The sequence below is a fragment of the Corynebacterium sp. HMSC05E07 genome, assembly GCF_001807225.1.
GTDB lineage: Bacteria > Actinomycetota > Actinomycetes > Mycobacteriales > Mycobacteriaceae > Corynebacterium > Corynebacterium singulare.
In genome coordinates this window covers 1-57,228 of record NZ_KV788215.1, presented here as the reverse complement: position 1 = coordinate 57,228, position 57,228 = coordinate 1, and the positions used below count along the sequence as shown (strand labels likewise).

Here is a 57,228-nt window from a genome sequence, read left to right as displayed (position 1 = left end):
ACCCGAAGAATGACGTTGTTGACCTGCCGACCATGACCAAGGGTGCTCTCAACGTTCTGGGCCAGAACGACAAGGGCTTCTCCGTCATGATTGAGGGCGGCGCCATTGACTGGTCCGGTCACGCCAACCAGACTGGCCGCGACATCGAGGAGACCCAGGACTTCAACAAGGCGGTTGACGCTGCTATCGCTTGGGTTGAGGAGAACTCCAGCTGGGACGAGACCCTTCTCATCGTCACCGCTGACCACGAGACCGGCTACCTCTCCGGCAAGGACGAGACCGAGTCCTGGAACCCGCAGACCGGTGAAGAGGGCAAGGCTCCGCAGCACCAGTGGTACTCCGGCGAGCACACCAACCAGGTTGTTCCGTTCTTCTTCAAGGGCGCTGGCTCTGAGGACATCCTGGCCAAGGCTACCGGTGAGGATCCGGTCCGCGGCAAGTACATCGACAACACCGACGTTGCCAACCTGATCATCCAGGACTGGTGGTTCGCTAACGACTCCAAGCCGGAGAACCAGAACAAGCCGGAGGACCAGAACAAGCCGGAGGATCAGGACAACGCTGGTAAGACCCCTGAGGACGATGCCAACAAGGATGACTCCAAGGACGAGGGCAAGGACAACTCCAAGGACGATTCCAACAAGGGCAACGCTGGCAAGAAGGACACCAGCTCCGCCACTGGCGCAGGCTTCCTGGGCGCAGGCGTTGCTGCCGCTATCCTCGGCGCAATCGCTGCCTTCCTGCAGTCCATCGGCGCTGTGAAGGTTGACTTCTCCGCTCTGCAGCGTCTGCTTCCCTAAGTTGCGCCCAGCAATCACAATCTAAAAAGCATCTCTACCAAGGCCCGCCGGCGCTCAGACAGATGAACGCCAGCGGGCCTTGTACTTTGCCGCGAACCTATCCCGACATGCTGTCCCTCGCAGTCAGCTCCACCAGAGCCCCACAGGAAAACTACTGTATCGAGGACTCCATCAAGCAGTCATACAGGAAGTCCATCAAGCTCGTAGCGTCATCGGTTCGAAACAGCTCATCGAGGGCAAGGTTGAATTCCAACCTTCTCGTATTCGGAATATTAAGTGCCGCGTAGCCATTGCTCATCAATAGCCCAGAGGCGACCAGCCGCGCGGTTCGTTTGTTGCCGTCGAAATAGAACTGACTACGAGTCGCTGAGCAGAAGTACGCGAGCGCCCTCTCAATCGGATTACCCAAGCCTGCAAGGGAATTCACCAGGTCACCGTGCGCTTCACGGAGTTCGTCATCCGGATCAAACGGGACAAAGCCACCATCCATAAGCCTCACACCCCCGGCATCACCACGTACGCTTCCTTCACCACGGAAGAGGCCTGCATCTAGTGCTTCATTCCTGGCAACAGCACTATGTATTTTGTCACTCGTTGTTTTACTCACCGCGAATGAACCTTCTTTGACGAGTTCATGCAGCAGGTTAAATGCCTGAGACAAATCCAAAATCTGTTGCTGTTCCGCAAGCGCCTTGCCACCCACAGTGACGCCATCCAGCAAGGTACGGACTTCAGGGAGAGTGAATGTGTTGCCCTCCAGAGCAGCTGCATTCCACACAAGGTCGGGCAGCTGCCGGGTAAGCCGAAAGAGTACACCCTCTGTACCTAGCTCAGGTACCTGCGGACGCTCGCGCTTCTCCCAGCTCACACGGCTCGTCGCGATTCTCATTTCGTTTCACTTCCCGCATAGCGTTCTGCGTGCACGTCTATGTCAACTTGGAGTTCGGAAGCGTACTGAACTCCGCCGCTCACGCTCATATTGTCAAGCTCCCTTCCCGCGGCCGGACACAGCGTTACACCTCCGGCAATGGGGTCAGCGCTCAAGCGGACTCTCTGTGGAAGTGATGGCAGTATCGCAGCAGGATCTTCGCACCAAATTAGCGTCGAGCCGAGACGTCCTCCGCAACCGGGATACGGCCGCGGGCCATGTGCACGCGCGTACGTCCCCGACAGGGCCCAGCGTTGGCCCAGGGCTTGAGCAGCAGACGCTAGCGTGATGGGGTTCGTAGGCAAGAAGTGGCACGCGCCTGCGCGGCCATAAGGATTGGACGCCCACGCTGCTCGCTCTATCAAGTGCAGAGGGGAAGCGTCATCGACTGGGACGTCACCCCACTTTCTGAAGCGATTTATCCATTCAATTACTTCCGGAGAGTCGTCCTCGAGCTCCTCTAGAAGCACGCGAGCCGCCGTCGCAGCACCTGCGTTACTCATGCGCCTCACCGATAGAAAAACTTCATACCCGAGAACACATAAGACTTTATCCAGGGTTTCCAAGCTTGGCTGAGTAGTTCCCTGCAGCCACAAGTTGAGCGTATTTCGTGACACCCCGGTGCGCCGCGAAATATCGCTCAAACTAAGAGCGCTGTGTTTGAGGATTTCCACTGGGTCCATAGCACGAGAATAGCAAGGTGTCCTACCTTCAGGACAGGTGTCCTATCTCTAGGACATCACAGGCGTCTACCAGCCACATGGCAACAGCACCCCACGGTGGCCTATGATGAGGTAAATGAGCGCGGAGATTTATTCACTTCCAACTACGCCACTGGTCGACACCGATCTTGTGGAACAGGGGCCTCGTCTGTCGCTACGCCGAGGCAGCAATATCCTCATGCTGGAGCTGCCCGCCACCAATCCTGAGGCAGAGGTCACCGAACCCCGTTGGGTTGTTCAATCCCATTTCATCGATCGCCCGCGTACGGTGCGTGAATTCGCCACGGAGGAACCGCTGGAGGTCGGCATTCCAGGCCCCTTTACCCGCATTACGGTAATCCTGCGGGACGGCGAGGAGGAGCTCATTGAGCCCACCACCTTCACCGGCATCACGGAGAAGGCGCACTTCATTGTCTATGACCGCACCACCCTCATCGCACCGCAGGGAACGCTGGAGGAGGCCGAACCGCTGGGCATCTGGGCTGGATGGGAAGTAGGCGCGCTTCCGGACCAGGTGACTGTGCCGCAGAGGGAACCGGTGGACGTCGCTAAGCACAGCGATTTCGAGTGGGACTTTAACGTCAGCATCCTTCCCAACGCCCGCGGCCTGGACAACCAGCCCGTTTTTACGCAATCTCCGCGCGTGCGCTTCATCGCAGAGGGGGAGTGGCGCATCGATCTCACCTACGCCCCGCTTGGCGGCGAGCAGGAAGAGATTTCGGAACAGACCTTCGAGGCCGGTATTGCCGAGCCTTTCCCCAGTGACCTCTATGAAGACCCCTGGGTGGGACGCTACAAGGTGTCGCTGTGGCGCGACGCTGAGCTTGTCGACGTCCGCTTTATCTCCCTCGCCGAGGGCCTCCACATGCGCGCCACCAACGAGGGCCCGCGCGGCATGGATTTCCGCATCATCGATGCCCTTGGTGCTCATTCTGCTTTCAGCTACACGCTGGCCTCCCCACCGAAGAAGCCCATCGCGCTGGAGAAGGGCATGCGCACCTTCGAGGACACGGAAGTCTCGCGCCGCGAGGTGGTGGCCAGTGATGCCGGCTATGAGCTGGAATTCGATGTGTGGCCGGAGGCCCTGTTTAGCCGCGTCAAGCGCATCGGCTTGGAGCCCACCGAGCACTCGGATAAACCGGTCATCCTGGCCGGCCAGCTGGATCAGGATGACATGTTCACCGTCCACTCGCCGCGCCCGCTGCCGCTGGCCAAGTTCGTCACCATTGACGGCCGCCAGAAGATTAAGGAGCTGGCCCGTACATCCAAGACCACGCAGGCTGTCACGAGCCTGGCAGTGCCGAATGCAGCGCTGGCGAACGCGGTGCGCAAGCAGCCTTCCGCCGAGCTCTTCCTCATGTGGTCCACCTTGTCCTACGAGGATTACCTGGATTCGCTACCAGAGGGGGAGCGCGCCGCGCACGAAGCCCGCAGCCTGGACCGGCGCATCGTGGAGTATGAGGCATCCGCTTCCACGAGCCTCATTTATGCCGCCCTGGCCACCGTCCGCAAGTCTCCGCTCGTGAGCCGTGGCCTGTTGGGGGAACAGGAAGTGCTCATTGAGCAGAACGTCGAACCGCAGGTAGATTTGGTGGGCTGGGCCTGGCCATTGGCTACACCAACGGTAGAACCCACCCAGCTCGAGCCGACAGAAAACGGTTTTGAACTTCCTGCCGAGTTGCTCGAGCAAGGCTCAGTGCTTGTCGATGTCCGCGAGCTCACCCCTTCCTCCAACCTCACCGCCCCCGCTCGTCCGTCCAGCGCCTCCATCGTTGTGACGCCAGAGGGCGCGGAGCCGGCGCGCGCGTCCAAGGACTGGACCCCGGAGGAGCTGTGGGGAGCTTTCCGCGCGCTGCACGTGCTGTCCCAGCGCAGCCCGAACCCGAAGCTGCAGGCCATGTTCGACAGCATCATCGACCGCCTGCGCGCCAACCCGGAAGCTGCCCTGCACGCGTTGGCCCAGACCGGTGTGAGCGTGAACCAGCAGGCCCGTTCCATCGCGCGTACCCGCCTGTTCCACTCGCCGCTGGAATCCGACATCGAGTCCACTGCCGATAATTACCTGGATCTTCTCCTGGACCTTTCGGCCAGCGACAATGCCGAGCTCGCTGCCGTGCGTGAGACCGGCGCTGATGGGCTTACCCGCCCGATGCTCCTGGGCGCTGCCACCGTGCACAGCCCGACCCCGGCTGTTGAGGATCTGATGGGCGAGGCCGCGCGCGTCGCTGCTCTACGCGAGTGCTTCGCCAACAACGGCGCCCTCGATGCCCTCGGCACTATTGAGCAGCTGCGCAAGGATGCCACTGCCCTCGCCTCCGTTGTGCAAAACGCCGGCGTGGACATCTCCATTAGCCACACCCTCGTGGCACTCGGCGCCTTTGCCAGCGGAAACACCGCCGATGAGCTCAACGCCGCCGCGTGGATGCCCTACATCTCCTATGCCTTCGCCCTGGCCGCTCGTGGTGCCGCCAACGACGTCGTCATGGAAAGCCCCTTGCTCAAGGAGGATATGCCGATGCTTGCCGACGTCCTCCCCCTCGCCCCCCGCCTCTTCTTCTACGACCTCGTCACCGCGGAAGCTCTCTTCCACAATCGCGAGATGTAGTCACGTGAGGTGTGCCACAATGGGTGAGCATGAAGGTGATCTCCACGAACGTCGCTGTCCGCCGCCCGGAGCCGCATGGGCGGCACGAGTACACGGGCATCGATAAACACCCGCGCCCACACCTCGACCTCGACATTCCCGGCCCCAACTACGGCGATGGCTCCGGGGTAGTAGGGGATTCCATCGGGGATCACGCTCACCACGGCGGCGCCGACAAGGCCGTATATGCCGTCGCCCGTGAGGAGCTTGACTATTGGGAAGGCGAACTCAATCGCGTTCTGCGCAACGGATACTTCGGCGAGAACCTCACGACTGAGGGCATTTCCTGGCCTAATGTCCTCATCAACCAGCAGCTTCAGATAGGGGAGTGCGTCCTCGAAGTCTCTATCCCGCGCCAGCCCTGCGCCACGTTCTCCGGCTGGATGGATGAGCCCGGCTGGCTCAAAACCTTCACAGACCGCGGTGATTGCGGCGCCTACCTGCGCATCATCAAACCTGGCCGCATCACCCCGGACGACGAGATTTCCCTCATTGGTCGCCCCGACCACGACATCACCATGGGCATGGCCTTCGCCGCCAAGATGGGGGATATGGACCTAGCCCAACGCGTGGTCGACGCCGGCTGCCTCGCCCCCGTCCACCACGACCAACTGGTCAAGCGCCTTACATCCCGCGGCTAGCTAGCCATTCATAGGTTGTTGCTTGCGAGCCGCGCAGACCATCCATGCGCACCAATCGTGCTTTCACCAGTGACTTCAGCGCATAACGTACTTGCGCTCTAGTGAGGTTTGTGGCTGTTTCGATTCCGCCGATGGACAGCGGTTGTGCCGCCGTACGCAGCACCTCCGCTACGCGCGGGGCGTTAACCCCCAGGCCATCCAAGTCCACGGGTGCATCCACTCGTCGTTCCGGGGCGGTGCGTGGTTCCTCCTTGTGTAGTGGCTCCCAGGTGCGGGCCTCTCCACGCGTGTCCGGCCGCCACATCTTCACCGTAAATTGCACTCCAGAATCTATTAGGTCAGGCTCCGGTAATCCTTGCTCGCGCGCGGCATCCAGCATGAGCTGCACACCGCCGCCTTCGCCTTCAATGACAAAAGAGCCATCGTCTGCTTTGAGATATCGGCACAGTCTGTAGAGGCGCTGGTTAATCTCCTGGCGCGCAAGGTCTCTCGACTTGAGCTGTTCAACCGTCAGATCCCGTAGGCCCCCTGGGCTGGAGATGACCATCTTGTCTGGAAGTAAGCGGACATCAATCGATTTACCCGCACCCAACGTATTTGGCCCAAGATCTCGATGCACCAATGCATTCGCCACGGCCTCACGAATGGCCGAAAGGGGAAGCTCAGGAACTTCCACCATTGATCCATCGTCTCGATATCGCCGTACGGCGGCTAGACGTTGCCTTACCCAACCCATGACCGAGTTCAACAGCACCGGAATGGGTCCCTCGAAGGTCTCCAACCCCAACACTCGCCCGTGCTTCGAACCATTTGGTAGCCTTTGCGCCACCGTTACTGCTAAAGAAGGAAAATGTCCTTGGGGATAGAAACCTAGCGCATACAGGCCAGCAAGCGTCACCTCTCCAGTCGCGGTCGTCACCGCTAGCGCCCGTAAGACGTCCTCGTCTTGAGCAAGTCCCGATAGTCGCCGATTCTTCCTCCGCGCCTGAACCAAGAATTCTTGCACTACGTCGCTATCTAGGTCTGCAAGGCTCGTGCCCTCCACAATCGTCGTGTCATAAGACACTGCCTCTTCAGCATGCAGCTTCGCAACGTCCATCATGCGTAGCTCGGAGGCACTCATACGGTAGTCCCCATCAGCCATTCGTAGATATGCTTCTCCCCTATAGAGAGCTGGTTTATCTATGACCGGCAATCCCGTAACCTCCGCAATCACAACATGCGTACCGTCTATTGCCACACTGGCGGTATGCACCGTGACTGGGGGAGTGATTGCATGACGAGCTTGCGAGGCCACTGCAGCCTCCATATCCGAAGGATTCTCAATGCCAGTAACAATGAACCCTTCCTTCTCATTGACACCGAGAATGATAAGACCACCACTCGGCATGTTTGCAAACGCACACAGCGTGTGCGGTAGAGAGTCTGGAATACCCCCCTTAGCGGTTTTGACCTCGACTGTTGTTGAATCACCCCCACGCAACTCGAGCTCAGCCAATAGTTCCCGCAGCTGATTCTCGGACCAATTGCTCACCTTGAATACCCGTCCTCAATGTTAACAATGACAGTTCAATGCTAACGTCATTCCCGTTCAATGACAAGATTTCTCATTGATCTTCCCATTGAGGTGTCATTGACGTTCTCGTTGAGGCCGAATTATGTCCCCGAAACCCCGCATGTTTAAGAGTTATCTAGCGCCCAAACCCCAATGAGTGGTTGGATAAGAGTTATCCAACCACTCATTGGGGTTTGACGAATGGATAGCCTCTACATGCCCCACTACGTTACCGAGACCTGGATCCCCGACGCAGGATCCGGCATTCCCCGGCGCGATAAGGCTGAAGGTCCTTTTCAAGCCTATGTCCCTGACCATCTTGCTAGTAAGGCGTGGACTTTTTCCCCAGAGCTCACCAGCCGGGCAGCGCGTATCGAGCGAGAGATCTTGAGGCTCAACCGTCATGCTGCTTCCGGCCAGTTGGAGTCTGTGGCCCGCTTACTCATGCGTTCCGAGGCGATCTCCTCCTCACGCATTGAAGGTATTGCGCCCAACGCCGATGCGGTTGTCCTCGCGGAACTCGCCCAAGAGGAGGAAGTCCGTGGCTTTAAGGAAAGTGCGGAAGAGGTTGCCCGCAACCTCACCGTTCTGCGTTCCATTGAGAAGAGCTTTGCAACCGAACCGACAATCTCCGTCGAGCTTCTAGAAAGGCTTCAAAGAGAATTGATGGGGGAGAATGGCTCCATTCCCACTGGACTTCGCACTATTCAAAACTGGATCGGAGGAAGCAACCACACACCCATTGGTGCCGAGTTCATCCCAGCGCCCCCACGTCTAGTCCATGACCTCGTGGACGACTTATGTCTTTACCTCGATGGCGCTTCGCATGGGGCTCTCATCCAGGCCGCAATTGCTCACGCTCAGTTCGAAACGATTCACCCATTTGCAGACGGCAACGGGCGCGTTGGCCGTGCTCTCATTCATGGGATTCTTCTGCGTCGTGGGCTTACTGAGTACACCATTCTGCCGGTAAGTCTCGTCCTCGGTACGTGGTCCACAAGGTACGTTCAAGGTTTGACGGCCTACCGTCAAGGCGACGTGAATGAGTGGCTCTCTGTCTTTCTGGATGCTGCCGAAGAAGCCGTGAAGCAAGCTCGCCTCATCGCTGACGATCTCGCGAGAATCCAGTTGGAGTGGTTTGCTGCCGTCGAAGACACCCGCCGGAAGGATGGGATGCAGCGCGCTCTTCGCGCAGACTCTTTAGAAGCCACACTGCTGAGAAGCCTTCCTGCGTATCCCATCGTCACGGTCAGGTCCATCCAGCGTCTCTATGGAATCACCCCTGGAAATGCACGAAAGGCCTTAGACCGGCTAAGCGGTGCCGGAATTCTACGCACCAAGGTGATTGCCAAGAACGGCGGCCTTGGATACTACGCAGACGACATCCTCAGCCTGCTCGACCTCGCAGACCGCCAGCTCGCCAGCAGTCGGTTCGATACGAGGCTCTCACCGCCTACCGGGCGCGCAGTTCCACAGGCACAGTCTTAAAGCCCGCGGATACGCTCAGCGTCAGCCACGAGGTTCTGCGTAAGCTTCTCCGCTTCAAGGCCAGTCAAGTCACAGCTGTCGAAGCGGGCCAGCCAGTCGGCACGAACAGCGGGGGAGTCGAACCACGTTGCGCGCTCAGCTTCAATATCCTCAATGCCGTTTAAGGTGCGGCCGTCGCGGGTGCGGATCTCGAGGTCGTCGACAAGCGGTGCAATAGCCTGAAGCCCTGGGACGATGGCCTTAAAGCCCGACGTGTGGGAAACCTCATTGGTCCAGCGCGGATAGCGGCTCACGCGCTGGGCCTCCAGGTAGCGCTGGACGACACCGAGCCTGGAGACCTCCTGCGCCACCGCCAGCCCCACAACCTTCACGCGGAAACCCGCGGAGCGAAACTTGGCTATCTCACCCGCGATGAATTCCGGATTGGACAGCGTGTTCTCAATGATGAGGGAATGCCCATACTGCCGACCATGCTCAATGAGCGAGGACATCCAATAGGGCACTGGGCCGTTGGTGAGCACGTCCATGCGCAGGGGATCGCGACCCATGATTTCGTCAAGGGCTGGATGCAATTTGCGTATCTCATCGGAGTCAAGGACCGTGTGGCCATTTTTCACGGATTCAATGGCTGTTGATTTGCCTGACGCTGGCTGCCCCGCCACATAAATGACTTCTGGAACAGACGGACTGTGAGCATTCGATCGGCCAAAGTAGCTGGCTTGCAGAGTATTAAGCCGTTGCTCCATAACTTGTGGATCAACGGGGAAATCAGCGGCGGACAGCATAGGTTATGCCGCTTTGTGCTCGGTGGAGAGAGCTTCGAGCCGTTGTGCAAAGAGAGCCGCAGCGGCACGGATGGCTTCGATGTCGGTTGAATCAACCCCACTGACCATGTCTTCTACGAGCCAGTTCTGACGAATCCACCACTGGGATTCAACATCGTTGCCTGCTTCAGCAGCCCTAGTGAGGTATGCGGCTTTCAGCGAGGACGCAACCTCCTTCATGGCGTCGAAGGCTGCGTACTCGATCTCCGGGACTTTGGCGGTGCTCATGGCGCTAAGAATAGCAGCGCCGGGCCGGTTTTAGCCGTTGATGATCTGCGGGTAAGCCAGGCCCTTGAGGCCCTCGGTACCGAACTCCACGCCGTAGCCGGAGGACTTGATACCGCCGAACGGCACGCGCGGATCAACAGCTCCGTGACCATTGATCCAGGTAGTTCCTGCCTCAAGACGGGCGGCCACCTCGAGGGCACGCTCGCGGTTGGAGGACCACACGGAGGAGCCCAGTCCCACATCGAGCTTGTTTGCCTGCTCGATGGCCCAATCCAGGTCCGTGTACTTCACAATAGGAAGTGCCGGACCGAACTGCTCCTCGACAACCAACGGGTTGTCTGGGTCGATGTCGGCCACCAGGGTGGTGGGGTAGAAGTAGCCCGGCGCGTCATAGTCCGGGTCGCCGCCCAGCAGAACGCGTGCGCCGGACTCCTTGGCAGCGTTGACGAGCTTGTCGACGATGTCGAATTGCTGCTTGTTCTGCAGCGGGCCGAGGACATTCTCTTCTTCCAAGCCCACGCCCATCGGGGAGGCCTTGGCCACCTCGACGAGGGCTTCGCAGACGGCGTCGTACAGCGATTCCGGCACGTAGACGCGCTTCATCGCAGCACAGGTCTGGCCGGTGTTGATGAACGCGCCCCAGAAGAGATCGCCGGCGATCTCCTTGGGGTCGGCATCATCGAGCACAATGCCGGCATCGTTGCCACCGAGCTCCAACGTGAGACGGGTGAGGTTCTCGGCGCTGGCCTCCACAATCCTTTTGCCGGTGGCAGTGGAACCGGTGAACATAATCTTGTCGATATCCGCGTGTGCCGTCACCGCAGCGCCGACCTCACCATCACCGGTCACGACCTGCAGGACGCCGTCCGGCAGCACGGTGTTGATGACCTCAATGAGCCCCAGCACAGAAAGTGGGGTGTACTCAGAAGGCTTAACGACGACCGCGTTACCCATACGCAGCGCCGGTGCAATCTGCCAGATGGTGATCATCATCGGCCAATTCCACGGACCAATAGCACCAACAACACCGAGCGGACGGTAATTCACCGTGGCAGTGATGTCATCATCCACCGCGGTGTAGTTCGGGTGCTCGAAGGACGCAGTCGCATTGAGCCACCCCGAGCATGCGCCCACCTCAAAGCGGGCGTTCGGGCCGTTCAGCGGCTTGCCTTGTTCACGGGAGAGCAGCTCCACGAGTGCCTCTGCGTTGGCGTCGATGGCGGCGGCAGCTTTGGTGAGCAGCTCGCACCGTTCTGCGTCGGAAAGCTTGGCAAACTCCTTTTGTGCCTTAACCGCAGTCTCCACCGCCGTATTGAGGTCCTCCACGGTACCTTCCGGGGCATGGCCAACAACCTCCCCGGTTGCCGGGTTGAGAATCTCGCGCCCGTTCTCATCCGTGATGGCCGAGAGTAGGTCAGCGTAGCTGGCGAATTGAGTCATGTTGTCTCCTTATCAGAGCTGAGGGGGCCGGCGTACGCAGCCCGACGAAACCATTAGAGTAAATGTTACCTGTGCCACAAGTAATCTATTGACTCTGAGTGCACACAATTTGTCCAAAAATGTGCCGGCTCTCACGATATGATGCCTGTTATGTCTGCTTCCGCCGTTGAGTATTTCGATATCGCGTCATGGCGCGCCGCGTCATCCGACTCTTTTGGCCAACTCGACGTGGACACCGAGGACCCCGCATCCTTTCACGCGACGCTGCGCTCCACACAAGTGGGGGATATTTCGCTTTTCGATATGCGCACCTCCCCGCACACCGTAAACCGCCACAAGATTGCCCCGAACGAAACGCCGTTTTGCAAGCTGAGCCTACAAATCACAGGGTCATCAACAATGAGCCAAGACGGGCGAACCTGCGAACTTAACCCAGGCGATCTAGCCCTCTACGTTACTCAGCGGCCCTACACACTGCATTACCCGGAGGATCAAAACACCCTCATCGTGCACTTCCCGCAAAGCTTCCTCGATATTTCACCTGCGCAGATTCAACACCTTACTGCGAACCCCATCTCCCGCACGCACGGCCTCGGCGCGGTGGCCGTCCCACTCTTTGAGCAACTGGCCAAGAACCTCGATCTTCTCCACGGCCCCCACGCCACGGCCCTGGTCCGTTCCGCCCTTACCATGTTGGTGTCGGTTCTCGCCTCCGATTTAGCTGAGGAGCCCGCCCCCGGCACGCTTCTGTTTAACCAGGCGACCGCCTACATTGAGAAGAACCTGGGCGACGCAGACTTGGGGCCCAGCACCATCGCCCAAGCACTGTTCGTGTCGGTACGCCACCTCCACGCCAAGTTCTCCGAACAGGGGCTCTCCGTAGGCAGCTACATCAAAACCAGACGCCTAGAACACATCCGCAGAGAACTCGTGGACCCACGGCACTCCGAGGAATCAATCAGCCACATTAGCGCCCGCTATGGCCTTCACGATCCCTCACACCTCTCGCGCATCTTTAAGGCGGAGTACCACAAGTCACCGAGTGCGTACCGCGCAGCGGCTAGCGGTTAATCACGCAACTTGTTGATAACCTCGCGAGCGGTAGAGATTCCAGTTTCGATGGCTCCATCGACAACCACTCCACGCCAACCGGAAGCCCAATCTGCTCCAGCGAAGTGCAACGAGGAAGTCGAGCTGCGGAAGTGGTGCCAGCCCTCGGTGAACTGACCTCGACGCAATGTAGCCCAGGCCTGGCCCGAGTACTCATCTGCTACCCAGTCATGACCGGTAACACCAACAACCTCGAGATCTGGGCGCCACTGGTCGACAACCTTTTGAGCATCCTCAATGCTCTCCAAATCGATTTTCTCGTGATCGGAGCCAAAGGCAACACAGATAGTCGTGTCATCATCTTCGAAGTATTCAGAACGAAGCACGGATACGACTGCCGGCTGGGGCGCGTAACCGAAGATGTTGTGGTGGCCCTTGATCTTGATCCAAGCCTTGAAACCAGTCGAATTCCACTTCTGCTCGATAGTCTTCTGCGAGCCTTCAGGCAGACCCGGGGTGAACTTAATGTTCCCCAACGCACCAACCGGAACCGTAACAATCACAGCATCCGCCGTCTCGGAGGTACCGTCCGCATACGTAACGGTGGCCGAATCTTCTCCGTGCTCAATCGCAGTCACCGCAGTATTCAAACGGATTTCTCCGGTTAGATCCTTTGCGATGTTGCCGTAGATACCCCGCATGCCATTGACAAGTTTAAATCGCAGCGTTTGCTCATCCACCAATGAAAGACGGTGATCGCACAAGGCTGCCCACTGCTTGGCCATCAAAGAGGACCCCTGCTCTGGGTACCCGATGTATCCAGCCGACCAATACGCATTGCACAGGTCCTTTTCTTCCTGGGTAAAGTCACCGTCCTCCAACGCATCGAGAACTCCAGCCTGATCTGCAGCCAGGAAAGCATCCTTCAATTCTTGAGATGCACCGAATTTCTCATCCAGCACAAGCAGCGGCTTGTGCGGTTCTGGGAAGAATTCGCGAGATTTTTCGAAGATCTTCTCCATCGGCCGCGCCAGTTTGGCATCCATTTCTGCTTCCGTTCCGGACTTCAGCTCACCACCGGCATACCAGTAGGCGGTATCTACAACGGGCGAAGCGATAATATCCTGGCCATAACGAGTGATTTCGGACCAGACATGTGGCTGATGCCAGTGCACCCAGGTTGCGCCAATCTCCAGCGGACGCCCAAGCCTATCGTCCGTCCAAGCACGGCCACCAATGCGGTCCCGTGCCTCTACGATGTGATATTCAATTCCCGCCGTTTGCAATTCGCGCGCTGCCGTTAGACCTGCGAATCCCGCACCAACGACGATTACATGTTTCTTTTCCATGATTACCTTTCTGAAGATTTAGATTCGATCAAGATTGTCTTGAAGACTTGCGTAGATATTCGGCTTCCTGCGTTTGAGACATTCGCCCCAAATCAGGCCCAGAAGTCCGGAGGCGATAATGATTCCGGGCATGACCCACACGAGAGCGTCCGAACCGGTGTCGCCAATCATGAGCGGGAAATTCATCAGCACCAATACGAAGACAGCCACGAGTCCGCAAGCTGATACAAGCGGTGCAATGATCCGCGTGAAGAGGTTGTAGCCTTTTTCCTGCTTGTTGAGCCATACCATGATGGACACACTCACCACTGCGAGCAGGAAGACTAGGCCAAACGCCGCGGCGTTGGTCAACCACGTAAAGAGCGTGAGGACTGGGAATAGTTCGCCCATGTCGCTGCCATTTCCGGCAATTGCAAAGCCGCCTACAACTAGGAAAGCAATGGAAGTCTGGGTGAGCGACCCAGCTATAGGTGCTCCTTTGGACGATGACATCGCGAACTTCTCGGGAAGGACGCGTGAGCGCCCAAGGGAGAAGAAGTACCGCGCTGCGGCATTATGGAATGCGACGAGGGCAGCAATAAGCGAAGTTACAAACAAGCAGTTCGCTATGTTGGCAGCAAGCACTGAGTAGTCGCCCAACCACACGAAGACCAGATCGGGACCAAGCTCAGTTGCCTTATCGATGACGACGGACGGCCCCACTCCTTGAGCGAAGGCCCACGCCGAAAAAGCGTAAAAAAGGGCAATCGTTCCCACGGCGATATAGGTAGCTTTCGGGACAGTCCGCTCTGGATCACGCGCTTCTTCTGAGTAGATTGCACCCGACTCAAACCCCATAAAGGCTGCAATTCCAAAGGCAAGGAGAACGCCTATACCATCGGTGAAGAATTGGCTCGGGCGTACCGTCTCCGCAGTAATGCCCTCTGGGGCAACGCCAAGAGAAAGAACTGAGACTGCAGCAACAACAACGAACTCGAGGGCTACCAATACACCTAAGACTTTGGCGGAAAAATCAACATTGCTGACACCCATGACGGCCACCAAGAGCCAACCAGCCAAGGCGGCGACCCACCACGGGATAGTCGTTCCAAACCACCCGTTAATCAGGTTGGCCAGAGAAAACCCGAAAATTCCGTACAGCCCAACCTGCATCATATTGTAAGAAACCAAAGCCAGAATCGCGGCCGCGATTCCTTGGCGGTTTCCTAGTCCTTCTGACACGTAGGCATAGAACGCTCCAGAGTTCTGAATCTTTGAACTCATAATCCCGTAACCAACGGCGAAAAAGACAAGAATAATTCCAAGGACGAGGTATCCCCAGGGAACACCCAACAATCCAGATACTGCGAAGTTGGTCGGCACTCCTCCCGCGAGCACAGTAAGAGGTGCTGACGCCGCGATAATCATAAAGACTAGCGACGTTGTCCCTAGGCGCCCGGCGCCCAGGCCGCCCTTAAGTTCGGTGGGAGCCCGGTGCCCGGGCTGTACATTTCGAGCGGGTAGCACTGGTGACTGTGTCGATGCGTCCACGCCAACTCCTCCTTACTAGCTATGTCGGCCCGAAAATCCACCGGACGGACCCGGTGTCTTTCGGTGTATAGACAGTAATTGTGTCCCAATACACATTCAAAGAGTTGTTTGTGCGTGATCACGTTTTGACTATGAGTGCTATCACACAACAGGGTTTCGAATATTATGCAAAAACAATAATGCTGGCACCTCCCACCTAGGAGATGCCAGCATTGTCAGCGGCAAAATTAATGCACTAGTTATGCATTCGCGTACGGGTCACGCATCGCGATGTACTGCAACGAGGTGTACTCCGCAATGCCCTCGGCGCCGCCCTCGCGGCCCATACCGGACTGCTTGACGCCACCGAACGGGGCAGCGGCGTTGGAGATAACTCCAGCGTTGAAGCCCATGAGTCCGAATTCAAGGCCGTCACCAAGGCGCCACATACGGTCGGAATCCTCGGTAAACACGTAGGAAGCCAAGCCGTACTCAGTATCGTTAGCGATCTCAATTGCTTCCTTCTCATCGGAGAAAGTCAGGATCGGAGCAATCGGGCCGAAGATCTCTTCCTGTGCCACGCGGGCATCACGAGGAACGTCGGTCAGAACGGTAGGGGAGTAGAAGTAGCCCTTGCCCTCACTCGGCTTGCCGCCGACGAGAACCTTAGCGCCTTTCTCCACGGCGTCATCGACCAGCGCCGTGATGTTGTCGAGCGCCTTCTGCTCGACCAGCGGACCACAGGTCACGCCCTCATCGAGGCCGTTGCCCACCTTGAGCTCACCAATACGCTTGGCAAACTTCTCCGCGAACTCTTCGGCCACAGACTCGTGGACAATGAAACGGTTGGCTGCCGTGCATGCCTCGCCGATGTTGCGCATCTTGGCACCCATGGCACCCTCAACGGCCTGGTCTAGGTCGGCATCCTCAAAGACGATGAACGGTGCGTTGCCGCCCAGCTCCATCGAGGTGCGCAGGACGTTGTCCGCAGCGGCCTTGAGCAAGGTCTTGCCCACCGGGGTAGAACCGGTGAAGGACACCTTACGCAGGCGGGAATCCGCCATGATCGGCTCAGAGATAGCGGATGCAGACTTGCCGGAGACTACATTGACCACGCCTGCCGGAACACCAGCATCAATCATGGTCTGCGCGAAGTACTGCGTGGTCAGCGGAGTGAGCTTGGCCGGCTTTACCACCATGGTGCAGCCCGCGGCGATGGCCGGCGCAATCTTGCGGGTAGCCATAGCCAGCGGGAAGTTCCACGGAGTAATAAGCAAGCACGGGCCTACCGGCTTGCGGCGGGTGACCATGCGCAGGGTCCCCTCCGGGGCTGGCAGAGTACGGCCGTAGTCACGAACGGCCTCCTCACTGAACCAGCGCAGGTACTCAGCACCGTAGGTAACCTCACCGTAGGACTCTGCCAGCGGCTTACCCATCTCCAGGGTCATCAACGCAGCGAACTCGTCCTTACGCTCCTGAACTAGGTCAAACGCACGGCGAAGCAAGTTCGAACGCTCACGGGTGGACGTGCGTGCCCACTCATCCTGGACTGCGCAAGCAGCATCCATGGCCTTCTGCGCATCCTCAGAAGAAGCGGAAGCAAGGGTAGCGATAACCTCGCCGGTTGCCGGGTTATCCACATCGAAGGTAGCGCCGTCAGAGGCGTCGACCCACTCACCGTTAATCAGCAAGCCGGTCGGAACCTTGGCCAGCAGCTCGTCAATATTGACCTTGTTGTTTTCACTCATGGTTCTTTTCTACCCTCCCAAATGGAATTTGTCTGCCAGTTGGCGTGCCGCACCTGAAAGAAGTTGAACATCAGCCCCAACCAGGGCAAATGATGCTCCAGAATCGATATATTTCTGGGCCTGTTCAAGGTTGAAGGCATTGACGCCCACCTTCTTTCCGGAAGCACGGACAACCTCAAATGTGTGATTGACGGCCTCGAGTACATCCGGATGGGTCTGCTGACCCAAAAGCCCCATCGAGGCCGCCAGGTCTGAAGGGCCAACGAAGATGTTGTCCACACCTTCAACAGAAACGATCTCTTCCACGTTCTCCACCGCGGTTGCGGACTCGATCTGCACCGTGAGGCTTACCGTGTCCGAGGCTTTCGCGAGGTAGTTTTCCACGCCGTTCCACCGTGAGGAACGGGCCAATGCTGAGCCCACACCTCGCACGCCACGGGGAGGGTAGTGCATGGCCGCCACGGCCGCCTCGGCCTCCTCGGCCGTATCAATCATGGGCACCATCAGATTCTGTGCGCCAAGGTCGAGGTATTGCTTGATCAACGCCGTGTTATTCACGGGCACGCGAACCACGCGCGTGAGCCCATAAGCATCAGTAGCGCGCAGCAGGGAGAGGATAGTTTCGAGGCCATAGGGCGCATGCTCGCCATCGATCAGCGTCCAGCCAAAGCCGGCTGAGGCTATGATCTCCGCCGCAGCTTCCGATCCGGAACAAATCCAGGCGCCAATGAGTGGCTGATCAGCCTTATCAAGGACGTCGGCGAAGGTGGGAGGCAGGTTTACTGGAATCGGCATGTGATGGACCCCAACTTTCCGTAGTCAGCGTGGACGGTATCGCCCGGTTCCACCCACATAGGCTTAGTGAAGGAACCGGCCAGAATGATGTCGCCGGCGGCGAGGCTATCGCCGTGGGCGTGGAGCTTGTTGGCAAGCCATGCAACACCCATCGCCGGGTGGTTCAACACGGCTGCCGCCACGCCAGTGTCTTCGATGGACTCGTTACGGTAGAGCAGCGCGGAGACCCAGCGCAGATCGACGTCCGCGGGGTCCACCGGGTTGCCGCCGTAGACCATGGCGCCGAGCGCCGCGTTATCCGAAATCGTGTCGACGATTGTGCGACCTTCCATCTCGATGCGAGAGGAGAGGATCTCCAGCGCCGGGATGACGTATTCCGTCGCGCGCAGGACGTCGAAGATGCTGCAGTTCGGCCCCTTCAGCTCCTCCTTGAGCGCGAAGGCCAGCTCAACCTCGATGCGGACATTTGAGAACTGCGCGTGCTCGATGGTGGAACCGTTCTCATAGAATTGGTCTTCAAATATTGCGCCGTAGTCCGGCTCAGTAATTCCCGTAGCCTCCTGCATAACCTTGGAGGTCAGCCCAATCTTGCGGCCGACGAGGCGGCGCCCGCTTTCCACTCCGCGGCGCACCCACTCGCGCTGCACCGCGTAAGAATCCTCGATGCTCATTTCCGGGAATCGAGCAGTCAGCAGCGGGACCATAGAGCGGTCCTTCTCGGCTTGTGCCAGTTCATCTGCAATAGCGATGTGCTGTTTTTTATCCAGCATGTGCTTTGCTCCTTAAAGTCTTGTTGAACGTAACAGTTTCACGTGAAACGACAACGCGGCCCCGCGATAAGTGCGCTTTCTTGTCGACGCTGCGGGGCCACGTTAATCATCTAGAGTGCTAAGGGCACGTTAGAGCTGGTGACCCAGCTTGTACTCGCCCTGCTTCCACTCCGGCATCTCCTCCGCATCGTCCTTGCGGGTGTAGGAGAATCCGTCCGCACCAATAGTGGCTTCCAGCTCAGATTCATCATCGCGAGCAACCAGTGGCACCGGGTTACCATCTAGGTCAAGGACGGTGGAGCCGTCGCGGTACCAGGAAGGAACAACAGGGGTGCCCCACCAGTCACGGCGCTGGTTATCGTGGACATCCCAGGTCACGACAGGGTTATCCGGATCGCCGGTGTAATAGTCCTGGGTGTAGATCTCCACGCGGTGGCCGTCCGGGTCACGCAGATACAGGTAGTACGCGTTGGAAACACCGTGACGGCCCGGACCGCGCTCAATGCGGTCGGATTCGCGCAGCGCGCCCAACTTGTCACAGATCGCGATGATGTTGTGCTTCTCATGGGTAGCAAAGGCGATGTGGTGCATACGCGGGCCATCGCCACCGGTCATCGCGGTATCGTGCACCGTCGGCTTGCGGCGCATCCATGCGGCGTAGACGGTCCCTTCCTCATCGCGGATATCTTCGGTGGTGCGGAATCCGAGGTCTTCCATGTAGGCGACCGCCTTCGGCACATCCGGGGTGATCTGGTTGAAGTGGTCGAGGCGAACCAGCGCGCCAGGGATGTGGGCGTCGTATGACCAGGCCAGACGCTCACGGTGCTCAACCTCGTAGAAGAACTCGTAGGGGAATCCCAGCGGATCCTGCACACGCACGGAGTCACCGATGCCCTTGACGAAGCCATCCTTGTTTCGGCGAACCTCGCAACCACGCGCCTTGTAGAACTCCTCGGCGAGATCCAAATCCTCTGGAGAACGGACGCGGAAGGAGAATGCAGCGACAGCGGCAACAGGACCTTGGCGCAGCACGAGGTTGTGGTGGATAAATTCCTCGTAGGTACGGAGGTAAATTTCGTTCTCGTTTTCCTCGGTCACGACGAGGCCGAGGGTGTCAACGTAGAACTTTCGAGATGCAGCGAGATCGGTGACAATGATCTCCATGTAGGCGCAACGCAGAATGTCGGGGGCCTGAATGTCAGCCATGATGGCTCCTTAGCTAGAACTAGTGATGGGGGAGTAGTAGGGGCGAGCGGGTATTACTTGTCCTGCTTGCCAAAGACCGGGTTGTGCACCTTGTCCAAGTTGATGTGAACGGCCTGCTGATCGGTGTAGAAGTCGATCGAACGGTAGCCGCCCTCGTGGCCCAGGCCCGATGCCTTGACGCCGCCGAATGGAGTACGCAGATCGCGGACGTTATTAGAGTTGAGCCAGACCATGCCGGCCTCAACGTTCTGAGCAAAGTTGTGGGCGCGCTTCAGATCAGAGGTCCACACATAGGCCGCAAGACCGTACTTCGTGTTGTTGGCCAGCTCGAGTGCCTCCTCGTCGGTATCGAACGGGGTGATGGCAACGACGGGACCAAAGATCTCCTCCTGGAAGATGCGGGCCTCCGGCTTGACGTCAACGAAGACCGTGGGCTGCACGAAATTGCCCTCCTCAAAGCCATCCGGGCGCTCGCCGCCGGCGGCCAGGGTGGCCTCCTGCTTACCAATCTCGATGTAGGAGGTGACCTTTTCGTAGTGCTCCGGGTGGACGAGGGCGCCAACTTCGGTGGTGGGATCGGAAGGCAGCCCCACCTTCACACGCTTAGCCTGAGCAGCGTAACGCTCCACGAACTCATCGTAGATATCGCGCTGGACCAAGATACGGGAGCCGGCGGTGCAACGCTCACCGTTGAGGGAGAAGACGCCGAAGATGCACGCATCGATCGCGGTCTCCAGATCAGCATCGCTGAACACGATGGCGGGGGACTTGCCGCCCAGCTCCATCGATAGGCCCTTAAGGTGCGGGGCTGCGTTGCCAAAGATGATCTGTCCGGTGCGGGATTCACCGGTGAAGGAAATCAGCGGAACATCCGAGTGCTTGACTAGTGGGTCGCCCGCGTAGCCTTCCTCACCAAAGCCATTAACCAAGTTGAAGACACCCTTCGGAAGGCCTGCCTCCTCAAAGATTCCTGCCCACAGCTGTGCAGAGAGCGGAGTAAATTCGGCCGGCTTCAGGACGACGGAGTTACCGGTAGCAATGGCTGGGGCAAGCTTCCAGGATTCCAGCATGAACGGGGTGTTCCAGGGCGTAATCAGGCCCGCCACGCCAATCGGCTTGCGGTTGACGTAGTTGATCTGGCGGCCCGGCACCTTGTAAGCGTCATCCGCTTGGGCGACGATCAGGTCGGCGAAGAAACGGAAGTTCTCCGCTGCACGCTTGGCCTGACCATTAGCTTGGGTGATGGGGAGACCGGAGTCGAAGGACTCCCAGGCCGCGAGCTTGTCCGCGCGCGTTTCGACGATGTCTGCAATCTTATTCAGGACGCGAGCGCGCTCGCGCGGCAGTGCCTTAGCCCATGGGCCGTTCTCGAAGGCATCCTTCGCGGCAGCGACGGCCTTATCAATATCTGCCGGCTTACCGGAAGCAGCCTTGATATAGGTCTTGTTCGTTACCGGATCGAGGACCTCGAATTCGTCACCGTCAATCGACGGAACGAACTCGCCGTTGATGTAGTGCAGAATCTTTTCGGGAAGATCGGTGGGTTTAGCAGCATCGTTGTTGATAGTCATGGTGGTTTACACTCCTTAGTCGGTTTTCTTGCGATAAGTACTTAGGGTGGTCAGTCGGTGTTGCCTGGCCACCTTTTCTATGTAGGCGGGTTCAGCGCCAGCCTCGATGAGGCTGACCAGTTGTTCGTGCTCGCGCGTTGACTCATGAGCTCTCTCGGGTACATAACGAAAGGTAGAGACTCGGTGGTATTCCAATTGCTTCCACTGGGCCATCACCAAGTCCTTAAGCCTCTCGTTCGGGCACTTGGAGAAGAGAACACTATGGAATTCTTTGTTGAGCTGAGTAAATTCCTCTGGGTCGTGGTGGATATCGAGTTCCCGCATGCGTTGGTTGATCTCCCGCGCTCGGGCAAAATCCTCCGCGTCAAGGTACGGGGCAGACTGGGCCGTGGCGTTGGCTTCCACGGTGGCCACAATGTCCATCGATTCGTAGTAGGCCTCACGATTGTGCGTGGTCACGCTAGCGCCGACGTTGCGTTCGTAGGTGACCATTCCTTCCGCTTCAAGTTGGCGGATGGCTTCGCGGACAGGAACCACGCTGATGCCTAGGTCATCCGCAATTGTTGCCAACACTAGGCGGTAGCCCGGTTCATACTCGCGAGTACGAATATTTTCGCTTATCCAGTTATAGGCTTGTTGGGACTTGCTTTCCCCAATGGGTGCCGCGGGTTCCGTCATTGATCACCCGCCTTACCGTCGCGGAACGCGATGTAGGCTTCCTTATTTGCCCCGGTGGGCGGGAAGAGGCCATCCAGGCTGGCGCCCGTCTCCACCTGGGAGGCAACCCATTCGTCCTCGTGCTCCTTAGCCAGGGCACTTTCGGCAACGTCGGCTGCTATATCGCGGGGGATGACCACGACGCCGTCATCGTCGCCGACAATGATGTCACCCGGCACGACGGTGGCGTTGCCGCAAGAAACAGCGATGTCGCTGTCCCACGGGACATGCTTGCGTCCGAGCACGCAGGGGTGCGCGCCCTGAGTGAACACAGGCAGCCCAATCTCCTTGACAGCCTCGTAGTCACGCACTCCACCGTCAGTGACGACGCCGGCAGCACCGCGCACCTTAGCGCGCAGAGCCAGAATGTCACCGAGTGTTCCGGAGCCGGATTCCTGGCGGGCCTCAATGACGATGACCTCGCCTTCCTTGACGGTGTCGAAGACCTTCTTCTGCTCGTTGAGACCACCGCCGTGGGACTTGAAGAGATCCTCACGGCCGGCAACGAAGCGCAAGGTGCGGGCGACGCCCACCATCTTGGTTCCCTTAGCCTGCGGGTACACGCCTTCGATGACGGATTGGTTGATACCGCGCTTGCGTAGCTGTGCGGACAAGCCAGCCGTCGGGGCCTTTTCAAGGGCTGCCTTGAGTTCCGGGTCGAGGCCGCCATCTCCCTTGGGCGGAAGGCCAGCAGATTCACGGTCACCGTAAGCGTCTTCGCGCTGCTTATCGTCCACGTAGGGAAGGTTGCCCAGCTGTGGATCGAAGGAAGCAGGGACCTCCTTAACGGTGGTCTTCAGCCTACCGGAGCTCACACCGCCCGGAACATCGACCTCAACCTCAACGACGTCGCCGGGTTCGATAACGGAGGAACCTGCCGGAGTTCCGGTGAGAATGATGTCACCGGTCTCTAGCGTCATGTGCTGGGAAAGGTCAGCTACGAACTGGGCAAGCGGGAAGATGAGGTCTTCGTCCGAAGAGGTTCCCTCCTGAACTACCTCTCCATTCACCCACGTACGCAAGCGCAGGCCCTGAGGGCTGATCCCTTGAGCGTCGATAAGCTCCGGCCCGATGGGGGTATATCCATCGCGCGACTTGGAGCGAGTGTTGGAGCCCTTGTCCTGCACCTTGTAGTCGTACAGCCCAATGTCGTTCGAGGCCGTCACGTACGCAACGTGCTTCCACGCATCCTCCAAAGATACGTTGCGGGCTGGGGTGCCGATGATGAGTGCGATTTCACCTTCAAAGGCCAGCAGCTCGGTCCCTTGAGGGCGTTCAACAACCCCTCCCGACTCAGCCAGCGTGCTGGTCGCCTTGAGGAAGTAGCTCGGGGTCTTGGGCCAGCGACCGCGCTGCGCTGCGCGGGACTCAAAGGCCACATGGACAGCGATCATTTTGCCCGGTTTAACCGGCAAGAACTCAGGTACAGCCATGAAGATTCCTTAATTGTGAACAAAACCTGTACCGAATCGTATATTATCTCCATCACCACCGCAAGTGGTTTACCTCACAGGCCGACGCGGTATATGTTGCACCACATACTGAAAGGACTCTCATGTCGCATCCCTCAAGACCGCCGCAAATCACCACGACAGAACGCCGGCGCGTTGTCGCAGCAACCACAATTGGTACCGCAATCGAGTGGTACGACTACTTCCTCTACGCCGCCGTCGCTGGTCTCGTGTTCAACCACCTGATGTTCGGTCCGCTGGAGGGTGGTCTCGCCACCATCATTTCCTTCCTGACCGTAGGTCTGTCCTTCCTGTTCCGCCCCGTCGGTGCATTCCTGGCCGGCCACTTCGCTGACCGCTTCGGACGCCGCGTAGTCCTCATGGTCACGCTCATCGCCATGGGCGGAGCGACGACTCTGATCGGTGTTCTACCGACCTACGAAACCGCTGGAATCTGGGCGCCGATCCTCCTCATCACTTTGCGTATCATCCAGGGCATCTCTGCAGGTGGCGAGTGGGGATCCGCGGTACTCATGGCTGTGGAACACGCGCCGAACGACAAGCGCGGCCTCTATGGTGCAGGCCCCCAGATCGGCGTGCCTGCCGGCCTCCTGCTGTCCTCCGGTGTGTTGTCGATCATGAACACCATCGCGCCTGGTGACGCCTTCATGAGCTGGGGTTGGCGCGTTCCTTTCCTCCTCTCTTTCGTCCTTGTTCTCGTGGGTTACCTCATCCGCATGGGCGTCGACGAGTCCCCAGTCTTTGCAGAGATTGCGGAACGTGAGGAAGAAGAAGCCACTAACCCCATCGGCACACTGTTTAAGAACTTCTCCCCGTTGGTCCTGGTTGCCGCACTCGTCTTCGCAGGTAACGGCACCGTTGGATACATGACCACGGGTGGCTACATCCAGCGCTACGCTACCGACCCCGAGGGTCCGGTCGCCCTCTCCCGAGGTGATGTTTTGAATGCCGTCACCGTTTCCGCCGTAACTTGGGGAGCGATGACGCTGTTCGCTGGGTTCATCTCCGATTACATCGGCCGTAAAAATACGTACCTCATTGGCTTCATCTTGCAAGCGATCGGTGCCGCCGCACTTTTTCCGCTGGTCAACACCGCGAGCCTCGGCCTGCTTTATACAGCCTTGATTTTCCTCACCGTCGGTCTTGGACTTACATACGGCGCACAATCTGCAATGTACGCAGAACTCTTCCCCGCATCCATCCGCGCAACCGGGGTCTCAATCACCTACGCCATCGGCTCGGTGTTGGGCGGAGCATTCGCCCCAATGATTGCTGCATCCCTAGTCGAAGCCACTGGTGGAACATTCGCTGTTTCGGGATACCTTGTCACCGCGTCAATTGTGGGATTGGTATGCACGTTGATTCTCCGTGAACGCAAGGGAATCGCTCTTGGACCTGAGCATGAGGCTGAGCAGTCTCGCAACCACTTCATCTTTAGCAAGAGTTAAAACTTTCACTTTCAGTCCTTTTCCTCTTCAAAGCCGTTGTGCAAGGAGTCCGCATCATATATGATTCCAAAAATAGGACTCACCTCACACCACTAGTCGCGATTGATGTGAGTCACGAGAGATGAAGGGCAAATCCACAATTTGGCGGGCTTAGACCTTCCCGGTGAGTTGTTAGCCCGCCCCTGAAGCCACTGAATAACGCTGAGTAAGGAGTTCACAGTGCAGTTCCACCACAACGGCTACGTTTCGGAAGACCCCCGCGTTCATGAGCCACTAGGTTATGGCGTCGATCGCCCCACCGAACTTCCCGATGAGATGGATGTGCTCATCGTAGGTTCCGGCCCCGCAGGCATGATCGCAGCTGCTCAGCTGTCAATGTTCCCTCATGTCAACACGCGCATCATCGAGCGCCGACCGCATCGCCTTGAGCTGGGTCAAGCTGACGGTATTCAGTCTCGTTCCGTAGAGACTTTCCAAGCCTTTGGCTTCGCCAAGGAAATCACCGAAGAAGCTTATGAGATTACGGAAATGTCCTTCTGGAACCCAGATCCCCAGGACCGTTCCAAGATCATTCGAGGGGCACGGCCGATAGATGATGAGCATGGGATTTCCGAGTTCCCCCACCTCATTGTCAACCAGGCTCGCGTTCTGGACTACTTCTCCCGTTATGCACGTCGCGCCCCTGGTCGCGTCACGCCAGACTACGGATGGAATTTCCTTTCCCTGGAAGTTGGGGAAGGGGAGTATCCGGTCACCGTTCAACTCGAGGATCTGGATGGAAAGCCACGGGAGGTGCGCGCCAAATATGTCGTAGGGTGCGATGGTGCACGGTCTCGTGTCCGTAAATCTATTGGACGCTCCCTCAAGGGCGACCAGGCAAACCACGCTTGGGGTGTCATGGACGTAGTGGTCGATACCGACTTCCCAGATTGGCGTACCAAATGTGCTATCCACTCTCAGGCTGGTTCCATCCTTCATATCCCACGCGAAGGCGGATACCTGTGCCGCGTCTACGTCGACCTCGGTGTAGTAGCGGAGGATGATAACCACAAGGTCCGTGAGACCCCCATTGAGAAGATCATCGAGAAAGCAAACGAGATTTACGCACCCTATTTCGTTGACGTCAAGATGGTGGCGTGGCATTCCGTCTACGAGGTTGGACACCGCCTCGTGGACGCCTTCGACGACGACAACGATGATCCGCGTGTGTTCCTCACGGGCGATGCGTGCCATACTCACTCAGCGAAGGCCGGCCAGGGTATGAATGTGTCCATGCAGGACGGATTCAACATCGGTTGGAAGCTCGGACACGTCTTGGATGGCCGCGCCCCGAAGGAGCTTTTGGCAACCTACCATGGTGAGCGACAGCCCGCCGCCCAAAACCTCATCAATTTTGACCGCGAATGGTCAACCCTCATGGCGACCCCCACCGAAGAACTCGATGATCCTCAAGCAGTAGAAAAGTATTACGTGGCGGCCGAGGAATTTGCTGCGGGCATGATGACCCAATACGACGAAAATCTCATCGTTGGCACGACAGAGCATCAAAAACTAGCCGTCGGCTTCCCAGTTGGCAGGCGTTTCAAGTCCGTGGAAGTATTGCGACGCTGTGATGCCTTTGTCCAGCATCTGGGCCACCAGCACACGGCGGACGGCCGCTACCGAATCTACGCGTTCGCTGATTCTCCGAAGGCGGGTGAAGAATCCGCTCTCAGCACTTGGGCCGACGAGGTCGCTTCCATCCTCTCTGCATATACGCCGAAAGGTGCTGACGACAATGCCTACTTCGATGTCAAGGTAATCTACCAGCAGACAAATCATCATGAGTATGAAATTCTTGATGCTCCCGCATTGTTCCGTCCCCGCAACGGAAAGTTCAATATTCCCAATTGGGAAAATGTTTTCAATGCTCTTCCAGACCAGGACATCTTCGAATTGCGCGGAATTTCTCGACACGGCGCAGTCGTGATTGTCCGCCCCGATCAATACGTCGGTGCGGTCTTGCCTCTGGACGATCCGAGGGCAGTCGAAGAATATTTCTCCTCGGCCCTCACCAAGCAGTCGTAACCACAAGATTCACGTGAAACTATAAGGGCCCAGCGCACTGCTGGGCCCTAAACTTATGCCCTGACCAGCCCACGTACCGCCTTCATCCTCGAATCCTGTGCCATCGTCACCGGCGACGCCGCCGGTACTGTCCTTGAGAACCACTCCATAGGCGTCGACAAGCGCGGCACCATTGTTTATGTCGGGCCAGCCGACGCGGCCCCTCATCTCCCGGGTGCGCGCCGCATCAACCTCCACGGCAAGTTCGTCCTGCCCGGACTCATCAACGCACATGCCCACCTGTTCTCCGACGGCAAGCCGCTTCACCCGGCGCTGACCTCCGAGCGTGGCGGGGCCATTGCCGCCCAGTCTTCAACACTCTTCCCGGTCGCGCGCTCATGCGCAAGCGCACCAATGCGAACATTCTCACCCAGCTCAACTCCGGTGTCACCGGGCTACGCAGTCTGGGGGATCCGGGTTACGAGGTCGCGGAAGCCCGTGAGGCCATTGAGGCAGGGGAGTACGTTGGTCCCCGAATCCTGGCTTCCGGCCCACTCCTCGCAGCCACCGGCGGGCACGGTATACCGCAGATTGCACTGGTCAATGATTCCCCATGGGAAGGGCGCCGCAATGTTCGTCAGAACCTTCGCAATGGGGCCACGTGCATCAAGATTGCGGCAACGGGCGGCGTAACAGACGCGCGCTCCCTCGGGGAGGCGGGTCGTCCGCAGCTCACCGAAGAGGAAATGGCAGCCATATGCGATGAAGCCCACGAGGCTGGGGTCATCGTCGCCGCGCATGCGCAAGGCGAAGTAGGAGTGACGGCAGCGTTAAAGGCCGGGGTCGACACCATCGAGCATGGCTGCCCGCTCACCCCAGAGATGGTGGAGCTCTTCAAGAACAACCCGCGCTCCCTACGCGGATACTCCGCGCTCGTGCCCACCCTTATCCCGCACTTCCGCTGGCGAGGCTCGACACGGAAGTGACCAAGGTCAATGACGTGGTGAAGCAGAACGGCATCGCCATCTTTGAGGGCATGCTCGATGGTCTACGCACGGCCTTGGCTGAGGGCGTGGTCATCGGCACGGGAACCGACTCTGCCTGCACGTACGTGACGCACTACAGCTTGTGGCGCGAGTTGGACTATCTCGTGCGCTTTGGAGGCATGACCCCCGCTCAGGCGCTCCACGCAGCAACGCAGACCAACGCCGACATCCTCGGCTGGGGAGAAATCACGGGAAGGGTAGAGGAAGGTTTCGCAGCCGACCTCGTCGTCGTGGACGCCAACCCTCTCGAGTCCTTCCGCAACCTCAGCGCTCCCCATATGGTCATCGCGCGCGGCCACCTCATCGAAGAACCGGCCTTCGAGACGCTCGACGAACTCGATGTCGTCCTTGACGGGATTTGATCCGTCTGTGTTTCACGTGAAACACAGACTCACTGCAAAAGCGTCCTATCGGAGGATGCGCCCTTAATCTTGGCGAACTCCGCCATGAGATCCTCCACCGTCAGCTGAGCTTTCTGCTCTGCATCTGCGGAGAAGATGATCTGGCCTTCATGCATCATGATGAGGCGATTGCCCACCTGAAGCGCTTGGGACATGTTGTGCGTGACCATGAGTGTGGTCAGCTTACCCTGCTCCACAATCCGCTTCGTCAGGTTCGTCACAAGCTCGGCCCGCTGCGGGTCAAGCGCTGCGGTGTGCTCATCAAGCAGCATGACATCCGGGTGAGTGAACCCCGCCATAAGGAGCGACAGCGCTTGGCGCTGACCGCCGGAGAGCAGGCCTACTTTGGTGCCGAGGCGCTTTTCCAAGCCGAGCTCTAGGGATTCCAGCTCGTCGATAAAGACCTTTCGGCGCGCCGAATTAAGCCCCAGCCCCAGCCCGCGACTTTTTCCGCGAAGGTACGCCAGCGATAAGTTTTCCTCAATGGTGAGGTTCGGTGCGGTACCAGCCATCGGGTCCTGGAACACGCGCCCCACTTTGCGAGCACGTTTGTGCTCCGACTGTGTAGTGACGTCTTTCCCGTGAATCCGAATCCTTCCTGAATCCGGGATGAGCCGGCCCGAAATGGAATTCAGCAAGGTGGATTTTCCCGCACCGTTAGAACCGATGACGGTGATGAAGTCACCGGGGGAGAGGTGAAGGGAGACGTCGCGAAGCGCCCGGCGCTCATTGGCAGTGCCCGGGAAGAAGGTCTTCGAAATCGAATCAATGCTGAGCATGGCCTAGGCCCTCCTTCGAGTGCGAACACGCGTCAAGCGCGGTGCCACAAGCGCGACGATGACGAGCAGCGCGGTGATGAGCTTCATGTCGTTCGGGTTAAGCCCCACCTGGAGCGCCACGAAAATGATGAAACGGTAGACCACGGAGCCGAGCGCCACCGCAACAACCGTCAGCCAGAGGCGGGACTGGGGGAGCACCGCCTGCCCCAGGATCACCGAGGCGAGCCCGACCAGGATGAGACCGATGCCCATGGAGATGTCCGCGAAACCTTGGTACTGAGCGATGAGCGCGCCGCACAGGCCGACGAGGCCATTCGACAGCGCGAGGGTGAGTATCTTCGTGAAATCCGTGGAGACGCCGAAGGAGGTGATCATCTGCTTATTATCGCCCGTCGCACGCAGCGAGAGGCCCAGGTCTGTGGACAGAAACCACACGATAAGCAGACACAGTGCGAGCGCCCCCGCAGCGAGCAGACCGACTCCAGCCCACGTGCCCATCATCGAATCCAGGGGAGTGAACACCGAGTCCTGCGACAGTAGCGGGACGTTGGCACTTCCCATGATCCGTAGGTTGATTGACCACAGGCCAATCATGGTGAGGATTCCCGCAAGCAGTCCGTCGATACGGCACTTCGTGTGAAGTAAACCAGTGACGCAACCGGCGATGAAGCCGGTGCAGAAGCCAGCAAGCGAGGCCACAAAGGGATTCACACCAGTAGTAATAAGAATGCTGGCAGTCGCGGCGCCTGTGGTGAAGGAGCCATCAACGGTCAGGTCAGGAAAGTCAAGGACGCGGAACGTCAAGTAAACGCCCACGGCCATGACGGCGTAGAGAAGCCCGAGCTCAAGCGCACCAATCACAGCGTCTCAGCTTTCTCCAGGATCTCCTTCGGTACCTCAATACCCTGCGCCTTCACAGCCTCCTCATTGATGACGTACGTGTAATCTGACGCGGTCTCCACGGCGGTCTCGGCCGGGTCGGCACCGTCCTGAAGGATGCGCAGCGCCATCTCGCCGGTTTGACGGCCCAACTCCGTGTAGTCGATACCGATTGTCGCGGCAGCACCGCCTTCGACCGCACCGGAGTCCGCAGCGATGACTGGGATGGCCTTGTCATTCGCCACCTTGATCAGCGAGGAGATACCGGAGACCACCATGTTGTCCGTCGGGACATAAATTGCATCAACGTCGCCCAGCGCCTCCACCGCCTGCGGAATCTCGGTCACAGAGGTGACGGTCTGAGACTGTACGCCCATCCCCTGTGATTTAGCGGCTTCCGTAAGCTGGTCTACCTGGACCTTGGAGTTCACTTCGGCGGAGGAGTAGACCACACCGACGGTTTTCGCGTCGGGGACCAGCTGGCTCATGAGCTTGACTTGTTCTTCGATGGGAGCCGCGTCGGACGTACCGGTGACGTTTGCACCTGGCTTATCCACGGATTCGACAAGCTCCGCTTCAACAGGGTCCGTGACCGCGGTGAAGAGAAGGGGTTTGTCCTTGATGGACTTGCTCATGGCCTGGCCTGCCGGAGTGGCGATTGCCAGGTAGAGGTCATGGTTCGCGTTTGCCATCTGCTGCGAGATGGACACCGCGGTACCCTGCTCACCGTTGGCGTTCTGGATATCCCAGTCCACGTCCACGCCGGCGTCCTCGAACGCGGCCTGGAAACCCTCGGCCGCAGCATCCAGGGACGGGTGCTGGACCAGCTGGTTGATGCCGATGGAGTAGGAGTTCCCACCTCCCGAATCGCCGCCGGCGCTTTCCGACGATGACGAGCAGCCCACCAGGGCAGCCGCCCCCAGGGCCAAGGAGGAGAGAACAGTGGCGGTCTTCTTAAACATGGCAATCCTTAAGCTAGATAATCAACGGCTGTGGTGACCGTTATTAAAGTCGCTCCACAGGGCCTTAAGCAGCAGTTTTGTAAATTTTCTTGGCCTGCGGGGGTAACGCACGAAACCCCAAAGCTGTCATTCGACAGAAACAGAGTCGTGCATCACAACCCTCAACTGCATGTTTGCTACATCACTCTGATGTTGAGTCGTTTTCGCGGAGGACGATTCTCGGGGGTACCCATGTTTCATTTACCTGTACGGCAGAAGGTATCGGTGTTAGAGTCGATGCTGTGAAGAACACTTTTAACCTTTGGTGGTGGCGCGCGTAACCCGCGGGCCCTTTTCTTCTCCCCAATTTTTAAGGCCCGCAGCTGCGGGCTTTTCGGCGTTTTGCTCTTTTGCGAAGCTCGCGGCAGCACTCACTATCGTTAAAGAAAGACACAGGATGCCGTATACAGCCCAACGTGAGGTCAGGTACATACCCGACGCCAGCGCGCTCTTTTATGCCCTCGCCACTCCGCAGGATTCCCTGCTCCTCGAGTCCGCCGACATCGAGACGAAGAAGAACCTCACCTGCATCGCCATTACGAAGGCAGCACTCAAGGTCGTGTGCCGCGGCCAGGAGGTCACCGCAACGGCCTTAACGCCAGCCGGTCACTTGCTCTTAGATGAACTTCGTCAGGATTTTTGCTCCAAGATGAGGCAGAACGGTGACGTCAGCGCCACCTTTAGCTTCGAACTCTCCACCGAGCACGATGAGCGCGCCCGCCTCCGCGCCACCTCGACCGCAGATATCTTGCGCACGCTGCAGTTTAGCCAGCTCTATTCCGGCGAGTCACTTCCATTCCTCGGTGGAGGATTCGCCTTCGACTACGTCGACACCTTCGAGTCACTCCCACCGGTGCCAGACGGACCGAATGAATACCCTGATTATGAATTTCTCGTAGCCGAGCACGTCCTCACGGTGGACCACCTGACTCAGAGGGCAAGGATTGAGGGGTGGGGCGTCGACAAGCACGCGCTCGAAGAGGAGCTCGACCTGGCCGCCGTCACCGTACCTGGTACTCCAGAGGCCCCCGCACCGCGAGAGAGCATAAGCGCACGCGCCTCCATCGACGACGCCACCTTCCGCAGCCACGTTGAGCGGCTCCAGGGCAACGTCCACGCCGGCGATATCTACCAGGTCGTTCCCTCGCGCGCGTTCAGCATTGAGTGCCCCGATGCCTTCGCTGCCTACCGCACGCTGCGTGAGACCAATCCTTCTCCGTACATGTTCTACGTACGCGGCTCCGAGCATGAGCTGTTCGGCGCTTCGCCGGAATCGAACCTCAAATACACGGCATCGGACCGGCAGGTTCAGCTCTATCCCGTCGCTGGCACCCGTCCCCGCGGCGCCACGCACGAGCTCGATATCCGCAACGAGCTGGAGATGCGCACCGACGCCAAGGAGGTCTCCGAGCACATCATGCTCGTGGACCTAGCCCGCAATGATCTCGCGCGCGTCGCTGTTCCTGGCACCCGCAAGGTGGCTGATCTGCTCCAAGTCGACCGCTACTCCCGCGTCATGCACTTGGTCTCCCGCGTCGTGGCCACACTCCACGAGGATTTCGACGCCCTCGACGCCTACCGCGCGTGCATGAACATGGGCACGCTGACCGGCGCCCCAAAGCTGCGCGCCATGGAACTCATCCGGGAGACCGAACAGACTCGCCGCGGTTCCTTCGGCGGCGCCATTGGCTACCTGCGCGGCGATGGCTCGATGGATAACTGCATCGTCATCCGTTCCGCCTACGTCAAGGATGGCACGGCCATCGTCCAAGCAGGTGCCGGCGTCGTCCGCGATTCAATTCCCCAATCCGAAGCCGATGAAACGGTCCACAAGGCCTACGCGGTGCTCAGCGCCATCGCCCAGGCACAGAGCGCATCCCTGGAGGTCATCCGATGAACCCGCACGTTGTCCTCATTGATAACCACGATTCCTTTGTCTACAACCTCGTCGATGCCCTCGCCGGCTACAACACCACCGTCTTCCGTAACTCGGTCCCGGTGGAGGAGGTGCTCGCTGCGAAGCCCGACATCATCATTCTCTCGCCCGGCCCAGGTCACCCCAGGGACGCGGGATCGATGATGCCGCTTATCGACGCCTCCCTCGGCCGCATCCCCATCCTCGGGATCTGCCTTGGTTTCCAGGCGCTCCTCGATCATTTCGGCGGCACCGTCGAGCCCTGCGGCCCGGTCCACGGCTCATCGGTCCCCATGACCCTGACCGAGGCCGGGGCACGGCACCCGATCTTTCAAGGCCTCACCACCGATTCGGAGCCGGACAACCCGGACTATGTCGGCCGTTTCGTTCCGGTTGCCCGCTACCACTCCTTGGGGTGCGCGAACATTCCGGACGAGATGCGCAGCCTGGCTTCAACCGAGACAGACATCGGCCCCGTCACCATGGCGGCCGAGACTCTCGACGGGAAAGCCATCGGCCTCCAGTTCCACCCGGAGTCACTCCTGACACCGACGGGACCCATCATGATCGAGCGCTGTATTGAACAACTATCCGCTATTCCCACTATGGAGGCAGACAACTAATGACCACCAAGGCTCCACTCACGACGCTCCAGAAGTTCCTCGATATTGAGGAGCCCACTCTCGAGCAAGCGATCGAGGTCTTCACTCCCTTGACGGTGGGGGAGTACGACGACATCCACATCGCCGCGCTCCTGACCCACATTCGCACACGCGGCGAAACCTTCGCCGATGTAGCCGGCGCCGCCCGCGCCTTTCTGCGCGCAGGGCGCCCCTTCCCGGTCACCGGCGCGGGCCTCATGGATACCGCGGGCACTGGCGGCGATGGCGCCAACACCATCAACGTCACCACCGGCGCCTCGCTCGTCGCCTCCGCCGGCGGAGTGAAGATGGTCAAGCACGGCAACCGTTCCGTATCTTCGAAGTCAGGCTCCGCCGACGTTCTCGAAGCCCTCGGCATCCCCCTCGACCTCGATCCGGATCGCGCCGTCCGCCAGCTCGGGGCGTCCAACTTCACGTTCCTTTTCGCCCCGGCCTACAACCCGGCGGTTGCTCACGTGCAACCTGTGCGCAAAGGCCTGGGCATCTCGACGATCTTCAATACCCTCGGCCCGTTGTTGAGCCCCGGCCGGCCCGAGTTCCAGATTATGGGAATTGCCAACCCGGCTCAGGGCCAGCTCATCGCGGAGGTGTTCAAGGATCTCGGCCGAACCCGCGCGCTCGTCGTCCACGGAGCGGGGACTGATGAAATTGCCGTCCATGGCACAACTCAGGTGTGGGAACTCCGGGAGGGCTCAATCACCCACTACGAACTCACCCCGGAGGAGCTCGGCATTTCCCGCCACGAACTCGCCGATCTCGCCGGTGGTGACGGCCAGGAGAACGCTCAGGCGCTTCGCGCGGTCTTTGCCGGCACCGGCAAACCCGCCCACCATGACGCCATCGCCGCCACCGCGGGTGCAATGTTCTACCTCAACGGAACCACCAACACCATCGCCGATGGCGTGGCCCATGCAGCCCAGCTCATCACGGACGGCTCCGTCGCCGCCTGGCTCACGAAGCACGAGGAGGCTGATTATGGCTCTGCCGACCGTGCTTGAGGGGATCGTCGCCAAGCGCCGCACCCATCTCCCCGCCATCCGGGAACGTGTGGCCCACGTGGATCTGGAGGCACTCCCTCGGTCCGAGCGTTCCTTCTTCGATGCCCTTAACGGCACCAACCGCTTCATCATGGAGTGTAAATCAGCCTCCCCCTCGCTCGGGCTCATTCGCGAGCACTACGAGCCCGGCGCCATTGCGCGCGTCTATTCCCGCTACGCTTCGGCGATTTCGGTTCTTTGCGAGCCGGAACGTTTCGGCGGCGACTACGACCATCTACAAACCGTGGCACTCTCCACGCACCTCCCGGTGCTGTGCAAGGACTTCATCATCGATCCGATTCAGGTTTATGCCGCACGCTATTTCGGTGCCGATGCCATCCTGCTCATGATGTCCATCGTTGATGATGAGACCTACTCCGAACTCAAGCAGCTTGCCGATTCCCTCGGCCTCGACGTCCTCACCGAGGCCATCACTGAAGAGGAGGTCGCCCGTGCCGCTGCCTTCGGTGTCGACGTCATCGGGATCAACAACCGCAATCTGCACGACCTAACGATTGATCTGGACCGCACCGCCCAACTCGCCCCCCACATTCCTGCGGGCAAGGTCATCGTCTCCGAGTCCGGCATCTGCGATAACCACACCGTTCGCGAGCTCGGCGCTCACGCCAATGCATTCCTCGTTGGTTCGCAGCTGACCGGAACCCCAGACATTGACCGTGCTTGCCGTGAACTAGTTTTCGGCACCAACAAGGTCTGCGGTCTCACCACGTGTTCCGCTGCCCAGGCCGCCCGCGCTGCAGGCGCCGTCTACGGAGGCCTCATTTTCGAGGAGGCTTCTCCACGCACTGTTTCACGTGAAACCGCACACGACATCATCGCTCACGAGCCGGACCTGAGTTACGTCGCGGTCTCTCGACGGACAACCGGCTGGGACGAGCTCGCCTTCGAAGGCATCGACGCTCTCCAGATTCACGCGCCTTACCAAGGTAGTACGGAAGCTGAGCTTGATCTCATCGCGTCTGTTCGCGCAGTAGCACGGGAGCTTCAGGTCTGGCGCGCCATCGATATGACCGCGCCGCACGGCCCTTCGCTCGCCATCGCGCTTGCCGACGCCGCCGACATGCTCATCCTTGATTCCGGCCCCGGCGGAACGGGAACCTCCTTCGACTGGTCAACCGTACCTGCCGCCGTTAAGGACAAGGCACTACTCGCCGGCGGACTCAACCTGTCCAACCTCACCGACGCACTCCGCGTTGACACCCTCGGCCTAGACCTCAACTCCGGCGTCGAAAACAACGGCCGCAAGGACACTGGACTCATTGCCCGCACCTTCAACACCATTCGTCACTTTACGTATTAAGCCCCAACCCAAAGGACCACCATGACCACTCCATCCGAAACCCGGGAAACGCTCCTTCCGGCCTACTTTGGCGAGTTCGGCGGACAATTCGTCCCCGAATCGCTCATCCCGGCCCTCGACCAACTTGAGCAAGCTTTCGTCGATGCTCAGAACGACCCTTCCTTCCGCGCGGAACTCGCGGGATACCTCCGCGACTACCTTGGCCGCCCAACTCCGCTCACTGAGGCCACCAAGCTCGGCGGCAAGGCACGCATCTTCCTCAAGCGCGAGGACCTCGTCCACGGCGGCGCTCACAAAACCAACCAGGTAATCGGGCAAGCCCTCCTGGCTAAGCGCATGGGCAAGACCCGCATTATCGCCGAGACCGGAGCCGGCCAGCACGGAACCGCAACCGCCCTCGCGTGTGCACTCCTCGATCTTGAGTGCGTGGTCTACATGGGCGCTAAGGACGTCGCCCGACAGCAGCCCAACGTCTACCGCATGGAGCTTATGGGCGCGAAGGTCATACCCGTTGATTCCGGATCAGGCACACTCAAGGACGCCGTCAACGAAGCCCTCCGCGATTGGACCGCCACCTTCCACGAGTCGCACTACTTGCTCGGCACTGCTGCCGGTCCGCACCCGTTCCCCACAATTGTGCGTGAGTTCCACAAGGTGATTTCTGAAGAAGCCAAGGCACAAATGATTGAGCGCACGGGCGGGCTTCCCGACGTCGTCGTCGCCTGCGTCGGCGGTGGCTCCAACGCTATCGGAATGTTCGCCGACTTCATCGATGACGAGTCCGTCGAACTCATCGGTGCCGAGCCGGGGGGAGAGGGCCTCAACTCCGGACACCACGGCGCCACAATCAACAACGGAACCATCGGCATCCTCCACGGCGCGCGCTCCTTTCTCATGCGCAATGCCGATGGACAGGTCGAGGAATCCTATTCCATTTCCGCCGGCTTGGACTACCCGGGCGTCGGACCACAGCACGCATACCTCTCCCAGACAGGCCGTGCCACATATGTCGGCATTACCGACGCCGAAGCACTCGAGGCCTTCCAGCTACTCAGCCGCCGCGAGGGCATCATCCCCGCCCTCGAGTCTTCCCACGCCTTGGCCTACGCGCTCAAGCGCAAGGAAGAAGACATCACTATCCTCGTCTCCCTTTCTGGTCGCGGCGACAAGGACATCGACCACGTCCGCCGCACCCTCGAGGAACACCCCGAATTCAAGCTCCCGGAGGAGAACTAATGAGCCGTTACGAGACACTCTTTTCAGCACTCGCCGCCCGTAACGAAGGTGCCTTCGTTCCTTTCATCATGCTCAGCGATCCTGACCCAGACACGGCACTGACTATTGTCCGCGCCGCGGTCGCCGGCGGTGCTGATGCCCTCGAACTGGGTGTGCCGTTTTCCGATCCCGTCGCTGACGGCCCCACCATTCAGGCCTCTCACATCCGCGCCCTTGCCGGCGGCGCCACCGTCGATTCTGCTATTGCCCAGATCCGCCAGATTCGTTCCGAGTTCCCGGAGCTTCCCATCGGCATGCTGATCTACGGCAACGTCCCTTTCACGCGTGGACTCGAAACCTTCTACTCTGAGTTCCAAGACGCCGGCGCCGATAGCATCCTGCTTCCGGACGTCCCCGTCCGCGAAGGTGCCCCATTCGTCGCCGCCGCTGAGAAGGCCGGTATCGATCCCATCTTCATCGCTCCGGCCCAAGCCTCGGAGCAGACCCTCGCCGGGGTGGCCAAGTTCTCCAAGGGCTACATTTACGCCATCTCACGTGATGGCGTCACCGGCACCGAGAAGGAATCAGAAACGCGTGGGCTCGACGACGTTGTGAGCAACGTCAAGCGTTTCGGCGGTGCACCGATCCTCCTCGGTTTCGGTATTTCGACCCCTCAGCACGTAGCGGATGCCATCGCCGCCGGTGCCGCCGGCGCCATCACCGGCTCGGCACTCACCAAAATTGTCGACGCCCACCTCGACGAGAACAACAAGCCCACCCCGGAGCTTGCTGATGCCGTCACCTCCTTCGTTGCTGACATGAAGGCCGCGACGAAGCGCCCCAGCTAATCCACCCCAGCTAAACCACCCCAGTTGAACCACCACGGCCACCGTCTGCGCCCCACAACCTCGTTGCCGGGGCAAGCGAACCAGACGCCTGAGCTATCGCCCAACCCTCATCAGCACAAACTGCTCCCCACTAGTTGGACTGAGAATTCAGTTGCTTACTAGTGGGGAGCAGTTCAGAAGGGAAGGGCGGAAGAAAGTTTCACGTGAAACTAGGAGTTGGTGAGCTCCTCGTTCACAGCCGCTTTATCGGCTTCGGCCTCAATGCCTTGAATTTTATCGCGGGCAAAGCGGTCAACAATCATCGCGATTGCACCATCGCCGGTGACGTTCGCAGCGGTACCCACAGAATCGATAGCGATGTAAGCCGCAATCATCAGAGCGACCATCGAATCATCAAAGCCCATATTGGATTGCAGGAGACCAACGGCCACCATAACCGCTCCACCCGGTACACCAGGGGCAGCAATCATCATGATGCCCAAGAGCAGGATGAAACTCAGTGCCTTGCCAAGGTTGCCCTCCATACCCGGAGTCATGAACACAATCGCGAAGGCGTAGAGCGTCAGCTTCATCATCGAACCGGAGAGGTGGATAGTCGCACACAACGGGATGACAAAACCAGCAACCGGCTTGGAAATACCGTTCTTAAGCGCGGAGTCAAGAGACACAGGAATAGTAGCCGCGGAAGAAGAGGTACCCAGCGCCGTGAAATACGCCGGAGCCATGTTTTTTAACGCAGTGAAGGGGTTCTTACCAGCTATCGCGCCGGCCACCACGTACTGGAAGACCAGGTACACGAGCGTCATGACGACGGAAAGCAGAAGCACCTTCGCGAAGGCGACCATTACCGCGCCAATGTTGCCATTCATACCCAGAGTGAGGAAGATACCGAAAATGTAGATAGGCAGCAGCGGGATGACAAAACCCCAGATGACCTTGATGACGATGGCCTCGAACTCTTTGGACAGGGTGTAGAGGTTGTCAGACTTTACGGTCGTCATAGCAACGCCAACACAGAAGGAGAGGAGTAGCGCCGTCATGACCTCAAATGGTGCCGGCATGAGAACCTCGAAGTAGGGTTCAAGGGCACCTTCATCAATGTCGGATACATCGGTATTGAGAGTTTGCCCCTTGAGCATGACCGGGTAGAGAAGCTGGGTCAGAGCATACGCAATAAGGCCAGAAATGATGGTGGAACCGTAAGCAATGCCCGCAGTGATGCCGAGCCACTTTCCAGCACCACGGCCCAGTCCAGCGATAGCTGGGGCGACGAGGGCAAAGATAAGAACTGGGATGAAGAAGCCGAGGAAGTTAGAGAACAGCCCGTTGAAAGTTGCAAAGGTTCTACCGAACCATTCGGGCGCAAACCGGCTTACGATAATGCCCAAGATAATCGCCACGATAATCTTGAACAACAGAGAGTTGATAACGCTCTTGAGTTTCATGATTGAGTCTTTTCTATGGTTGGAACCATGTGGTTGTCCATCGCCAGGGAATAAAAGCTTTAATATCTGCCAAGCGACACGAAATGTATATTACAGCACCGAACTAATAATTTGAACCGGCTTTCTCGTCTTCGGATGGGAGGGATAGACTAGTGAGCATGCTCGTAGTCGGAATCCTGTTTTTCATCATCGCTGCCATTCTCCTGATCGTGGGTGGACTGGCCACAATGCGCAAGCTGCCTGGTAATGGTGTCGTCGGACTGCGCCTCGCAGAAATCCGGAAAACCAAGGAAGCATGGGACAATGCGCATGCCGTCGCTGGGCCTTTTTGGACATTGGGTGGGGTGGCACTGGTTTTTGGCGGTATCGTCGCGCTTCGCGCCGAAGGCTGGATGTGGCTCATTCCGGTAGCCACTTTTGTCATCGCCGTTCTCGCGCTGTCCATCGGTTCCAACATGGGCGCTCGCGCTGCCTACTTGTGGGACCAGGCACACAAGGACGACGAGGGATGCGGGGATTCCTGTAACTGCGGCGATGGAGGATGCGGGGAAGAAGAGGCACCGACTGTCGACGTCTCCGCGGTCCGCGCTGCCGCCGAGCGCGCCGATCAGTCCCATTGATAAATACGACACTGTGACGCTATAAGCGGATAGTTCGCTTCTTACTCTTATCGTCACAACGAATTCTTAGTCCAGGCGATCCAATGGTTGGTTAGACCCTCCATTGATATCGCCACTTTTTGTTTCTTATCGTTTGCTGCCAAGTCAACAGGAAGAGGCTTAGAAGACGGGCTGGCGCGTGACAATGATGGGCCACCCGGAGGACTATGGTTTCTATGACTAACATCAAGCGAAACACAGCACTCCAACTCGTCGCCGCCGCAGCGCTGAGCCTAACCGTTCTGGGAGCCGGCGCCACGTATGCCCGGTCCATCGACTCGCGGGGGAACAGTACGATAGCAGAGGCGGGAACAATCTATAGCGACGTGGGTACCTCATATGGGTCTTATGACTTTAGCGGTAGCCCAATGGAAGAGCTCCCCATATGGGAAGGCGAAATCGGATAAAGTAGGGCCCATGACTACGTGTTCTCGTCGTATGTTCCTACTCGGCTCCGCCACCACCTTCGCTGGCGCTTACCTCGCCGCGTGCGGCAAGGAGCCCTCCGCTGAAATTGCCGCCACTGAGATCCCGGTGGGATCAGCTGTCATCGTGGATAAGGTCATCTTTGCCCAGCCAACCGAGGGCGAGTTCAAGGCCTACTCGCAAACCTGCCCACACCAGCATTCGCTCATCACCAAGATTGAAGGCATGACCGCCACGTGCACAACCCATTACTCTAGCTTCGACCTTGCCACGGGCGAGGTCACCGGCGGCCCCAGCCCCAAACCGCTCACCGAGTACGGCGTTGAGAACGATGGCGGAACCGTCAAGAACGTCCCCGCCTAATCTCGCCGGAGAGCGTTTCACGTGAAACATCTGAGGGGCGTCTACACTCTGTTGTATGCTTGAGCGCCTCAAAAACCTTGATCCCCTCATCATCCTGATCCTCTGCGCGGTCGCGATCGCCGTCGTGTTTCCCGCGCGGGGAGGCTTTGCAGACACCTTCGACGCCCTCACCAATATTGGTATCGCGCTTCTCTTCTTCCTGTACGGTGCGCGCCTATCGCCGCGCGAAGCCATCAACGGCATCAAGCACTGGAAGCTTCACCTGACGATCCTGGCGTTCACCTTTGTGGTCTATCCCGTGGTCGGCCTTGCACTCAGACCGCTCACGGCATTCATCCCCATGGATCTCTACCTAGGCATCCTCTACCTGACGCTCGTGCCGTCGACGGTGCAGTCCTCAGTGGCCTTCACGTCCGTCGCGAGGGGAAACGTCGCCGGCGCCATCGTTTCGGCATCAGCGTCCAACTTGGCGGGTGTCATCCTCACCCCACTCCTCGTTATGGCACTCATGGGAGCGGGCGACGGAATACACATCGATAGTTCGGTCTTCGTTGAGATTTCAGTCCTCTTGCTCCTGCCATTCGTGCTCGGCCAGCTCACACGGCGATGGACGGGCAAGATCGCCGCAAGCAAGGCCACCAAAATAGTGGACCGTGGATCCATCGCAATGGTCGTGTATGCGGCCTTTTCGAAAGGCATGGTGGACGGAATATGGGCGTCGATAAGCATCTGGCAGATCCTGTTCCAGATACTCTTCTCTACAGCACTAGTCTTCTTCATGCTGTGGCTCACCAAAATCGTCAGCGCGAAGCTCGGGTTTAGCCGCGAAGACTCCATCGCCATCCAGTTCTGCGGCTCGAAGAAGTCCCTAGCAACGGGCCTACCGATGGCATCGGTCATCTTCGCATCCGGTAGCACGTCGCTCGGACTGCTTATCCTGCCACTCATGATTTACCACCAGGTTCAGCTCATGATTTGCGCGTCTGTGGCTTCGCGCTACGCACGGGTAGAGTGAGGCATCATGAAAACTCTCTACGTCCGCACCACCATGTCTATCCCGGAAGTAGGCACCGCCGTCCATATCGCGGAGATGCAGGAAATTAGTGAGACCGCCTGCTCCATGCAGCGCATGATTGCGCTCGCGCCGAATGAATCTATCGTCGGTGCAGCCACCCCGCAGGCCTCGGTGGGCAATGCGGATATCCCTCAGCAGGTTGTGCCCCATCCCAATACTTACGACGACTTCCCAGATATCGACGCCGAATTTATCGGCGCTATGGAGTTCCACTCCCTGTGGACCGAGGCCACCGCGCTCTACGGTGACCTCTAGAAGACCCAATTCACTAAGAGCATGTAGAACGCGGTGCCGCCAAAGATCGAAAGACCGGAGTTGCGACGCCACAGATGCAGGGCAGCGGTAAACGCTGCGGCGGCAAGGGGGGCAATGAGGTGTCCCGTGTCACGAGTGGCTCCGAACAAGGTATAAACCACCAACACCGTCATCACGCCCACCGGCATGGTGAAACCAAGCATCGTAATAAAGTTGCTGCCTTTAAGGGCCTTAACGAAGGCGAAGGGAAGCCAGCGCAGCAGCACTGTCACGATCCCCACCGGGATAAGCACCGCCAGGATAGTGCTAAGAGTTACTCCGGCTGGCATGGCACATCCTTCCGCAGAACCAGTGCGCTATCGATACGCGGTGAGAGGTAGCGCACGACGAGCAGGAGGAAATAAGCAGTGAGTGCCACCATAAGCAGCTGGCCGGGGAAGAGAAAGCCGGCAAGGATACCCAGGGCCGCCGCGGTGAGCGGCAGAGAATAATCCTTGTTGTTCTGTAAAGAGTCAATGGCCAGGACAACGAACAGAGCCACCAGCGCAAAGTCCAGACCTTTCACTGAGGGAGGGATAGCCTGGCCCGCGAGCGCACCAATGATGCCGGCGCCCACCCAGAGAAGCTGGCAGAAAAGCTGCACCGTGAACACGAACGTGCCACTGGGGCGCGAGTTGCGGGGGAGAGCGGAGATGACGGCATAGGATTCGTCGGTCAGCGCGTAGGTGGAATAGGCGCGGCCGAGGGGATTGCGAATCTCATCCCGAGGAAAGGTGAGGCCGTAGAAGATATGGCGGAAATTCACCATGAAGCCAGTCAATGCCGCAACCGCCGGGGTGACACTGCTGGTCACCATAGAAATCGCAAGAAACTCCATAGAGCCGGCGTAGATGATGACGGAGAACACCGGAGTCCACCACCAGTCGAAGCCGGTCTGCACCATCAGCACACCGAAAGCAAGGCCAAGCGGGACGACACCCACGGCAATAGCCATGCAGGTTTTCACCGCCGTGACAATCTCCGAACGCATGGGACAAATGTTAGTTCACGGCGCGCGCAAGGACACTAATTATCTTCGTCGATGTAGCGCGGGAAGGTGGAGAAAAGCGGCAGGGGCATGGCTTGGCGCTTCATCACATCCGACCACGTATCCGTGGAGCCGGAAGAAACCACGTCTTGGGGGAGAGCGGGCGCGACGTACCAGTCGCCGCGGTCGATTTCCGCCTCAAGCTCGCCCGGTTCCCACTCGAAAAGACCGACGAAGAGACGGATGCCATCGACAAGTTCGGTGACCTCCTCAGGGCCCTCGCGCAGATCCACCATGGCCAAGCGCGGGGCGAGGCGGCTCAGCGCCGGATACTTCTCAATATCCACGCCTTGGCGCGTCATGGCAACGCCGAGGGCCGCCTGCTGATTGTGCGGACCACCAATGTAGAGGGCCTGCGGTTTAGCCACCGCAGGCAGCCACTCCGGCATGACGTTAAACACGGCCATCTCAGAACGCTTGGTCAGGTCGACACCATACGTACGCCCGCCCAGCTGCTCAGTGATCAGGATAACGGAGCGGTTGTAGTGCGGGACGAGGATGTCGGGAGCAGCAACAAGCAGCTGGCCAGGGGCCGGTTCATTGCGCTCGAGAGCGTTGAAAAGTCTATCTGCGTACATCCCTATCTAGAATTCCACCACTCGCGCAGCTTCGCAATAGCAACGTCGCGCTCCAACGGGCCCTCCTCAAGGCGCAGCTCCTTGAGATAAGACCATGCCTGGCCCACCTCGGGGCCGGGTTTGAGATCAAGGATCTCCATGATCTCGTTGCCGTCGAGGTCCGGGCGCACGCGCGCGAGATCTTCCTTCGCGGCAATGTCCGCGATGCGCTCCTCTAGCTGGTCATATGTGCGCTGAAGGCGGCGGGCCTTACGCTCATTGCGGGTAGTGCAGTCCGCACGCACAAGCTTGTGCAGGCGGGGGAGAAGATCGCCGGCGTCGGTGACGTAGCGGCGTACGGCCGAGTCGGTCCACTGGCCATCACCGAAGCCGTGGAAGCGCATGTGCAGGTAGACCAGCTGACCGATGTCCTCAGTGGTGGCCTTGGGGAACTTGAGCTTGCGCAAGCGCTTGCGGGTGAGCTTGGCGCCGACGACCTCATGGTGGTGGAAGCTCACCTTGCCATCGGTGGTATCGCGCGTATCCGGCTTGCCAATGTCATGCAACAGCGCGGCCCAGCGGAGAATCAGGTCAGGGCCGTCTTCCTCCTGCTCCATGGCTTGGCGCAGCACGGTGAGGGAATGCGCGTACACATCCTTGTGCTGCGCGTGCTCGTCGGGCGCCATGCGCAGGGCCGGGATCTCCGGGAAAATGTAGTCCGCAATGCCGGTCTCGACGAGCAGGTCAATGCCCTTCCACGGCGCAGTGCCGCAGATCAGTTTGTTGAGCTCGACTTGGACACGTTCGACGGTGATGCGCTGGATTTCCCCAGCCATGTCGGTCATGGCGGTGCGCACGCGCTTAGCGACGTCAAACTCCACCTGCGCCGCAAACCGTGCCGCGCGGAGCATCCTGAGGGGATCGTCGTGGAAGGAGATCTCGGGCGCATCGGGAGTGTCGAGGATGCGGTCCGCCAGGTGCTGCAGGCCACCCATCGGGTCGTGGAACTCTCGCGTACCATCGGGGCGCAGCTCAATAGCCATGGCGTTGACAGTGAAATCGCGGCGCACGAGATCGCCTTCGAGGGTGTCTCCGTAGATGACCTCCGGGTTGCGGGAATCACCGTCGTAACTGTCGGAGCGGAACGTGGTGATCTCGATCTGCTGGCCCTTATACGCAGCGGACACCGTGCCGTAGTCAATACCGGTGTCCCACACGGTCTCGGCCCAGTCCTCGAGGATGGCGTAGACCACGTCGGGGCGGGCTGGCGTGGTGAAGTCGAGGTCATTGCCCAGACGGCCCAGCAGGGCGTCGCGGACGGAGCCGCCGACGAGGTAGAGGGGGGCGTCGTGAAGCGCGAAGCGGTCCACCAGCCCCTGGAGGAGGCCACTGAGCTGGCTGAGGGAGGCGTCCGCGCGGGCGAGAACGCCGATTAGCTGAGTGTCCTGAAAATTCACGGATCGAAGTCTACTACGATTAGCAGGGATGACTAAGAACACGCCAGGGTCCAAGCGCCGCCGCCGGCGGGGCGCGGGCAACCGGAACCGCCGCACGGGACGCGCGCAGCGCACGTCCACCAACCGCATGACCACGCGGGATGAGACGTCCGCGGGCGGTCTCGTCGTGTCCGGATTGGCGGAAGCCGTCGACACTGACGGAAACGTAGACCTCTCCCAGATCTACGTGGCGCTCATCGGCAGGCTGGATCGCCGCGGCCGTCTGCTGTGGTCCATGCCGAAAGGCCACGTGGAGAACGGCGAGCCGAAGGAGCTCACCGCCGAGCGCGAGGTGTGGGAGGAGACCGGTATCTATGGCAAGGTCTTCGCGGACCTCGGCATGATTGATTATTGGTTCGTCTCCGATGGCGTGCGCATCCACAAGACCGTGCACCACCACCTGCTGCGCTTTGAGGACGGCATCATGAATGATGAGGATCCGGAGGTCACCGAGGTCTCCTGGATCCCCGTCTCCGAGCTCATTGAGCACTTGGCCTATGCGGATGAGCGCAAGCTCGCGCGCATTGCCCATGATCTGTTGCCGGATCTCGCGCGAAAGGAAGCCGCCGCAGGAAAGGCGACTCCCCGGTGAGCCGGCACGGGTGGCGCGTAGCGCTGGCTGCGGCGCTAGCGCTCGGGTGCGTTACCCCGGCGGCACAGGCAGAGGCTCAAGAAGACAGCCTGGCGAATGCGCAGTATTGGTTAGGTTCACGGGGGCCGGACGAGTTGGAGCTCAGCCTGCTCAGTGCCAGCGAAGCACGGGTAGGGGACACCGTCGAGATGACCTTAAAGATCCATAACCCCACCGACAGCGCGGTGGACAACCTGCAGATAACTACCCGCCGCAGCGACGCAGTGCGATCCACCACACAGGCCCGCCAAGAGCTGGCTGTGGGTTCTTTTCCTTATTATGGGCCCTCTGAGTCCAGCGGGGCTTTGAAGCCGGGGGAGAGCCGAGAAGTGACCGTCGCGGTTCCCACAGCACTGGGAGAGGAATCCACGCTGGCCATTACGGAGCCCGGTGCCTACCCGGTGCTCTTTACCCTGACCGGCACCCGCGATGGCCAGACCGCAAGCTTTGCGGAGGAACGCACGATCCTGGATTTTCAAGGTACACAGGATGCTCCGGAGAATCCGCGCGCGTTCTCCATTATCTATCCGCTCACCGCGGAGGTCGATGTGGTGCCGGGTGATACCGGTGGTCAGGATCTCATCCTGCAGAGCGAGCAACTGCCGGAGCAGATGGCGCCGGGCGGGCGTTTGGATCAGCTGCTCGATATCTACGTGGACCATGACCTGCACGGGTCCGGGTGCGTGGCTCTGGATCCGGCGCTTGTCGACGCCGCCTCCCGCATCGCCTCCGGCTACACGGTCAACGACTCACGGCCTCCCATTGCGCAGCGCCCGAAACGCTTGCGTGATTCCTGGTTCTCCAGCTCGGATAATGACCGTGGTGAGCCGGGTCAGCATTCCCAGGATGCTGCTGCCTGGCTGGACAAGCTCAAGGGCCTCGACTGCCGCATGCTCATGCCGTGGGCGAACACCGACACAGACGCCGTGGCCCACGTAGGCAATGAGCGGCTCACGCACGAGGCAGTGGAACAAGGAGCGGAGACAGTTGAGCGGGTACTCGGGAATCCTCTGAATACCTCGCTGACCGCGCCGGCCACGGGCATCAGCGAACATGAATTCTCGGTGCCCATGCTTGTCGCAGATAATTCCGCGTGGGCCGGCAAAGCGGTGACGTTCGATGCCTCGCTCGGCGCACTCCTAGCCCAAACCGGGTCTCTTCCGCAGACCACGGGTTATTCCAACCCAGAGATGCGCTATGACTTCGCGGAAGACTCGGAACAGGCGCGGGCGTTGTCAGCGGGGGCGTCGCTAAGCATTGCCTCACAGGAGTTGCTGCACGGCGGTGACGAGGAGCCGGAAGGCCTCGTGGCCAAGCTGCCGAATTACCACGATCCCGCCGCCGCCCGCGCGGTCATGGACACCGCCCAGCGCCTACTGAACTCGCAGCATCTTTCCCCGCGGCCGGTGACGACGCTGCCCGTCGAATCGAGTGAGGGCGAGCCCGGAAGCCCCTATGTTAACCCCGCCGCTTTCCACGACGCGGAGATTACCCAGGTAGCCCAACAGGCGCGGTATACCGATGAGCTCATGTCCATCATGGTCAATGACCCAGCCATTGCCATGACGCGCTATGAATTCACGCTGCCGCTGCGCCGCGATCTACTCGCCGTGCTCAGCGATACGCGCCGCACAAGCCTGCGCGGCTTCCGCCCAGCGGTGGAAGATAGCCGCAAGCGTTTGGAAGAGAACGCGGATGTACTGCGTGATCTGCGAGCCTCGGTCTCACTCATCCCACCGGGCAATGTGTACACGCGCGTTTCGGAATCCTCGCCGCTGCTCATCGTGGCGGAGAATGGGCTGCCGCTGCCTGTCGACGCCCACCTGGCCTATGACGCCCCCGACGGCGCCACCCTCAACACGCAGGACTCGGTTCACATCCCGGCCAAGGGATCTATTACCGTGTCCATGACCGCTGACCTGCCGAGCGACGCCGACCGCACCTCGTTGCGGCTGTGGCTGGCTACCCCGTCTGAGCACCTGATCTCAGACCCAATTGATATCACCGTTCAGACGCGGGCCGGTATCGTTAGCGTGTATGGAGCCGGTATCGTTGCCGCGCTCGTCCTCGTCCTAGCCGCACTGTTCCGGCTGGGTAAGCGGAAGAAAAAGAACACTCACGGATAGTTTTCTCTATGACACATGAACCTTTGTCTGGTGCCCGTCGACGCATTGTCACGCCCTCCCCACCGGCACCGGTCCCGGAAAAGCGCGCGCCGAGCGGCGTCATTGCCGTCGATGACGAACACGAAGACCGTTCGGGTCTGAAGGGAGAATCCCAGGCAACCTCGGGCGAGTCCTCCGGTGATACAAACTCCGACGGTGCCGTCGTGCGCGCCACGGGCTCGATGGCTGTTGCAACGTTGATTTCCCGTATCACGGGCTTCATCCGCAACGTGCTCATCGGCTCCTCCTTGGGCCCAGCGATTTCTTCTGCCTTCACCACGGCGAATCAGCTCCCCAACCTCATCACGGAGATCGTGCTGGGCGCGGTGCTGACCTCGCTGGTTGTTCCCGTTCTTGTCCGCGCGGAGAAGGAAGACTCCGACCGCGGCGAAGCCTTTGTCCGGCGATTATTCACGCTGGCCTTCTCGTTGCTGGCCACAATTACGGTTCTGTCGTGCATTTTCGCCCCGCAGCTAACCCGCATGATGTTGCCCGAGGATGGCAAGGTCAACGCCATCCAGGCCACATCGTTTGCTTATCTGCTGCTGCCACAGATCTTCTTCTACGGGCTATTCGCGCTCTTCCAAGCGGTGCTTAACACGAAGAATATCTTTGGTCCGGGCGCGTGGGCGCCGGTGGTCAACAACATCATTTCCATCTCGGTGCTCGTGGCTTATCAGCTCGTTCCGGGCAGCTTGCATCCCGATGCGCCCTCGCCGATCACGGATGGGCATGTGCTGCTCTTGGCACTGGGTACGACGGCCGGTGTGGTGGTGCAGTGCCTCATTCTCTTCCCTTATCTCAAGAAAGCGGGCATCAACCTCACACCACTGTGGGGCCTGGATGACAGGCTTAAGCAGTTCGGTGGCATGGCCATGGCCATCGTGGCCTACGTGGCCATCTCCCAGCTGGGTTATGTGATTACCTCCCGCGTGGCGGCGCACGCCGATGATGGCGCGCCCTTTACCTACCAACAGGCCTGGCTGCTGCTGCAGGTGCCCTATGGCGTCATCGGAGTCACGCTCCTCACGGCGATTATGCCGCGACTATCGCGCAACGCTGCCGACGGCGATGTTAAGGCCGTGGTCCGTGACCTCACGTTGGGCACCAAGCTGACCTTCATCGCGCTGATCCCCATTGTCATCTTCATGACCGGCTTCGGTATTCCGATTGCCCGTGGCCTGTTCCAGTACGGCGCCTTTGATGCCGAGGCTGCCGAACTCCTCGGCCTCACCGTGAGCTTCTCCGCCTTCACGCTGATTCCTTACGCTCTCGTGCTGCTGCACCTGCGCGTGTTCTATGCGCGTGAGGAGGCCTGGACGCCAACGTTCATCATCGCCGGCATCACCTTGACCAAGGTTGTGCTCTCGTTGCTCGCCCCGCACGTAGCGGACTCCCCAGAGCGCGTTGTCATCCTGCTGGGTACCGCGAACGGTTTCGGCTTCGTTGCCGGTGCCGTCATTGGTGGCTTCCTGCTCAAGCGCAAGCTCGGCAGCCTGGGTGGCCGCGCTGTCATTGCCACGACCATCTGGTCGGTGTTGTCCTCACTCGTCGGCCTCGTCGTGGTCTACGCCCTCAACTGGGCCCTCAACCTCGTGCTGCCGGCCTCGCTGCCCGCCGTGGTGAACTTGGTTCGTCTGGCTGTCGTCGGCATCGTCTTCGTCCTCGTGACCGGCCTTGTGCTTTCGCGCTCTGGGCTGCCGGAAGTCATCAACCTGGGCCGCCAGTTGCAGCGTATCCCGGGCATGTCTCGCCTCATCAAGATCGAGAATGCCGAGGCCATCGAGGTCGAGGCCCCCGATCAGCTGGAGTTCCAACCGATCTTCAGCGTGGATGCCTTCAATTCCTCGCCGGTACCGCCACCGATGTCCGCCGGTATCGTCCGCGGTCCGCGCCTGGTCCCAGGCGCCCCGGTGTCCGATGGCCGCTTCCGCCTCCTCAAGGACTACGGCTCAGCCCCGGGCACACGCTTCTGGAAGGCCCGCGAACAGGCCACCGGCCGCGAGGTCTCGCTGACTTTTGTCGACACGACGGGCGAAGCCCCCATGGCCCCGGCCCCCCCCGCCGTAGCGGCTCGTCGCTCGGCAGAGGTGTCTCGCGCCACGCGCCGCCTAGCGGAGATGGAACTGGATGCCGTGGCGGAGAACATCGACATCCTGTCCTACCGCCAGGGCTGCCTTGTCGTGGCGGATTGGGTAGAGGGAACCTCGCTCAAGACGGTCTCGGAGGATAAGGACCTCGATCCCCGCGCCGTCGCTCACGCCTTGGTTCCGCTAGTACGCACTACGGCCGCCGCTCATGCGGCGGGCCTCGTGCTCGGTATGGAGAACCGCAACCGCATCCGCATCTCCACCGAGGGTATCGCCACGCTGGCCTTCCCGGCGGTTCTGCAGAGCAACGACGAGGAGACCGACCGCTCCGCGCTCTCCTCTGCCATCTCCCTGCTGGTGGAATCCACGAGCCCGACCCCGGAGGTCCTCCAGGAGATCGCCGCTGATGCGGAGGTAGGGGAGGACTCCGACTTGGAAGACATCGCACACCGCCTAGCGGCCTACGGCGGCGATGGCGAAGACGGCGAGGAGACCCTGCAGGTCCCTGTGGAGGAGACCCCGCGCAAGGAGGATCCAAGCCCCGCACCAGGCTTCGGCGGCCGCGGCTACTCCGGCTCCGGCATCATCGTGCTCGGCGTACTGGCCACCGTCTTCGTCGTAGCCATGGCGGCGCTCAGCGTGTGGATTCTCTCTCAGGTTGGCGATGAAGAGACCTCGCCCGTCGTGACCAAGACGGAATCTTCTGCGGAGACAACCTTCCCCAACGTGCCCGCGGTGCTGCTGAAGGACGTGCAGTCAACCTCCGTCCCGGAGGGCAAGGAGGTCACCGGCGAATGGACCACCACGACGAAGGACAGCGGTCTTCTCCTCAGCATTGACAAGCCCACGCAGCTGCATGTTCTGCCACTGAATCAGAAGGATTCCATCGGCGCGAAGTATGTGGTCTACGGCGTGACTAGGGAGAAGTTCGACCCCACGGATCCGGAGTCCTCCACGCTCACCGAGCTCGCGCATGGCACCCTCACGAGCGCCCGCCAGGACATCGATCTCAAGAAGAAGCCGATGGCTTTCGACGGCGCCCTCATCCTCTTCACGGATGTGCCCAAGTCCGGTTCCGTCACGCTGAAGGAGGCCACCCTGGTGGGTATCCCGACTAACTAACACTGCTCCTCACATATCCCCAGACCTGGAGCCCGCAACTCCCTGTTCGTTGGTTCATACGCACCACGCGCTTGACGACGTCCACCTGCAGGTTGCGGGTTGCAGGTCTGGGGATTTGGCTTTTGACGCACAATAACCCTTGACGGCTGTGAGAAGGGTCGTATAATTATTGTTGTCACGTCAACATTAGAATGAAATGAGGAACCCATGACTATCACTGCAGGAACGTACGCCCTGGACCCAGCACACACCACCATTGGCTTCGTGGCCCGCCACGCCATGGTTACCAAGGTGCGCGGCAACTTCAATGAGTTTGAAGGCACCCTTACCGTAGCGGAGAATATTAACGAGTCCGCCGCTAACGCCACTGTGAAGACTGCGTCCATCGACACCAACAACGCTGAGCGCGATGAACACGTAAGGAACGAGGACTTCTTCGACGTGGAGAAGTTCCCAGAGATGACCTTCACCGCGACCAAGTTCGACGTTAACGAGCAGGGTGAAGGCACGGTCACCGGTGACCTCACTATCAAGGGCACCACCAAGTCCGTGGACTTCAAGGTAGAAGAAACCGGCGTAGCCGAGGATCCTTTCGGCAACACCCGCTTGGGCTTCGAGGCCACGACCTCCATTAACCGCACCGACTTCGGCATCGACTTCAACGCTCCGCTGAAGACCGGCGGCGTGCTGGTCTCCGAGTATATCAAGATTGAGCTCGAGGTCTCTGCCATCAAGCAGTAAGCCATCAAGCACGAAACCTCGCCGCAGGAAGTAGTTCTTAGTTGTTGCCCGTAGCGCCCATGTCGGCACTACGGGCAACAACTTTTTAATAATGAGAGGCACAACAATCGAGTAATAAACAACTCTGAAACAACTTCCAAACAACGTGTACAACGCTGTTACCTGCATGTTTCAGAGTGATTCTGCGTCAGAAGGCGCCATATTAGCCAATAGTTGTTTATTAGTTGTTGCGGAGTTGTTTGAAACAACTCTGCTGTGCCACAGCGCGGGCCCAACACGCGGTGGATTCTTTCCTGACCACCCTGTGATGCGCACCGCAGCGGCGTTTAAGATGTAGCGCATGACTACCGCCAACCTCACTCACGCAGAAGCCACCGCCCGCAGCGCCGCGCTGCGCTTGAGCACCTATGACCTGCACCTTGACGTCACGAACGCGCCCACCGACGTTGATTCTTACGAGGTCACCGCGCGTATTACGTTCACGACCACCGAGCCCGAGACCTTCGTGGACTACCTGGGCAAAGCCGTGCATTCGGTGCGCGTTAACGGTGAGGAGGTGGAGAACACCTTCGACGGCGGCCGCGTGTACCTCCGGGATCTCCCAGTGGGGGAGGAGCTCACCGTGGAGATTACCGGCTCTTCTTACTACTCCCGCACCGGCCAGGGCCTGCACCGCATGCACGACCAGGCCGATGGCACCACGTACCTCTACTCACACCTCGAGCCATCCGATGCGCGCCGCATCTTTCCCTGCTTTGACCAGCCGGACCTCAAGGCCAGCTACGAGGTACACCTCACCGGCCCGGAAGGCTGGCAGCTCTTAAGCAACCAGCCGGAGGTTGGCCGCGAGAAGACGGATAGCGGGGAAGTAGCGCACTTCGCGCCGACCCCGTTGCTGTCGACGTATCTGACGGCGTTTGCGGCGGGGCCGTACGTCGAGAAGCACAGCACTTGGACCGCACCCGATGACTCCCTCACGGTGGAGTTGCGTGCCTTTGCCCGCGCCTCCATGGCGGAGTACCTGGATGATGAGATCCTGCAGGTCACCGCGCAGGGCATGGACTTCTTCCACGCGAACTTTGGCTACCCGTACCCGTGGGGCAAGTATGATTCCATCTTCGTACCGGAGTACAACCTGGGTGCGATGGAGAACCCCGGCCTGGTGACCTTTACGGAGCACTACCTCTACCGTTCCGCCGCTACCCGCGCGCAGCATGCCGCGCGCACGAACACCATCCTCCACGAGATGTCCCACATGTGGTTCGGTGACCTGGTCACCCCGCAGTGGTGGGATGACCTGTGGCTCAAGGAATCCTTCGCGGAGTTCATGGGCGCGGATTCCTCCGTGCACGCCACCGAGTACACCGAGGCGTGGGTCAACTTTGCCGGGCAGCGCAAAAACTGGGCCTACCTGCAGGATCAGCTGCCCACCACGCACCCCATCAAGGCGGACATCCCGGACGTTGATGCTGCGCGCCAGAACTTTGATGGCATCACCTACGCCAAAGGTGCTGCGGTGCTCAAGCAGCTGGTGCACTACGTCGGCCGGGAGAACTTCTACGCCGGCGCACGCGACTACTTCCAGGAGCACGCCTTTGGCGCGGCCACCTTCGAGGACCTGCTCAAGGCCTTGAAGAAGCACACCGACCGTGACCTCAACGCCTGGTCCACGGCGTGGCTGCGCACCTGGGGTCCGGACACGCTGACCCCGGAGCTGCACACGGATGGTGACACGATCCACGAGCTCGCCATCACCGTGGATGCTGAGGACACCACGCGCCCACACCGCCTGAACCTGACGCTTTTCGACGCCGCCCTCACCAAGTACGCCACCCTCGACGTCGATCTGGAGGGTGAGCGCACCATCCTCGACGAGGTGTCGGGGCTGGCCGCGCCGGGGTTGCTGCTGCTGAACGACGGTGACCACACCTACGCCAAGGTCCGCTTCGACGACACCTCCCTGGAGACCATCCGCACCCGCCTGTCGGAGGTGCCGGATGAGCTCTCCCGCGCGGTCATCTGGACCTCCCTGTGGAATCTCACCCGTGATGGCGAGTGGCCAGTGCGTTCCTACCTCGATACCGTGCTCAATCACGCCCCGGCGGAGTCCAACCCGACTCTTCTCACCACGGCCTTTGCCAATGCGCGCTATGCCATCGACCACTTCGTGAGCAAGGGTGTTCGCGAAGAGATTCGCGCCGACTATGCCGAGCGCCTCTGGGAGGTGCTGCAGCAGGCACCGGCAGGTTCCGATGCGCAGCTCACCTTCGCACGCGCCGCCATCCAGGCGCTCGCCGCCACCCCGGAGGAATCCGGCACACAGCGCCTGCGTGCGCTGTACGACGGCTCCCTGGACGGCCTCGCCCTCGACCCGGATATCCGCTGGGCCAGCCTGCGCGCGCTGGCCGCCCGCGATGCCGTCAGCACCGAAGAGCTGGAGGCGGAGAAGGAGCACGATAACACGCTCACCGGTGCCGCCGCGTACCTGGGCGCCTCCCACGCCTTCCCGTCAGCGGAGGTCAAGCGGGAGGTTTTCGACCTCGTGCGCACGCCGGGTAAGTACTCCAACGCCGAGGTGGATTCCCTCCTCGCTGCCTTTAACGCACCGCGCTCGGCCCACCTCACCGAGGCCTTTGCCCAGGAGTACTTCGATTCTCTGACGAAGCTCTGGGAGGAGCACCCCATCGAGATTGCCAACCGCCTCGTCCGCGGGCTCTACCCGGATCTCGCAATGGCCGACGCCGCTACCAGCGATTTCTTGAGCAGCGAACGTCCGCGTGCACTTCGCCGCGTGCTGCTGGAATGCCAGGATGCGCTGCGTCGCGCGCACCGCGTCCGTGCCGCGCAATAAGCACGGCACGGGTTACGGACCCGGTCCCAGATTCCTCAATACCCTGAGCCGGAAGAATGGAAAATGGAAGGTTGATGTATCCCCACTATTCATTTGTTCATTTTTCGGAATACATCGGGAGTTACCACTGCGGACCAGCTCTGTGTGAACTAGATGAGAAGGCACAGCAGCGAATCATCGACGCTGGACAGTTGGTGCTGCGGGCACGCGAGCGGCACCCCGAGCGGTCACTCGAGGATCACTACAACCCGTTATCGAAGGACCCAATTCTTCTCAAGGCTCACGACGAATTGGACCGCGGAGTAGATAATGCTTCGGTGCGGCACGAAAACTCACCAATGAGCGCCAGCGCCAGGAGCTACTGTTCGCCAGCTGCGGGGAGTTGGCGAGGGGCTATGCCTCCTCGCTTTCACCAAAATCAAAACCACCAGCAGGGTCGTTCCCCGTGCGGGTGATTTTGATCGGCCCCGCTGCCGGGTATAGAACCCTGTCGCCGGCAACGCCGGGAACTATGACTGTGCCCGACGAGAACACATCACTGTCATAACCCGGCTCACGGTAGACCAGCACTGGTCGTCCACTACTACTGGTGGATTTCGGTTTTGGTGGCGGGGGTTAACGCCGCCGGCCTCGTTTTTTCCGTTGAGGAGGGCGTTGACTACTTCCCGATTGTGAAATAGGCCGATGGTGCGGTGGAAAGGAACCAGTCACCTGGAAGAGATCGATCCAGTCGCTGGTGCGCAATCTAGGAGGTAGGGTTGCGGGGTCAATTCCTCGCAAGCGCAACCATGATTGCGTCTCTGAACGTGATGAAAACAACCCTGCCCTTCGGAGAATTTCCCCTATCCCGCGTCCCCGGGCGGTGAAAACGGTGTGCACCATCGCCTGAAAGGCTTTGCGTTGCTCTATCGGGATCTTCGGATCACCCACCCGGCGGATCACTAAGATCCCCCCGTCAACGCTTGGCTGTGGCCGGAACGCAGACCTTGGTACTCGGGAACCAAGGTGAAATGTGAACCACGGGGACCACTGAGCCGTCATCATTGTGCTTGCGCCTACCCCGGCCCGGCGGCGAGCGACTTCCCACTGCATGAGGAGTACAGCGTCAGTCCATGACGGCGCATGCAACAACTTTCGAAGAATGGCAGTGGTGAGGTGAAAGGGAATGTTTCCCACAATGACGCAGGGAGTGACGGGTAACGGGTAGTTGAGGAAATCATCCTGGACCACTTCGACCGCCGCCGAGGCGGTCCTTTTTGTGAGTTTTGCAGCTAGTTTTGCGTCTACCTCAACTGCCGTTATTGCTCTCCCCAAGTGGGATATCGGGCGAGTGAGGGCACCGCTTCCTGGACCGATCTCAATGATGGGGCCGGAGGTTTGTTTTACAAGATCGACTATTGAGTTGATGATCTTGTGGTCTGTGAGAAAATTTTGGCCATGTTCGTGACGGCCGTATCCGTATGTAGACATCAGGTGTGCTCCGTGGAGTTGAAACGGAGCCGGGCATGGCAAATGGCCGCCCGGCTAAAGGACCGGAGCGGTTTTTAACCTGCGGGAGGGAGAAAACCGCCTTAGCGATTGGTGAGCGGCCGCATGAAAACAGAACCTGAAATCAACATGAGCCTATGGTATCCAATTAATTTCGCGGAGTGCAATACGGTGAGAAGGAAGACAACCGCACCGCAACAGTGCAAGACATCTCTGGATTGGAATTCGTCCTACCTTCGGCTCGTCGTACAGATGCCACTGGCGCATTCTGTATCTGGGCAACGAGGGGGAGTTACCCTCACCTCCGAATGTTTTTAAGGTGCACCCCTGATTACGCTGCGGTACGGGAGTAATTTTGTCCGACTGATCGGACTGTCCACCGACGTGGGGCGGGTAGTTCGAGGTCCCAGCAGATGATCGCCTCGATTTCACCGCGTTCAAAGGATGTCACCATGGCGTCGTAGTCGGGGCGAGCCACATTCTTCTTTGACGCGGAAATGGACTGATCGACGTCGTTAAGTCCTATGTCCAACGTGCAAGTCACGCTGCTTTGCAATGGCTTCACAGTCCTGACGCTGCCGGTCAATGGTGCGGCCATCCACGTCAGCGTCTCGTGAGATACAAAGGTAAATGGGAGCGCGTGTTGTCAAACGCTATTAATAGGGCCCTTAGCTACACATTGTAGCTTAAACTTGTGATGTCTAGCGACATTTTGGACACGG

The 57,228-nt window shown here is 59.5% G+C and carries 51 protein-coding genes (1 of these 51 only partly in view); 25 read left to right on the top strand and 26 right to left on the bottom strand.

Annotated elements, in window-relative coordinates; translation table 11 throughout:
* Positions 1–800 carry the 3' portion of an alkaline phosphatase gene (locus HMPREF3149_RS04810; RefSeq protein WP_083280776.1) on the top strand. Its footprint begins 931 nt before the window's first position, so only the last 800 of its 1,731 coding nucleotides appear in the window; the start codon falls outside the window, past its left edge; the stop codon is at positions 798–800.
* A 151-nt stretch (positions 801–951) separates the two neighbouring features.
* Here the strand turns inward: HMPREF3149_RS04810 and HMPREF3149_RS04805 are convergent, their stop codons facing one another.
* Together HMPREF3149_RS04805 and HMPREF3149_RS14055 are read right to left on the bottom strand one after the other, a co-directional pair.
* The gene (locus tag HMPREF3149_RS04805) at positions 952–1,689 is read right to left on the bottom strand and encodes a Fic family protein (RefSeq protein ID WP_070536940.1); all 738 of its coding nucleotides are present in this window, start codon (positions 1,687–1,689) and stop codon (positions 952–954) included.
* Entirely contained in the window at positions 1,686–2,411 is a 726-nt protein-coding gene (locus HMPREF3149_RS14055) for a helix-turn-helix domain-containing protein (protein WP_070536939.1), read from the bottom strand. Before HMPREF3149_RS14055 ends, HMPREF3149_RS04805 begins: the two co-directional genes overlap by 4 nt.
* Before the next feature lie 115 nt (positions 2,412–2,526).
* On the opposite strand from HMPREF3149_RS14055, the gene HMPREF3149_RS04795 reads away from it, so the two are divergent.
* Both HMPREF3149_RS04795 and HMPREF3149_RS04790 read left to right on the top strand, forming a co-directional pair.
* The gene (locus tag HMPREF3149_RS04795; protein WP_070536938.1) at positions 2,527–5,055 is read left to right on the top strand and encodes a hypothetical protein; all 2,529 of its coding nucleotides are present in this window, start codon (positions 2,527–2,529) and stop codon (positions 5,053–5,055) included.
* 29 nt (positions 5,056–5,084) lie between these two features.
* Positions 5,085–5,735, top strand: coding sequence for an MOSC domain-containing protein (locus HMPREF3149_RS04790; protein ID WP_070536937.1), 651 nt, complete (start codon positions 5,085–5,087; stop codon positions 5,733–5,735).
* Here HMPREF3149_RS04790 and HMPREF3149_RS04785 read toward each other — a convergent pair.
* Positions 5,719–7,269, bottom strand: a complete 1,551-nt coding sequence (locus HMPREF3149_RS04785; RefSeq protein WP_070536936.1) for an ATP-binding protein — start codon at positions 7,267–7,269, stop codon at positions 5,719–5,721. The two genes, HMPREF3149_RS04790 and HMPREF3149_RS04785, sit on opposite strands and share 17 nt — an antisense overlap.
* Before the next feature lie 237 nt (positions 7,270–7,506).
* Here HMPREF3149_RS04785 and HMPREF3149_RS04780 point away from each other — a divergent pair, with 237 nt between their 5' ends.
* The gene (locus HMPREF3149_RS04780; RefSeq protein ID WP_070536982.1) at positions 7,507–8,778 is read left to right on the top strand and encodes a Fic family protein; all 1,272 of its coding nucleotides are present in this window, start codon (positions 7,507–7,509) and stop codon (positions 8,776–8,778) included.
* Here HMPREF3149_RS04780 and HMPREF3149_RS04775 read toward each other — a convergent pair.
* The 3 genes from HMPREF3149_RS04775 to HMPREF3149_RS04765 are packed head-to-tail and all read right to left on the bottom strand — an operon-like array spanning position 8,775 to position 11,270.
* Positions 8,775–9,563: a zeta toxin family protein gene (locus HMPREF3149_RS04775; protein WP_070536935.1), complete on the bottom strand. Its 789-nt coding sequence runs from the start codon at positions 9,561–9,563 to the stop codon at positions 8,775–8,777. The genes HMPREF3149_RS04780 and HMPREF3149_RS04775 overlap by 4 nt on opposite strands.
* 3 nt (positions 9,564–9,566) lie before the next feature.
* Positions 9,567–9,830 (bottom strand): hypothetical protein, encoded by a 264-nt coding sequence (locus tag HMPREF3149_RS04770; protein WP_042532883.1) that lies wholly within the window; start codon positions 9,828–9,830, stop codon positions 9,567–9,569.
* A gap of 30 nt (positions 9,831–9,860) precedes the next feature.
* The gene (locus tag HMPREF3149_RS04765) at positions 9,861–11,270 is read right to left on the bottom strand and encodes an aldehyde dehydrogenase family protein (RefSeq protein WP_070536934.1); all 1,410 of its coding nucleotides are present in this window, start codon (positions 11,268–11,270) and stop codon (positions 9,861–9,863) included.
* A gap of 150 nt (positions 11,271–11,420) precedes the next feature.
* Between HMPREF3149_RS04765 and HMPREF3149_RS04760 the strand changes: the two genes are divergently transcribed.
* Positions 11,421–12,341, top strand: coding sequence for an AraC-like ligand-binding domain-containing protein (locus tag HMPREF3149_RS04760; RefSeq protein WP_070536933.1), 921 nt, complete (start codon positions 11,421–11,423; stop codon positions 12,339–12,341).
* Here HMPREF3149_RS04760 and HMPREF3149_RS04755 read toward each other — a convergent pair.
* The 9 genes from HMPREF3149_RS04755 to HMPREF3149_RS04715 form a co-directional block, all read right to left on the bottom strand.
* The gene (locus tag HMPREF3149_RS04755; RefSeq protein ID WP_070536932.1) at positions 12,338–13,669 is read right to left on the bottom strand and encodes a flavin monoamine oxidase family protein; all 1,332 of its coding nucleotides are present in this window, start codon (positions 13,667–13,669) and stop codon (positions 12,338–12,340) included. The genes HMPREF3149_RS04760 and HMPREF3149_RS04755 overlap by 4 nt on opposite strands.
* 18 nt (positions 13,670–13,687) lie before the next feature.
* Positions 13,688–15,175 carry an APC family permease gene (locus HMPREF3149_RS04750; protein WP_256366417.1) on the bottom strand — a complete coding sequence of 496 codons (1,488 nt, stop codon included), beginning with the start codon at positions 15,173–15,175 and terminating at the stop codon, positions 13,688–13,690.
* A gap of 263 nt (positions 15,176–15,438) precedes the next feature.
* Positions 15,439–16,926 (bottom strand): NAD-dependent succinate-semialdehyde dehydrogenase, encoded by a 1,488-nt coding sequence (locus HMPREF3149_RS04745; RefSeq protein WP_070536930.1) that lies wholly within the window; start codon positions 16,924–16,926, stop codon positions 15,439–15,441.
* Between the two features lie 9 nt (positions 16,927–16,935).
* Complete coding sequence (locus HMPREF3149_RS04740) at positions 16,936–17,721, bottom strand: HpcH/HpaI aldolase family protein (RefSeq protein WP_070536929.1); 786 nt, start codon at positions 17,719–17,721, stop codon at positions 16,936–16,938.
* Positions 17,706–18,491, bottom strand: coding sequence for a 2-oxo-hept-4-ene-1,7-dioate hydratase (gene hpaH / locus HMPREF3149_RS04735; RefSeq protein ID WP_070536928.1), 786 nt, complete (start codon positions 18,489–18,491; stop codon positions 17,706–17,708). Before hpaH ends, HMPREF3149_RS04740 begins: the two co-directional genes overlap by 16 nt.
* Positions 18,492–18,620: 129 nt before the next feature.
* The gene (gene hpaD / locus HMPREF3149_RS04730) at positions 18,621–19,697 is read right to left on the bottom strand and encodes a 3,4-dihydroxyphenylacetate 2,3-dioxygenase (protein WP_070536927.1); all 1,077 of its coding nucleotides are present in this window, start codon (positions 19,695–19,697) and stop codon (positions 18,621–18,623) included.
* 53 nt (positions 19,698–19,750) lie between these two features.
* Positions 19,751–21,268 carry a 5-carboxymethyl-2-hydroxymuconate semialdehyde dehydrogenase gene (gene hpaE, locus HMPREF3149_RS04725; protein WP_070536926.1) on the bottom strand — a complete coding sequence of 506 codons (1,518 nt, stop codon included), beginning with the start codon at positions 21,266–21,268 and terminating at the stop codon, positions 19,751–19,753.
* Between the two features lie 15 nt (positions 21,269–21,283).
* Complete coding sequence (locus HMPREF3149_RS04720; RefSeq protein ID WP_070536925.1) at positions 21,284–21,946, bottom strand: GntR family transcriptional regulator; 663 nt, start codon at positions 21,944–21,946, stop codon at positions 21,284–21,286.
* Positions 21,943–23,418, bottom strand: a complete 1,476-nt coding sequence (locus tag HMPREF3149_RS04715) for a fumarylacetoacetate hydrolase family protein (protein WP_070536924.1) — start codon at positions 23,416–23,418, stop codon at positions 21,943–21,945. Before HMPREF3149_RS04715 ends, HMPREF3149_RS04720 begins: the two co-directional genes overlap by 4 nt.
* A gap of 122 nt (positions 23,419–23,540) precedes the next feature.
* On the opposite strand from HMPREF3149_RS04715, the gene HMPREF3149_RS04710 reads away from it, so the two are divergent.
* Together HMPREF3149_RS04710 and HMPREF3149_RS04705 are read left to right on the top strand one after the other, a co-directional pair.
* Positions 23,541–24,905, top strand: a complete 1,365-nt coding sequence (locus HMPREF3149_RS04710; protein ID WP_070536923.1) for an MFS transporter — start codon at positions 23,541–23,543, stop codon at positions 24,903–24,905.
* Positions 24,906–25,124: 219 nt separating this feature from the next.
* On the top strand, positions 25,125–26,972 hold the full coding sequence (locus tag HMPREF3149_RS04705; protein WP_070536922.1) for an FAD-dependent monooxygenase: 1,848 nt from the start codon (positions 25,125–25,127) through the stop codon (positions 26,970–26,972).
* Positions 26,973–26,981: 9 nt separating this feature from the next.
* Here HMPREF3149_RS04705 and HMPREF3149_RS13865 read toward each other — a convergent pair whose 3' ends face one another.
* Complete coding sequence (locus HMPREF3149_RS13865; protein WP_246819946.1) at positions 26,982–27,278, bottom strand: hypothetical protein; 297 nt, start codon at positions 27,276–27,278, stop codon at positions 26,982–26,984.
* Positions 27,279–27,349: 71 nt separating this feature from the next.
* Between HMPREF3149_RS13865 and HMPREF3149_RS14020 the strand changes: the two genes are divergently transcribed.
* On the top strand, positions 27,350–27,937 hold the full coding sequence (locus HMPREF3149_RS14020) for an amidohydrolase family protein (RefSeq protein WP_256366416.1): 588 nt from the start codon (positions 27,350–27,352) through the stop codon (positions 27,935–27,937).
* Entirely contained in the window at positions 27,934–28,359 is a 426-nt protein-coding gene (locus HMPREF3149_RS14015) for an amidohydrolase family protein (protein ID WP_256366415.1), read from the top strand. The genes HMPREF3149_RS14020 and HMPREF3149_RS14015 overlap by 4 nt, the downstream gene beginning before the upstream one ends.
* A gap of 29 nt (positions 28,360–28,388) precedes the next feature.
* On the opposite strand, the gene HMPREF3149_RS04695 is transcribed toward HMPREF3149_RS14015, so the two are convergent.
* The 3 genes from HMPREF3149_RS04695 to HMPREF3149_RS04685 are packed head-to-tail and all read right to left on the bottom strand — an operon-like array spanning position 28,389 to position 31,018.
* A complete protein-coding gene (locus HMPREF3149_RS04695; protein WP_070536921.1) occupies positions 28,389–29,177 on the bottom strand; it encodes an ABC transporter ATP-binding protein in 789 nt (262 codons plus the stop codon).
* A gap of 3 nt (positions 29,178–29,180) precedes the next feature.
* A complete protein-coding gene (locus HMPREF3149_RS04690; protein WP_070536920.1) occupies positions 29,181–30,038 on the bottom strand; it encodes an ABC transporter permease in 858 nt (285 codons plus the stop codon).
* Positions 30,035–31,018 carry an ABC transporter substrate-binding protein gene (locus HMPREF3149_RS04685; RefSeq protein WP_070536919.1) on the bottom strand — a complete coding sequence of 328 codons (984 nt, stop codon included), beginning with the start codon at positions 31,016–31,018 and terminating at the stop codon, positions 30,035–30,037. The genes HMPREF3149_RS04690 and HMPREF3149_RS04685 overlap by 4 nt, the downstream gene beginning before the upstream one ends.
* 436 nt (positions 31,019–31,454) lie before the next feature.
* Here HMPREF3149_RS04685 and HMPREF3149_RS04680 point away from each other — a divergent pair, with 436 nt between their 5' ends.
* The 6 genes from HMPREF3149_RS04680 to trpA are packed head-to-tail and all read left to right on the top strand — an operon-like array spanning position 31,455 to position 38,055.
* Positions 31,455–32,954 (top strand): anthranilate synthase component 1, encoded by a 1,500-nt coding sequence (locus HMPREF3149_RS04680; protein WP_070536918.1) that lies wholly within the window; start codon positions 31,455–31,457, stop codon positions 32,952–32,954.
* Positions 32,951–33,595: an anthranilate synthase component II gene (locus tag HMPREF3149_RS04675; protein WP_070536917.1), complete on the top strand. Its 645-nt coding sequence runs from the start codon at positions 32,951–32,953 to the stop codon at positions 33,593–33,595. Before HMPREF3149_RS04680 ends, HMPREF3149_RS04675 begins: the two co-directional genes overlap by 4 nt.
* Positions 33,595–34,632, top strand: a complete 1,038-nt coding sequence (gene trpD / locus HMPREF3149_RS04670; RefSeq protein ID WP_070536916.1) for an anthranilate phosphoribosyltransferase — start codon at positions 33,595–33,597, stop codon at positions 34,630–34,632. Before HMPREF3149_RS04675 ends, trpD begins: the two co-directional genes overlap by 1 nt.
* Entirely contained in the window at positions 34,610–35,992 is a 1,383-nt protein-coding gene (gene trpCF / locus HMPREF3149_RS04665) for a bifunctional indole-3-glycerol-phosphate synthase TrpC/phosphoribosylanthranilate isomerase TrpF (RefSeq protein ID WP_070536915.1), read from the top strand. Before trpD ends, trpCF begins: the two co-directional genes overlap by 23 nt.
* A 21-nt stretch (positions 35,993–36,013) precedes the next feature.
* Complete coding sequence (gene trpB / locus HMPREF3149_RS04660) at positions 36,014–37,228, top strand: tryptophan synthase subunit beta (protein WP_070536914.1); 1,215 nt, start codon at positions 36,014–36,016, stop codon at positions 37,226–37,228.
* The gene (gene trpA, locus HMPREF3149_RS04655; protein ID WP_070536913.1) at positions 37,228–38,055 is read left to right on the top strand and encodes a tryptophan synthase subunit alpha; all 828 of its coding nucleotides are present in this window, start codon (positions 37,228–37,230) and stop codon (positions 38,053–38,055) included. The genes trpB and trpA overlap by 1 nt, the downstream gene beginning before the upstream one ends.
* Before the next feature lie 209 nt (positions 38,056–38,264).
* Here the strand turns inward: trpA and HMPREF3149_RS04650 are convergent, their stop codons facing one another.
* Positions 38,265–39,500 carry a dicarboxylate/amino acid:cation symporter gene (locus HMPREF3149_RS04650; RefSeq protein ID WP_070536912.1) on the bottom strand — a complete coding sequence of 412 codons (1,236 nt, stop codon included), beginning with the start codon at positions 39,498–39,500 and terminating at the stop codon, positions 38,265–38,267.
* A gap of 158 nt (positions 39,501–39,658) precedes the next feature.
* Here HMPREF3149_RS04650 and HMPREF3149_RS04645 point away from each other — a divergent pair, with 158 nt between their 5' ends.
* The 4 genes from HMPREF3149_RS04645 (at position 39,659) to HMPREF3149_RS04625 (ending at position 42,278) form a co-directional block, all read left to right on the top strand.
* Positions 39,659–40,120 (top strand): SdpI family protein, encoded by a 462-nt coding sequence (locus tag HMPREF3149_RS04645; RefSeq protein WP_070536911.1) that lies wholly within the window; start codon positions 39,659–39,661, stop codon positions 40,118–40,120.
* A 456-nt stretch (positions 40,121–40,576) separates the two neighbouring features.
* Positions 40,577–40,948: a Rieske (2Fe-2S) protein gene (locus HMPREF3149_RS04635; protein WP_042532914.1), complete on the top strand. Its 372-nt coding sequence runs from the start codon at positions 40,577–40,579 to the stop codon at positions 40,946–40,948.
* A 55-nt stretch (positions 40,949–41,003) separates the two neighbouring features.
* Entirely contained in the window at positions 41,004–41,963 is a 960-nt protein-coding gene (locus tag HMPREF3149_RS04630) for a bile acid:sodium symporter family protein (protein WP_070536910.1), read from the top strand.
* Positions 41,964–41,969: 6 nt separating this feature from the next.
* A complete protein-coding gene (locus HMPREF3149_RS04625; protein ID WP_042532917.1) occupies positions 41,970–42,278 on the top strand; it encodes a hypothetical protein in 309 nt (102 codons plus the stop codon).
* On the opposite strand, the gene HMPREF3149_RS04620 is transcribed toward HMPREF3149_RS04625, so the two are convergent.
* Genes HMPREF3149_RS04620 through HMPREF3149_RS04605 form a run of 4 tightly spaced genes read right to left on the bottom strand, consistent with a single transcriptional unit; the run spans position 42,275 to position 45,379 of the window.
* Positions 42,275–42,607, bottom strand: coding sequence for a branched-chain amino acid transporter permease (locus tag HMPREF3149_RS04620; protein WP_070536909.1), 333 nt, complete (start codon positions 42,605–42,607; stop codon positions 42,275–42,277). The two genes, HMPREF3149_RS04625 and HMPREF3149_RS04620, sit on opposite strands and share 4 nt — an antisense overlap.
* Positions 42,592–43,308 (bottom strand): AzlC family ABC transporter permease, encoded by a 717-nt coding sequence (locus HMPREF3149_RS04615; RefSeq protein ID WP_070536908.1) that lies wholly within the window; start codon positions 43,306–43,308, stop codon positions 42,592–42,594. The genes HMPREF3149_RS04620 and HMPREF3149_RS04615 overlap by 16 nt, the downstream gene beginning before the upstream one ends.
* A gap of 35 nt (positions 43,309–43,343) precedes the next feature.
* Complete coding sequence (locus tag HMPREF3149_RS04610; protein ID WP_070536907.1) at positions 43,344–43,943, bottom strand: YqgE/AlgH family protein; 600 nt, start codon at positions 43,941–43,943, stop codon at positions 43,344–43,346.
* A 2-nt stretch (positions 43,944–43,945) separates the two neighbouring features.
* Positions 43,946–45,379 carry a CCA tRNA nucleotidyltransferase gene (locus HMPREF3149_RS04605; protein WP_070536906.1) on the bottom strand — a complete coding sequence of 478 codons (1,434 nt, stop codon included), beginning with the start codon at positions 45,377–45,379 and terminating at the stop codon, positions 43,946–43,948.
* Positions 45,380–45,407: 28 nt separating this feature from the next.
* Between HMPREF3149_RS04605 and HMPREF3149_RS04600 the strand changes: the two genes are divergently transcribed.
* The 6 genes from HMPREF3149_RS04600 to HMPREF3149_RS14050 all read left to right on the top strand — a co-directional run bounded on the left by HMPREF3149_RS04600 (position 45,408) and on the right by HMPREF3149_RS14050 (position 55,473).
* Positions 45,408–46,010 (top strand): NUDIX hydrolase, encoded by a 603-nt coding sequence (locus HMPREF3149_RS04600; RefSeq protein WP_070536905.1) that lies wholly within the window; start codon positions 45,408–45,410, stop codon positions 46,008–46,010.
* Positions 46,007–48,175: a hypothetical protein gene (locus HMPREF3149_RS04595; RefSeq protein ID WP_070536904.1), complete on the top strand. Its 2,169-nt coding sequence runs from the start codon at positions 46,007–46,009 to the stop codon at positions 48,173–48,175. Before HMPREF3149_RS04600 ends, HMPREF3149_RS04595 begins: the two co-directional genes overlap by 4 nt.
* A gap of 8 nt (positions 48,176–48,183) precedes the next feature.
* The gene (gene murJ / locus HMPREF3149_RS04590; RefSeq protein ID WP_070536903.1) at positions 48,184–51,426 is read left to right on the top strand and encodes a murein biosynthesis integral membrane protein MurJ; all 3,243 of its coding nucleotides are present in this window, start codon (positions 48,184–48,186) and stop codon (positions 51,424–51,426) included.
* Positions 51,427–51,633: 207 nt separating this feature from the next.
* On the top strand, positions 51,634–52,167 hold the full coding sequence (locus HMPREF3149_RS04585; protein WP_070536902.1) for a YceI family protein: 534 nt from the start codon (positions 51,634–51,636) through the stop codon (positions 52,165–52,167).
* Between the two features lie 340 nt (positions 52,168–52,507).
* On the top strand, positions 52,508–55,018 hold the full coding sequence (gene pepN / locus HMPREF3149_RS04580; protein ID WP_070536901.1) for an aminopeptidase N: 2,511 nt from the start codon (positions 52,508–52,510) through the stop codon (positions 55,016–55,018).
* Between the two features lie 56 nt (positions 55,019–55,074).
* Positions 55,075–55,473: a type IIL restriction-modification enzyme MmeI gene (locus tag HMPREF3149_RS14050; RefSeq protein ID WP_338078411.1), complete on the top strand. Its 399-nt coding sequence runs from the start codon at positions 55,075–55,077 to the stop codon at positions 55,471–55,473.
* A 160-nt stretch (positions 55,474–55,633) separates the two neighbouring features.
* Here HMPREF3149_RS14050 and erm read toward each other — a convergent pair whose 3' ends face one another.
* A complete protein-coding gene (gene erm, locus HMPREF3149_RS04575; RefSeq protein ID WP_070536900.1) occupies positions 55,634–56,488 on the bottom strand; it encodes a 23S ribosomal RNA methyltransferase Erm in 855 nt (284 codons plus the stop codon).
* Positions 56,489–56,837: 349 nt separating this feature from the next.
* Positions 56,838–57,071, bottom strand: coding sequence for a hypothetical protein (locus tag HMPREF3149_RS12930; RefSeq protein ID WP_236683989.1), 234 nt, complete (start codon positions 57,069–57,071; stop codon positions 56,838–56,840).
* Between the last annotated feature and the right edge of the window lie 157 nt (positions 57,072–57,228).

Excerpts from the sequence above, each read along its gene's own strand:
- HMPREF3149_RS04715 (WP_070536924.1), bottom strand. The coding sequence starts at position 23,418 with ATGGCTGTACCTGAGTTCTTGCCGGTTAAACCGGGCAAAATGATCGCT.
- HMPREF3149_RS04720 (WP_070536925.1), bottom strand. The coding sequence starts at position 21,946 with ATGACGGAACCCGCGGCACCCATTGGGGAAAGCAAGTCCCAACAAGCC.
- HMPREF3149_RS04710 (WP_070536923.1), top strand. The coding sequence starts at position 23,541 with ATGTCGCATCCCTCAAGACCGCCGCAAATCACCACGACAGAACGCCGG.
- HMPREF3149_RS04765 (WP_070536934.1), bottom strand. The coding sequence starts at position 11,270 with ATGACTCAATTCGCCAGCTACGCTGACCTACTCTCGGCCATCACGGAT.
- HMPREF3149_RS04775 (WP_070536935.1), bottom strand. The coding sequence starts at position 9,563 with ATGCTGTCCGCCGCTGATTTCCCCGTTGATCCACAAGTTATGGAGCAA.
- HMPREF3149_RS14050 (WP_338078411.1), top strand. The coding sequence starts at position 55,075 with ATGGAAAATGGAAGGTTGATGTATCCCCACTATTCATTTGTTCATTTT.
- HMPREF3149_RS04745 (WP_070536930.1), bottom strand. The coding sequence starts at position 16,926 with ATGAGTGAAAACAACAAGGTCAATATTGACGAGCTGCTGGCCAAGGTT.
- HMPREF3149_RS04740 (WP_070536929.1), bottom strand. The coding sequence starts at position 17,721 with ATGCCGATTCCAGTAAACCTGCCTCCCACCTTCGCCGACGTCCTTGAT.
- murJ (WP_070536903.1), top strand. The coding sequence starts at position 48,184 with ATGACACATGAACCTTTGTCTGGTGCCCGTCGACGCATTGTCACGCCC.
- HMPREF3149_RS04805 (WP_070536940.1), bottom strand. The coding sequence starts at position 1,689 with ATGAGAATCGCGACGAGCCGTGTGAGCTGGGAGAAGCGCGAGCGTCCG.
- HMPREF3149_RS04625 (WP_042532917.1), top strand. The coding sequence starts at position 41,970 with ATGAAAACTCTCTACGTCCGCACCACCATGTCTATCCCGGAAGTAGGC.
- HMPREF3149_RS04620 (WP_070536909.1), bottom strand. The coding sequence starts at position 42,607 with ATGCCAGCCGGAGTAACTCTTAGCACTATCCTGGCGGTGCTTATCCCG.
- HMPREF3149_RS04645 (WP_070536911.1), top strand. The coding sequence starts at position 39,659 with ATGCTCGTAGTCGGAATCCTGTTTTTCATCATCGCTGCCATTCTCCTG.
- HMPREF3149_RS04695 (WP_070536921.1), bottom strand. The coding sequence starts at position 29,177 with ATGCTCAGCATTGATTCGATTTCGAAGACCTTCTTCCCGGGCACTGCC.
- hpaH (WP_070536928.1), bottom strand. The coding sequence starts at position 18,491 with ATGCTGGATAAAAAACAGCACATCGCTATTGCAGATGAACTGGCACAA.
- HMPREF3149_RS04610 (WP_070536907.1), bottom strand. The coding sequence starts at position 43,943 with ATGTACGCAGATAGACTTTTCAACGCTCTCGAGCGCAATGAACCGGCC.
- hpaE (WP_070536926.1), bottom strand. The coding sequence starts at position 21,268 with ATGACTATCAACAACGATGCTGCTAAACCCACCGATCTTCCCGAAAAG.
- HMPREF3149_RS04770 (WP_042532883.1), bottom strand. The coding sequence starts at position 9,830 with ATGAGCACCGCCAAAGTCCCGGAGATCGAGTACGCAGCCTTCGACGCC.
- trpCF (WP_070536915.1), top strand. The coding sequence starts at position 34,610 with ATGGCTCTGCCGACCGTGCTTGAGGGGATCGTCGCCAAGCGCCGCACC.
- HMPREF3149_RS04790 (WP_070536937.1), top strand. The coding sequence starts at position 5,085 with ATGAAGGTGATCTCCACGAACGTCGCTGTCCGCCGCCCGGAGCCGCAT.
- HMPREF3149_RS04600 (WP_070536905.1), top strand. The coding sequence starts at position 45,408 with ATGACTAAGAACACGCCAGGGTCCAAGCGCCGCCGCCGGCGGGGCGCG.
- HMPREF3149_RS04795 (WP_070536938.1), top strand. The coding sequence starts at position 2,527 with ATGAGCGCGGAGATTTATTCACTTCCAACTACGCCACTGGTCGACACC.
- trpB (WP_070536914.1), top strand. The coding sequence starts at position 36,014 with ATGACCACTCCATCCGAAACCCGGGAAACGCTCCTTCCGGCCTACTTT.
- trpA (WP_070536913.1), top strand. The coding sequence starts at position 37,228 with ATGAGCCGTTACGAGACACTCTTTTCAGCACTCGCCGCCCGTAACGAA.
- HMPREF3149_RS04650 (WP_070536912.1), bottom strand. The coding sequence starts at position 39,500 with ATGAAACTCAAGAGCGTTATCAACTCTCTGTTGTTCAAGATTATCGTG.
- HMPREF3149_RS04760 (WP_070536933.1), top strand. The coding sequence starts at position 11,421 with ATGTCTGCTTCCGCCGTTGAGTATTTCGATATCGCGTCATGGCGCGCC.
- HMPREF3149_RS04755 (WP_070536932.1), bottom strand. The coding sequence starts at position 13,669 with ATGGAAAAGAAACATGTAATCGTCGTTGGTGCGGGATTCGCAGGTCTA.
- HMPREF3149_RS04635 (WP_042532914.1), top strand. The coding sequence starts at position 40,577 with ATGACTACGTGTTCTCGTCGTATGTTCCTACTCGGCTCCGCCACCACC.
- HMPREF3149_RS14055 (WP_070536939.1), bottom strand. The coding sequence starts at position 2,411 with ATGGACCCAGTGGAAATCCTCAAACACAGCGCTCTTAGTTTGAGCGAT.
- HMPREF3149_RS04675 (WP_070536917.1), top strand. The coding sequence starts at position 32,951 with ATGAACCCGCACGTTGTCCTCATTGATAACCACGATTCCTTTGTCTAC.
- pepN (WP_070536901.1), top strand. The coding sequence starts at position 52,508 with ATGACTACCGCCAACCTCACTCACGCAGAAGCCACCGCCCGCAGCGCC.
- erm (WP_070536900.1), bottom strand. The coding sequence starts at position 56,488 with ATGTCTACATACGGATACGGCCGTCACGAACATGGCCAAAATTTTCTC.
- HMPREF3149_RS04630 (WP_070536910.1), top strand. The coding sequence starts at position 41,004 with ATGCTTGAGCGCCTCAAAAACCTTGATCCCCTCATCATCCTGATCCTC.
- HMPREF3149_RS14020 (WP_256366416.1), top strand. The coding sequence starts at position 27,350 with ATGCGCAAGCGCACCAATGCGAACATTCTCACCCAGCTCAACTCCGGT.
- HMPREF3149_RS04685 (WP_070536919.1), bottom strand. The coding sequence starts at position 31,018 with ATGTTTAAGAAGACCGCCACTGTTCTCTCCTCCTTGGCCCTGGGGGCG.
- trpD (WP_070536916.1), top strand. The coding sequence starts at position 33,595 with ATGACCACCAAGGCTCCACTCACGACGCTCCAGAAGTTCCTCGATATT.
- HMPREF3149_RS04585 (WP_070536902.1), top strand. The coding sequence starts at position 51,634 with ATGACTATCACTGCAGGAACGTACGCCCTGGACCCAGCACACACCACC.
- hpaD (WP_070536927.1), bottom strand. The coding sequence starts at position 19,697 with ATGGCTGACATTCAGGCCCCCGACATTCTGCGTTGCGCCTACATGGAG.
- HMPREF3149_RS04780 (WP_070536982.1), top strand. The coding sequence starts at position 7,507 with ATGCCCCACTACGTTACCGAGACCTGGATCCCCGACGCAGGATCCGGC.
- HMPREF3149_RS04680 (WP_070536918.1), top strand. The coding sequence starts at position 31,455 with ATGCCGTATACAGCCCAACGTGAGGTCAGGTACATACCCGACGCCAGC.
- HMPREF3149_RS04615 (WP_070536908.1), bottom strand. The coding sequence starts at position 43,308 with ATGCGTTCGGAGATTGTCACGGCGGTGAAAACCTGCATGGCTATTGCC.